The 57,671-nt window shown below is 54.7% G+C and carries 51 protein-coding genes and 1 pseudogene (1 of these 52 cut by a window edge); 19 read left to right on the forward strand and 33 right to left on the reverse strand.

Features of this window, described 5'->3' with window-relative positions; genetic code table 11:
• Window positions 1–160: 160 nt before the first annotated feature.
• Window positions 161–1,669, forward strand: a complete 1,509-nt coding sequence (locus tag GBC03_02770; GenBank protein QFS69209.1) for a glycerol-3-phosphate dehydrogenase — start codon at window positions 161–163, stop codon at window positions 1,667–1,669.
• Window positions 1,670–1,716: 47 nt separating this feature from the next.
• On the opposite strand, the gene GBC03_02775 is transcribed toward GBC03_02770, so the two are convergent.
• The gene (locus tag GBC03_02775) at window positions 1,717–2,826 is read right to left on the reverse strand and encodes an iron-containing alcohol dehydrogenase (GenBank protein QFS69210.1); all 1,110 of its coding nucleotides are present in this window, start codon (window positions 2,824–2,826) and stop codon (window positions 1,717–1,719) included.
• Between the two features lie 336 nt (window positions 2,827–3,162).
• On the opposite strand from GBC03_02775, the gene GBC03_02780 reads away from it, so the two are divergent.
• Genes GBC03_02780 through GBC03_02790 form a run of 3 tightly spaced genes read left to right on the forward strand, consistent with a single transcriptional unit; the run spans window position 3,163 to window position 7,165 of the window.
• Window positions 3,163–4,494: an MFS transporter gene (locus tag GBC03_02780; protein QFS69211.1), complete on the forward strand. Its 1,332-nt coding sequence runs from the start codon at window positions 3,163–3,165 to the stop codon at window positions 4,492–4,494.
• Window positions 4,491–6,206, forward strand: coding sequence for a dihydroxy-acid dehydratase (locus tag GBC03_02785; protein ID QFS69212.1), 1,716 nt, complete (start codon window positions 4,491–4,493; stop codon window positions 6,204–6,206). The genes GBC03_02780 and GBC03_02785 overlap by 4 nt, the downstream gene beginning before the upstream one ends.
• Window positions 6,207–6,259: 53 nt before the next feature.
• Window positions 6,260–7,165 carry a dihydrodipicolinate synthase family protein gene (locus GBC03_02790; GenBank protein ID QFS73894.1) on the forward strand — a complete coding sequence of 302 codons (906 nt, stop codon included), beginning with the start codon at window positions 6,260–6,262 and terminating at the stop codon, window positions 7,163–7,165.
• Between the two features lie 54 nt (window positions 7,166–7,219).
• On the opposite strand, the gene GBC03_02795 is transcribed toward GBC03_02790, so the two are convergent.
• The 7 genes from GBC03_02795 to asd all read right to left on the reverse strand — a co-directional run bounded on the left by GBC03_02795 (window position 7,220) and on the right by asd (window position 18,853).
• Complete coding sequence (locus tag GBC03_02795) at window positions 7,220–7,975, reverse strand: helix-turn-helix domain-containing protein (protein ID QFS69213.1); 756 nt, start codon at window positions 7,973–7,975, stop codon at window positions 7,220–7,222.
• Between the two features lie 129 nt (window positions 7,976–8,104).
• Complete coding sequence (locus GBC03_02800; protein ID QFS69214.1) at window positions 8,105–10,552, reverse strand: glycogen phosphorylase; 2,448 nt, start codon at window positions 10,550–10,552, stop codon at window positions 8,105–8,107.
• A gap of 19 nt (window positions 10,553–10,571) precedes the next feature.
• Complete coding sequence (gene glgA / locus GBC03_02805; protein ID QFS69215.1) at window positions 10,572–12,005, reverse strand: glycogen synthase GlgA; 1,434 nt, start codon at window positions 12,003–12,005, stop codon at window positions 10,572–10,574.
• Between the two features lie 2 nt (window positions 12,006–12,007).
• Window positions 12,008–13,300: a glucose-1-phosphate adenylyltransferase gene (glgC, locus tag GBC03_02810; GenBank protein QFS69216.1), complete on the reverse strand. Its 1,293-nt coding sequence runs from the start codon at window positions 13,298–13,300 to the stop codon at window positions 12,008–12,010.
• A gap of 17 nt (window positions 13,301–13,317) precedes the next feature.
• On the reverse strand, window positions 13,318–15,291 hold the full coding sequence (glgX, locus tag GBC03_02815; protein QFS69217.1) for a glycogen debranching protein GlgX: 1,974 nt from the start codon (window positions 15,289–15,291) through the stop codon (window positions 13,318–13,320).
• Window positions 15,288–17,474, reverse strand: coding sequence for a 1,4-alpha-glucan branching enzyme (gene glgB, locus GBC03_02820; GenBank protein QFS69218.1), 2,187 nt, complete (start codon window positions 17,472–17,474; stop codon window positions 15,288–15,290). Before glgB ends, glgX begins: the two co-directional genes overlap by 4 nt.
• 272 nt (window positions 17,475–17,746) lie before the next feature.
• Window positions 17,747–18,853, reverse strand: coding sequence for an aspartate-semialdehyde dehydrogenase (gene asd, locus GBC03_02825; protein ID QFS69219.1), 1,107 nt, complete (start codon window positions 18,851–18,853; stop codon window positions 17,747–17,749).
• A 191-nt stretch (window positions 18,854–19,044) separates the two neighbouring features.
• Between asd and yhgN the strand changes: the two genes are divergently transcribed.
• Window positions 19,045–19,638: an NAAT family transporter YhgN gene (yhgN, locus tag GBC03_02830; GenBank protein ID QFS69220.1), complete on the forward strand. Its 594-nt coding sequence runs from the start codon at window positions 19,045–19,047 to the stop codon at window positions 19,636–19,638.
• A 93-nt stretch (window positions 19,639–19,731) separates the two neighbouring features.
• On the opposite strand, the gene gntU is transcribed toward yhgN, so the two are convergent.
• From gntU to GBC03_02855, 5 genes are all read right to left on the reverse strand, one after another.
• Complete coding sequence (gntU, locus tag GBC03_02835) at window positions 19,732–21,072, reverse strand: gluconate transporter (protein QFS69221.1); 1,341 nt, start codon at window positions 21,070–21,072, stop codon at window positions 19,732–19,734.
• Between the two features lie 3 nt (window positions 21,073–21,075).
• Window positions 21,076–21,603, reverse strand: a complete 528-nt coding sequence (gene gntK, locus GBC03_02840) for a gluconokinase (GenBank protein ID QFS69222.1) — start codon at window positions 21,601–21,603, stop codon at window positions 21,076–21,078.
• Window positions 21,604–21,742: 139 nt separating this feature from the next.
• Window positions 21,743–22,738 carry a gluconate operon transcriptional repressor GntR gene (gntR, locus tag GBC03_02845; protein QFS69223.1) on the reverse strand — a complete coding sequence of 332 codons (996 nt, stop codon included), beginning with the start codon at window positions 22,736–22,738 and terminating at the stop codon, window positions 21,743–21,745.
• A 90-nt stretch (window positions 22,739–22,828) separates the two neighbouring features.
• Window positions 22,829–23,524 carry a cupin domain-containing protein gene (locus GBC03_02850; GenBank protein ID QFS69224.1) on the reverse strand — a complete coding sequence of 232 codons (696 nt, stop codon included), beginning with the start codon at window positions 23,522–23,524 and terminating at the stop codon, window positions 22,829–22,831.
• 123 nt (window positions 23,525–23,647) lie between these two features.
• A complete protein-coding gene (locus GBC03_02855) occupies window positions 23,648–24,685 on the reverse strand; it encodes an oxidoreductase (protein QFS69225.1) in 1,038 nt (345 codons plus the stop codon).
• Between the two features lie 460 nt (window positions 24,686–25,145).
• Between GBC03_02855 and GBC03_02860 the strand changes: the two are divergent.
• Window positions 25,146–25,634, forward strand: a pseudogene (locus tag GBC03_02860) (N-acetyltransferase).
• 87 nt (window positions 25,635–25,721) lie between these two features.
• Here the strand turns inward: GBC03_02860 and GBC03_02865 are convergent.
• On the reverse strand, window positions 25,722–27,467 hold the full coding sequence (locus GBC03_02865) for a gamma-glutamyltransferase (GenBank protein QFS69226.1): 1,746 nt from the start codon (window positions 27,465–27,467) through the stop codon (window positions 25,722–25,724).
• Between the two features lie 119 nt (window positions 27,468–27,586).
• Here GBC03_02865 and GBC03_02870 point away from each other — a divergent pair, with 119 nt between their 5' ends.
• The gene (locus tag GBC03_02870) at window positions 27,587–27,964 is read left to right on the forward strand and encodes a DUF2756 family protein (protein ID QFS73895.1); all 378 of its coding nucleotides are present in this window, start codon (window positions 27,587–27,589) and stop codon (window positions 27,962–27,964) included.
• Here GBC03_02870 and ugpQ read toward each other — a convergent pair.
• From ugpQ to livk, 10 genes are all read right to left on the reverse strand, one after another.
• Window positions 27,948–28,694, reverse strand: a complete 747-nt coding sequence (gene ugpQ / locus GBC03_02875) for a glycerophosphodiester phosphodiesterase (GenBank protein ID QFS69227.1) — start codon at window positions 28,692–28,694, stop codon at window positions 27,948–27,950. The two genes, GBC03_02870 and ugpQ, sit on opposite strands and share 17 nt — an antisense overlap.
• On the reverse strand, window positions 28,691–29,761 hold the full coding sequence (gene ugpC / locus GBC03_02880; protein QFS69228.1) for a sn-glycerol-3-phosphate ABC transporter ATP-binding protein UgpC: 1,071 nt from the start codon (window positions 29,759–29,761) through the stop codon (window positions 28,691–28,693). Before ugpC ends, ugpQ begins: the two co-directional genes overlap by 4 nt.
• A gap of 9 nt (window positions 29,762–29,770) precedes the next feature.
• Window positions 29,771–30,616 (reverse strand): sn-glycerol-3-phosphate ABC transporter permease UgpE, encoded by an 846-nt coding sequence (gene ugpE, locus GBC03_02885; protein ID QFS69229.1) that lies wholly within the window; start codon window positions 30,614–30,616, stop codon window positions 29,771–29,773.
• Window positions 30,613–31,500, reverse strand: coding sequence for a sn-glycerol-3-phosphate ABC transporter permease UgpA (gene ugpA / locus GBC03_02890; GenBank protein ID QFS69230.1), 888 nt, complete (start codon window positions 31,498–31,500; stop codon window positions 30,613–30,615). Before ugpA ends, ugpE begins: the two co-directional genes overlap by 4 nt.
• 104 nt (window positions 31,501–31,604) lie before the next feature.
• Window positions 31,605–32,921, reverse strand: coding sequence for a sn-glycerol-3-phosphate ABC transporter substrate-binding protein UgpB (gene ugpB / locus GBC03_02895; GenBank protein ID QFS69231.1), 1,317 nt, complete (start codon window positions 32,919–32,921; stop codon window positions 31,605–31,607).
• Between the two features lie 302 nt (window positions 32,922–33,223).
• Window positions 33,224–33,937, reverse strand: coding sequence for a high-affinity branched-chain amino acid ABC transporter ATP-binding protein LivF (livF, locus tag GBC03_02900; protein QFS69232.1), 714 nt, complete (start codon window positions 33,935–33,937; stop codon window positions 33,224–33,226).
• A 1-nt stretch (window position 33,938) separates the two neighbouring features.
• Window positions 33,939–34,706 (reverse strand): high-affinity branched-chain amino acid ABC transporter ATP-binding protein LivG, encoded by a 768-nt coding sequence (livG, locus tag GBC03_02905; protein QFS69233.1) that lies wholly within the window; start codon window positions 34,704–34,706, stop codon window positions 33,939–33,941.
• On the reverse strand, window positions 34,703–35,980 hold the full coding sequence (livM, locus tag GBC03_02910) for a high-affinity branched-chain amino acid ABC transporter permease LivM (GenBank protein QFS69234.1): 1,278 nt from the start codon (window positions 35,978–35,980) through the stop codon (window positions 34,703–34,705). The genes livG and livM overlap by 4 nt, the downstream gene beginning before the upstream one ends.
• On the reverse strand, window positions 35,977–36,903 hold the full coding sequence (gene livH, locus GBC03_02915) for a high-affinity branched-chain amino acid ABC transporter permease LivH (protein ID QFS69235.1): 927 nt from the start codon (window positions 36,901–36,903) through the stop codon (window positions 35,977–35,979). The genes livM and livH overlap by 4 nt, the downstream gene beginning before the upstream one ends.
• A 170-nt stretch (window positions 36,904–37,073) precedes the next feature.
• On the reverse strand, window positions 37,074–38,183 hold the full coding sequence (gene livk / locus GBC03_02920; protein QFS69236.1) for a high-affinity branched-chain amino acid ABC transporter substrate-binding protein LivK: 1,110 nt from the start codon (window positions 38,181–38,183) through the stop codon (window positions 37,074–37,076).
• 420 nt (window positions 38,184–38,603) lie between these two features.
• Between livk and panM the strand changes: the two genes are divergently transcribed.
• Window positions 38,604–38,987 carry an aspartate 1-decarboxylase autocleavage activator PanM gene (gene panM / locus GBC03_02925; GenBank protein ID QFS73896.1) on the forward strand — a complete coding sequence of 128 codons (384 nt, stop codon included), beginning with the start codon at window positions 38,604–38,606 and terminating at the stop codon, window positions 38,985–38,987.
• Between the two features lie 98 nt (window positions 38,988–39,085).
• On the opposite strand, the gene GBC03_02930 is transcribed toward panM, so the two are convergent.
• The 6 genes from GBC03_02930 to ftsY form a co-directional block, all read right to left on the reverse strand.
• A complete protein-coding gene (locus GBC03_02930; GenBank protein ID QFS69237.1) occupies window positions 39,086–40,186 on the reverse strand; it encodes a high-affinity branched-chain amino acid ABC transporter substrate-binding protein in 1,101 nt (366 codons plus the stop codon).
• A 208-nt stretch (window positions 40,187–40,394) separates the two neighbouring features.
• The gene (locus GBC03_02935) at window positions 40,395–41,660 is read right to left on the reverse strand and encodes a 4-aminobutyrate--2-oxoglutarate transaminase (GenBank protein QFS69238.1); all 1,266 of its coding nucleotides are present in this window, start codon (window positions 41,658–41,660) and stop codon (window positions 40,395–40,397) included.
• A 130-nt stretch (window positions 41,661–41,790) separates the two neighbouring features.
• On the reverse strand, window positions 41,791–42,645 hold the full coding sequence (gene rpoH / locus GBC03_02940; protein QFS69239.1) for an RNA polymerase sigma factor RpoH: 855 nt from the start codon (window positions 42,643–42,645) through the stop codon (window positions 41,791–41,793).
• A 250-nt stretch (window positions 42,646–42,895) separates the two neighbouring features.
• Window positions 42,896–43,954 carry a cell division protein FtsX gene (gene ftsX / locus GBC03_02945; protein QFS69240.1) on the reverse strand — a complete coding sequence of 353 codons (1,059 nt, stop codon included), beginning with the start codon at window positions 43,952–43,954 and terminating at the stop codon, window positions 42,896–42,898.
• On the reverse strand, window positions 43,947–44,615 hold the full coding sequence (gene ftsE, locus GBC03_02950) for a cell division ATP-binding protein FtsE (protein QFS69241.1): 669 nt from the start codon (window positions 44,613–44,615) through the stop codon (window positions 43,947–43,949). The genes ftsX and ftsE overlap by 8 nt, the downstream gene beginning before the upstream one ends.
• Before the next feature lie 2 nt (window positions 44,616–44,617).
• The gene (gene ftsY / locus GBC03_02955) at window positions 44,618–46,099 is read right to left on the reverse strand and encodes a signal recognition particle-docking protein FtsY (GenBank protein QFS69242.1); all 1,482 of its coding nucleotides are present in this window, start codon (window positions 46,097–46,099) and stop codon (window positions 44,618–44,620) included.
• Window positions 46,100–46,349: 250 nt separating this feature from the next.
• Between ftsY and rsmD the strand changes: the two genes are divergently transcribed.
• Together rsmD and GBC03_02965 are read left to right on the forward strand one after the other, a co-directional pair.
• Complete coding sequence (gene rsmD / locus GBC03_02960; GenBank protein ID QFS69243.1) at window positions 46,350–46,946, forward strand: 16S rRNA (guanine(966)-N(2))-methyltransferase; 597 nt, start codon at window positions 46,350–46,352, stop codon at window positions 46,944–46,946.
• Window positions 46,936–47,205 (forward strand): DUF1145 family protein, encoded by a 270-nt coding sequence (locus tag GBC03_02965; protein ID QFS69244.1) that lies wholly within the window; start codon window positions 46,936–46,938, stop codon window positions 47,203–47,205. The genes rsmD and GBC03_02965 overlap by 11 nt, the downstream gene beginning before the upstream one ends.
• Before the next feature lie 2 nt (window positions 47,206–47,207).
• Here the strand turns inward: GBC03_02965 and GBC03_02970 are convergent, their stop codons facing one another.
• Complete coding sequence (locus GBC03_02970; protein QFS69245.1) at window positions 47,208–47,567, reverse strand: DUF2500 family protein; 360 nt, start codon at window positions 47,565–47,567, stop codon at window positions 47,208–47,210.
• Between the two features lie 141 nt (window positions 47,568–47,708).
• Here GBC03_02970 and GBC03_02975 point away from each other — a divergent pair, with 141 nt between their 5' ends.
• Both GBC03_02975 and zntA read left to right on the forward strand, forming a co-directional pair.
• The gene (locus GBC03_02975) at window positions 47,709–48,335 is read left to right on the forward strand and encodes a lysoplasmalogenase (protein QFS69246.1); all 627 of its coding nucleotides are present in this window, start codon (window positions 47,709–47,711) and stop codon (window positions 48,333–48,335) included.
• Between the two features lie 76 nt (window positions 48,336–48,411).
• The gene (zntA, locus tag GBC03_02980) at window positions 48,412–50,610 is read left to right on the forward strand and encodes a Zn(II)/Cd(II)/Pb(II) translocating P-type ATPase ZntA (GenBank protein ID QFS69247.1); all 2,199 of its coding nucleotides are present in this window, start codon (window positions 48,412–48,414) and stop codon (window positions 50,608–50,610) included.
• 103 nt (window positions 50,611–50,713) lie between these two features.
• Here zntA and tusA read toward each other — a convergent pair whose 3' ends face one another.
• Entirely contained in the window at window positions 50,714–50,959 is a 246-nt protein-coding gene (gene tusA / locus GBC03_02985; protein QFS73897.1) for a sulfurtransferase TusA, read from the reverse strand.
• A gap of 305 nt (window positions 50,960–51,264) precedes the next feature.
• Between tusA and GBC03_02990 the strand changes: the two genes are divergently transcribed.
• The gene (locus tag GBC03_02990; protein QFS69248.1) at window positions 51,265–51,930 is read left to right on the forward strand and encodes a 7-cyano-7-deazaguanine/7-aminomethyl-7-deazaguanine transporter; all 666 of its coding nucleotides are present in this window, start codon (window positions 51,265–51,267) and stop codon (window positions 51,928–51,930) included.
• A 77-nt stretch (window positions 51,931–52,007) separates the two neighbouring features.
• The gene (locus GBC03_02995; protein ID QFS69249.1) at window positions 52,008–52,565 is read left to right on the forward strand and encodes a DUF1795 domain-containing protein; all 558 of its coding nucleotides are present in this window, start codon (window positions 52,008–52,010) and stop codon (window positions 52,563–52,565) included.
• Window positions 52,566–52,568: 3 nt separating this feature from the next.
• On the opposite strand, the gene GBC03_03000 is transcribed toward GBC03_02995, so the two are convergent.
• On the reverse strand, window positions 52,569–53,819 hold the full coding sequence (locus GBC03_03000; protein ID QFS73898.1) for an MFS transporter: 1,251 nt from the start codon (window positions 53,817–53,819) through the stop codon (window positions 52,569–52,571).
• 98 nt (window positions 53,820–53,917) lie between these two features.
• Between GBC03_03000 and GBC03_03005 the strand changes: the two genes are divergently transcribed.
• From GBC03_03005 to GBC03_03025, 5 genes are all read left to right on the forward strand, one after another.
• Window positions 53,918–54,967, forward strand: coding sequence for an AI-2E family transporter (locus GBC03_03005; GenBank protein QFS69250.1), 1,050 nt, complete (start codon window positions 53,918–53,920; stop codon window positions 54,965–54,967).
• A 387-nt stretch (window positions 54,968–55,354) separates the two neighbouring features.
• Complete coding sequence (locus GBC03_03010; protein QFS73899.1) at window positions 55,355–55,732, forward strand: hypothetical protein; 378 nt, start codon at window positions 55,355–55,357, stop codon at window positions 55,730–55,732.
• 68 nt (window positions 55,733–55,800) lie between these two features.
• The gene (locus tag GBC03_03015) at window positions 55,801–56,862 is read left to right on the forward strand and encodes a methyltransferase domain-containing protein (protein ID QFS69251.1); all 1,062 of its coding nucleotides are present in this window, start codon (window positions 55,801–55,803) and stop codon (window positions 56,860–56,862) included.
• Between the two features lie 54 nt (window positions 56,863–56,916).
• A complete protein-coding gene (locus tag GBC03_03020; GenBank protein ID QFS69252.1) occupies window positions 56,917–57,639 on the forward strand; it encodes a beta-ketoacyl synthase in 723 nt (240 codons plus the stop codon).
• A protein-coding gene (locus tag GBC03_03025; GenBank protein ID QFS69253.1) for a 1-acyl-sn-glycerol-3-phosphate acyltransferase crosses the window boundary here: on the forward strand, window positions 57,636–57,671 show its 5' end (the start). The gene runs 780 nt beyond the window's last position; 36 of the gene's 816 nt are visible here — the first part of the coding sequence; the start codon lies at window positions 57,636–57,638; the stop codon falls past the right edge of the window. Before GBC03_03020 ends, GBC03_03025 begins: the two co-directional genes overlap by 4 nt.

Raw genomic sequence — 57,671 nt, forward strand, 5'->3', positions numbered from 1 at the left:
GCATGTTGCCCCCTAGTTTACGTCCCCACGGGAGTGAAACGCCATAATGTTATATGTATCACTGTAAATTGTTTATTCGATGTTACCAATGGCGCGTTTCTTTGCTATTATGCTCGATAACGAACATTTATGAGCTATAACGAAAGTGCACGAGGGCAGCATGGAAACCAAAGATCTGATTGTGATAGGGGGAGGCATCAACGGTGCCGGTATCGCGGCAGATGCCGCTGGACGCGGTTTATCCGTGCTGATGCTGGAAGCGCAGGATCTTGCGTGCGCAACCTCCTCTGCCAGTTCTAAACTCATCCACGGTGGCCTGCGCTACCTGGAACACTACGAATTTCGGCTGGTGAGCGAAGCGCTGGCTGAGCGCGAAGTGCTGCTGAAAATGGCACCGCACATCGCCTTCCCGATGCGCTTTCGTCTGCCGCATCGTCCGCACCTGCGTCCGGCATGGATGATTCGCATTGGTCTGTTTATGTACGATCATCTGGGCAAACGCACCAGTTTGCCGGGTTCTTCCGGTTTGCGTTTTGGCGCAGAGTCCGTACTGAAACCCGAGATCGTGCGCGGTTTCGAATATTCTGACTGCTGGGTAGACGATGCGCGTCTGGTACTGGCCAATGCTCAGATGGTGGTGCGTAAAGGTGGGGAAGTGTTAACCCGCACTCGGGCAACCTCTGCACGTCGCGAAAACGGTCTGTGGGTAGTCGAAGCCGAAGATATCGATACCGGTAAGAAATTCACCTGGCAGGCACGGGGACTGGTCAATGCCACCGGTCCGTGGGTGAAAGAATTTTTCGACGAAGGCATGCATCTGCCTTCACCGTACGGTATTCGCCTGATCAAAGGCAGCCACATTGTGGTGCCGCGCGTCCACACCCAGAAACAGGCTTATATCCTGCAAAACGAAGATAAGCGCATTGTGTTTGTCATTCCGTGGATGGATGAATTCTCGATCATCGGCACCACCGACGTCGAGTACAAAGGCGACCCGAAAGCGGTGAAAATTGACGAAAGTGAAATCAATTACCTGCTCAAAGTGTACAACGCGCACTTTAAGAAACCGCTCGGTCGCGACGATATCGTCTGGACCTATTCCGGCGTGCGTCCGCTGTGCGACGACGAGTCGGATTCGCCGCAGGCCATCACCCGTGACTACACGCTGGATATTCATGATGAAAACGGCAAAGCGCCGCTGCTTTCCGTCTTCGGCGGTAAGCTGACCACCTACCGTAAGCTCGCCGAGCACGCGATGGAGAAACTGTCGTCGTACTATCAGGGCATTGGCCCGGCATGGACCAAAGACTGCGTGCTGCCAGGCGGTGAAATCGGTGGCGATCGCGAAGACTACGCGGCAAAACTGCGCCGTCGCTATCCGTTCCTGACGGAATCACTGGCGCGCCACTACTCGCGTACCTACGGCAGCAACACGGAGTGGATCCTCGGTGAAGCGACAACGGTCGCAGACCTGGGCGAAGACTTCGGTCATGAATTCTACGAAGCAGAACTGAAATATCTGGTGGACCACGAATGGGTTCGCCGCGCGGATGATGCGCTGTGGCGCCGTACGAAAGAAGGCATGTGGCTCAACGCCGAACAGCAGTCCCGCATGACCCAGTGGCTGGCGGAGTACGTCGAGAAACATCAGCTTTCACTGGCGTCTTAAATGACATTACGCCCGATAGACACGCGCTACCGGGCGTTTTATTACTTTCAGAGTGACTTCATTTTCCGCTTCCGCGCTTGTCCAAGCGCATCTGCCGTTCGTAATGCAGCAAGTACCGCTTCAGGCGTAATTTCGCAGGGTTCATTATGCATCGTTTCTCCCACCTGACAGGCTGCCTGTGCCACTGCCAGTAGCTCTTTATCGTTGACGTCAGCCAGACCAATATCTGCCAGCGTTATCGGTAGCCCCACGTCCTCACAGAACTGATAGACCTCTTCGACAAGTTCAGGAGCCCTGTCGGTTAACACCAGCATTGCCAGCGTACCAAAGGCCACTTTTTCACCGTGCCAGTACTGATGTGTTGCGGGAAGTACGGTTAAACCATTATGAATAGCATGCGCTGCCGCCAGTCCTCCACTTTCAAAACCGAGCCCGGATAACAGCGTATTGGCTTCAATCACATGTTCCAGCGCTGGCGTAACCTGGTGCTGCTCACAGGCCAGCTTTGCCGAACGACCATAGCGCATCAGCGTGTTGTAACAGAAGCGGGCCAGCTCAAAAGCCGTCATGGGGCCTGGACGGGTTGTCATATTCCCGGCCCCTTTTATCCGACAATCCTCGGCTTCAAACCAGGTCGCCAACGCATCCCCCATTCCGGAGATTAAGAAACGCACCGGCGCGGCGGCGATAATGGCGCTGTCCACCAACACCAACGTGGGATTACGGGGGATCATCAGATAGCGTTTGAATTGACCTTCCTGTGTATAGATGACGACTAATGAGCTGCAGGGGGCATCCGTTGAGGCAAGCGTGGGAACGACGGCAATAGGAAGACGCAAACTTGCCCCTGTCGCTTTGGCGGTGTCTAATGTTTTACCCCCGCCCATACCCACAATAACATCTGCCCCGACTTGCTGCGCACGCGCAGAAATTCTGGCGATCTCTTCATCGCTGCATTCGCTATTGAAAACCTCAATTTCAAAATCAACCACGCCGTGAAGTGCCGACGCGAGCGTATCCTGATATCTCTCGTAAACCACAGGGTCTTGTAAAATAAGCGCTTTATGCCCTAAAGAGGCAAGCTCCTGAGGCAGATGCGTTGTCAATGCGCCCTTTCCCTGAACATAGCGAGACGGAAATATTGCCGTTGTGACCATTCAAATTCTCCTTACCATTAAAGTTCAATATACGGAACGTTGATTCTTTATATGGAATTTATTGCAAGTTCTCTGGCGCACACAACCTACAAATCAGTAGAAAGCTTCATCCTGTGAAGAGTGACACAGTTTTGATGCTTCCCCGGAAAACTGGCCTGTTTTTAGCAAGGGAACGCGTTTCTGCGGTTTTTGCAACAGGATATGAAGCAAATCACAAAACATAACCTTGCTGACAATATGGAATTGACGCTCAAAATTTATCCCTCATAGTATTTGTATACAGAACAATAGTTCTATATACAGAACAAATTACCTCTACTATTAAGGGATGCGCTAATGAGCATTGAACTCGATAAACCGACTACGCGAGGACGCTGGCTACACATCATTCCAGCCACCATCCTCGTTTATATCGTGGCTTACATGGACAGGACGAACATCGCGATTGGGATTGCGGGGGGAATGGAAGAAGACCTGGGAATGACCGCTTCGTTTGCCGGTCTGGTCGCTGGCATTTTCTTTATTGGTTATATCTTTTTGCAAATCCCCGGCGGTCAAATCGCGGAACGATTAAGCGCCAAGAAATTGATCGCCTGGACTATCGTCGCATGGGGCGGCTTCGCGCTGCTGACCGGCTTCGTCCAGACCCCTACCCAGTTGCTGATTATCCGCTTTATCCTTGGCGTCGCTGAGGGTGCGGTCTATCCCGCTATCCTGGCGTTGATTGGTCACTGGTTCCCCAATGAAGAGCGCGCAAGGGCGATTGCCTATTTCCAGATGAACCTTGCCGTGGCGTCGATCATCACCGGACCGCTTTCTGGTTGGCTTATCGAAACCTATGGCTGGCGAGAAATGTTCGTCATCGAGGGGTTACTCTCACTCGGTCTGCTGTTCGTCTGGCTGCCGTTGGTCTCTGACCATCCTCATCAGGCCAAATGGCTGGATCCTAAAGAGCGCGCCTGGATCGAACAGAAATTGCAGGCCGATCGCGCGCTGACGATCGGGGGCGAGGCAAGCAGTATCCGCAATGTCCTGAGCAGCATTAACTTATGGAAGCTGATCGGCATCTATTTCTTCGTGCAGGTTGGTTTCTACGGCTTCGCCCTCTGGATGCCAAACCTGATTAAACACCTGACCGGCAGCGGAATGACTATCGTCGGCTTACTGACTGCGGCACCGTACATTTTGTGCATCGTCGGCCAGTACTACATTGCCAAATGGTGTGACAAAACCATGAATCGCCGCCTCTACACGGCAATCCCATTGCTGGGCTTTGCCGCCTGCCTCGCGCTCTCCCTGCTATTGAAAGATAACGTCTGGCTGGCGTACGGCATGATGGTCATCTGCGGCTTCTTCCTGCAGGCCTATGCGGGACCGTTCTGGACATTGCCGCCATTACTCTTCGCCCCCAACGTGCTGGGCGGCGTACGCGGCACCATCAACGCATTAGGCAACATCGGCGGCTTTATTGGCCCTTATCTGGTGGGCTTGTTAACCGTCACGTTCTCCCAAACGGCGGGGATGACGGTGCTGGTAGCCGCACTCCTCATCGCTGTCGCGCTGCTGTTCAGCCTACCGTCGGTTACCGCCCGTCCAGCAGGCAGTAGCAGTCCTCATCATGCATCGGCGCCTGAGACGTCGCTCAAACAAGAAGGAATCGCCAAATGAGTCAGAAATGCCAACACGCCCGTGACCTGTGGTCACAACTGGACGCCCTGCGTCTGGGGATGAATTACACCAAAGAAGATGTCAATAAACTGCAGGTTCTGGTGGATGACTGCTATGGCGAAAGTCATCCCGGTAGCTTTCATCTAAATCATCTGGGCGATGAAGCCGTTTTAGGCATTCACGAAAGCGGCGGTCGTGCCGTTCGTCATCACGTGACCGATATTTGTGATGGCTGGGGCCAGGGCCATGATGGGATGAACTATATTTTAGCCTCCCGCGAGGCTATCGCGAACATGGTCGAAATTCATGCCTCCGTCGTGCCTTACGATGCCGGTATCCTGATTTCTAGCTGTGATAAATCGATCCCGGCGCATTTGATCGCCGCGGCGCGCCTGAATCTACCGATGCTGCATATTCCCGGCGGCTCAATGCGTCCGGCGCCGAATATGAGTACGTCCGATCTCGGTGGTATTACCGCCAAACTCAAGAAAGGCGAGATAGGCATTCAGCAGGTAGAGGCCATGCAGCAGTGCGGTTGCCCAACGGCAGGCGCCTGCCAGTTTATGGGCACCGCCAGCACGATGCAGTGCATGTCTGAAGCGCTGGGCCTTGCCTTACCGGGAAGCGCGTTACTGCCCTCCACGCTGGCGGAAATTCGTCGCATCGCACGGAGCGCCGGTCATCAGGCGTTATACCTGGCAGAGAAAAATATCACGACGCATAAGATTCTCACCCCTGCCGCCTTTGAAAACGCCATTAAGGTCCATGCCGCCATCGGCGGGAGTACCAACGCCATGATCCATCTCCCGGCAATCGCCCATGAACTGGGTTGGGAGCTGAAACCTGAACTGTTTGACCAGATAAACAATGAGATCCCTTACCTCACCAATATTCAACCCAGCGGCCAGTACGTCACAGAAATGATGTGGTTCGCGGGCGGCGTGCCGATGGTGCAATGGTATCTACGCGACTATCTGGATCTGGATGTCCTGACGGTGACAGGCCGGACGCTGGGTGAAAACCTGGAGATGCTCCATCAGTCCGGTTTCTTTACCCGCAACCACGGCTATCTGAGTAATTATCGGGTCAGCCCGGAAGAGGTGATCCGTAAACCGGAAAACGCGACCAAGAAAGGGTCGATTGCCGTGCTAAAAGGCAATATCGCGCCGGAAGGCGCGGTTATCAAATACGCCGCCTGTGCGCCAGATATGCACCACCATATCGGCCCTGCACGCGTCTTCAATTCGGAAGAGGATGCCCAGCAAGCCATTATTCATAACCACATCGAACCAGGTGATGTCATTTTTATTCGTTATGAAGGGGCTAAAGGTTCGGGAGCACCGGAAATGCTCATGACCACAGACGCGATTGTTTATGACAAACGTCTTGATGGCAAAGTCGCCCTGATTACCGATGGTCGTTTCTCCGGCGCAACCAGCGGTCCTTGCGTCGGCCATGTTTCTCCGGAAGCGGCCGATGGCGGTCCTATTGCACTTGTCGAAGACGGTGACCTCATCGAAATGGACGTCAAAGGACGCAAGCTCAACATTGTTGGCATTCACGGAGAGTACAAAACGGAAGAAGAAATTCAGCACTGTCTTGAACGCCGTCGGGAAAACTGGACGAAACCGGATTATTCAAACCGACGCGGCGTCTTTAAGCAATTTACGACCAACGCAACCTCATTAATGGCGGGAGCCTGGATTAAATAACGTCCCTGGTGGGCGGCATGATTGCCAGCCCACCTGCTTTTAAGGATAAACTCATTATGCAAACAGAAAAATTCAACGGTGTCTTTCCGCCAGTTCCCACCATTGTTAATGCGCAGGGAGAGCTAGATAAAAAAGGGATGGCAACCTTACTCGACCACCTTATTGCAAACCAGGTGAACGGCGTGTTATTGCTTGGCAGCGGCGGTGAGTTCTGCCACATGACAAAAGAGCAGCGTCTGGAAGCCGCCGAGTTTTGTGTTAAACATATCAATCATCGAATTCCCGTGCTGTTAGGGATCAGCAGTACCTGCACGCAAGACGTTATTGATTACGGTCTGCATGCCGATCGTCTGGAAGTGGATGCCGTCCTGGTCCTTAATCCTTATTATGCCAGGCTGACCGATGATTATATTTATCATCATTTCAAAACCGTTGCAGAAAGCATCAAAACGCCGGTTATTCTCTATAACTTTCCGGCGCTCACCGGCCAGGATCTCAGTATTGATTTAATTACCCGACTGGCGCATGACATTCCCAATATCATTGGCATAAAAGATACGGTGGATAACATTAGTCATATTCGCGAAATCATCAATACCGTACGACCGGTTCGCCCTGACTTTGTTATTTTCTCTGGTTACGATGAATATATGATGGACACGTTGATTATGGGGGGAAATGGCGGGATCCCGGCGACGGCTAACTTTGCTCCACAATTAACCTGCGGAATTTATCGCGCCTGGTGCGAAAAAGAGTATGAGACCCTGTTCCACCTGCAACGCAGACTCTCCGCGTTATCAACCATTTACAGTCTGGATACCCCTTTCTTCGGGATTATCAAAAAAGCCATTCAGCTCAGCGGCATTGATATCCCGGTAGAGGTCATGCCGCCGGTGCAGCCGGCAAATGAGGCCCACATCGCCAGTCTGAAAAAGGTTTTACAGCGCGCCGGATTGTAACCCTGATCAGCGGGCTTAACGCCCGCCTTTTCTTTCCCCATCCCGGCGAAAAGACTAGCGCAGCATCGACGACAGGCGACGACTGGCATCCATCATTTGTGTGGCAAGCGCTTCTCGTTTTTCATCCGGGATCTGGAACGCCACACCGGATACGCTCAATGCCGCCACTACCTTTCCTTCGGCATTAAATATGGGTACAGCGATGCAACGCACGCCCAAAGAATCTTCTTCGTTATCATAGCCCCAGCCACGCTGACGGATCCCGGCTAATTCCTGCTTCAGGATATTCACATCGGTAATCGTCGTTTCGGTATAGCGCGTCAGAACCTGATCGGGCGGCAGCAGTTCATCCAGGTCCTCCGAATTAAGCCAGGCAATCAGCACTTTCCCCAGACCGGAACTATGCAGCGAAAGGCGCTTACCTTCCCAACTGCGTATCACAATCGCCTGTGGGCTTTCGAGCTTGAGAAGATAAATGGGGGAGTCGCCCTCGAGCACGCCAAGATGACAGGTTAAGCCTGTCGCATCGCGAATTTCTTCCAGCACCGGCAACGCTATTTTTTTAATATCGTACTGTTGTGCGGCTTTATTCCCTAATTCGTAGAGACGTAACCCCAAATAGTATTTGTCTTTTTCCTGACGCAATAAGCCATGCGCAACCATGCCCGTCAGTAAAGAGGAGGTGCTACTTTTTGCGATCCCTGAATTCTGATGAATCTGCGTGAACGTTGCGCCATCACATTCCATCAGATAAGCGAAGACGCGCATAATTTTGTCGAGGGCGGGAATCGATGTTGTGATTTTTTTCATAAATTTATCAATTAATTATAATTAATTCCTCGGACACTATACACCAGCAGACGGTTATTATTCCATATCAATGCGCCATCACCGCGCACAAAAAAGGAGCCCGGGGGCTCCTTTTGTTAACGTGACAACTTACAACCGCACCGGATCAATATGCCAGATGGTGTCAGCATACTCCTTGATGGTCCTGTCAGAGGAGAAATAGCCCATGTTGGCGATATTGAGCATCGCTTTGGCGGTCCACTCTTCCGGGCGACCATACAACTCGTCCACCTTGTCCTGACAATCAACATAGCTGCGGTAGTCCGCCAGCACCTGATAGTGGTCACCAAAGTTGATCAGCGAGTCCACCAAATCACGATAGCGTCCAGGCTCTTGTGGACTGAACATGCCGCTGCCGATTTGCGTCAGCACCTGATGCAGTTCCTCATCTTTTTCGTAATACTCACGCGGCTTATAGCCCTGCCTGCGCAGTTCTTCGACCTCTTCCGCCGTGTTACCAAAGATAAAGATGTTCTCTTCGCCAACGTGTTCCAGCATCTCCACGTTCGCCCCGTCCAGCGTACCGATAGTCAATGCACCGTTCAGCGCAAACTTCATGTTGCTGGTGCCGGAGGCTTCCGTCCCCGCCAGTGAAATCTGCTCGGACAAATCCGCCGCCGGAATGATCAACTGCGCCAGGCTCACGCTGTAGTTGGGGATAAACACGATCTTCAGCTTATCGCCAATCTGCGGATCGTTATTGATGACCTTCGCAACGTCATTAATCAGGTGAATGATGTGCTTCGCCATGTAATAGGCCGATGCGGCCTTACCGGCAAAAATATTCACCCGCGGCACCCACTGCGCATCAGGATTGGCCTTAATGCGGTTGTAGCGCGTAATCACGTGCAGCACATTCATTAACTGACGCTTGTACTCATGAATGCGCTTGATCTGGACATCAAACAGCGATTTCGGATTCACCACCACGTTGAGTTGCTGCGCAATATAGTTTGCCAGCCGCTTTTTGTTTTCCAGCTTCGCCTGACGTACCGCATGATTGACCAGCGGGAAATCGCAGTGCTGTTCGAGTTCATGCAGTTGGCTCAGATCGGTACGCCATGTACGGCCAATGTTCTCGTCCAGAACCCCGGAAAGCGGCGGGTTCGCCAGCGCCAGCCAGCGGCGCGGCGTCACACCATTCGTCACGTTGCAGAAACGGGTCGGGAAGATGGTCGCAAAATCCGCGAACAGCGACTGAACCATCAGGTTAGAGTGCAATTCGGAAACACCGTTCACCTTATGACTCACCACGACCGCCAGCCACGCCATACGCACGCGACGACCGTTGGACTCGTCAATAATCGACGCCCGTCCCAGCAGACCAGTATCGTTCGGATACTGCTCCTGCAACGTTTTCAGGAAGTAGTCGTTAATTTCAAAGATGATCTGCAGGTGGCGCGGCAGTATTTTACCCAGCATATCCACCGGCCAGGTTTCCAGCGCTTCGCTCATCAGCGTGTGGTTGGTGTAGGAAAAGACCTGACAGCACACTTCAAACGCGTCGTCCCAGGTGAACTGATGCTCATCGATCAACAGTCGCATCAGTTCCGGAATTGACAGCACCGGGTGTGTATCATTCAGGTGAATGGCAATCTTATCCGCGAGGTTGTCGTAGGTTTTGTGCAGCTGATAGTGACGGCTCAGGATATCCTGTATCGTAGAGGAGACCAGGAAATACTCCTGACGCAGACGCAGTTCGCGCCCGGAGTAGGTGGAGTCATCCGGATACAGTACGCGCGACACGTTCTCAGAGTGGTTTTTATCTTCCACTGCGGCGAAGTAATCCCCCTGGTTGAATTTACCGAGGTTGATTTCGCTACTGGCCTGCGCATTCCACAGACGCAACGTGTTGGTAGCGTCGGTATCATAACCGGGGATAATCTGATCGTACGCAACCGCGAGGATCTCTTCGGTTTCAAGCCAGCGCGTTTTCTTGCCTTCCTGCTGAATACGCCCGCCAAAGCGGACTTTGTACCGCGTGTTATGGCGTTTAAATTCCCACGGGTTGCCATATTCCAGCCAGTAATCGGGAGACTCTTTCTGTCGTCCATCGACAATGTTCTGCTTGAACATCCCGTAGTCGTAGCGGATGCCGTAGCCGCGCCCCGGCAGCCCTAAGGTTGCCAGCGAATCGAGGAAACAGGCCGCCAGTCGCCCGAGGCCACCGTTACCGAGACCCGGATCGTTTTCTTCATCGATGAGCTCTTCAAGATCTAACCCCATCGCTTCCAGTGCGCCCTGGACATCGTCATAAATCCCTAAGGATAACAGCGCATTGGAAAGGGTACGCCCAATCAGGAACTCCATCGACAGGTAATAAACCTGGCGCGTTTCCTGTGACAGTTGGGCACGGTTAGAACGCAGCCAGCGCTCCACAAGACGATCGCGCACCGCAAACAGCGTCGCGTTCAGCCATTCATGTTTATTGGCAATAACCGGGTCTTTACCAATCGTGAACATCAGCTTGTAAGCAATAGAGTGCTTAAGCGCTTCTACGCTCAGAGTCGGCGATGCATAGGTAAATGGAGCATTCATAATGATGATTCCTGAATATCTATTTCAAGCGATAGTAAAGCTCGCGGTATGACTTCGCCGCGACTTGCCAGCTAAAATCCATCGCCATCGCTTGCCGTTGCACAAACCGCCAGAGCGAAGGTCGAGACCACAGCACGAATGCGCGGCGGATGGCCCGCAGCAGAGACCAGGCGTTGCTGTCCTCAAACACAAACCCGCTGGCGATGCCATCGGCAAGGTTTTCCAGCGAACTGTCGGACACCGTGTCAGCCAGTCCACCGGTGCGCCGTACCAGCGGCAGCGTGCCGTACTTCAGTCCGTAGAGTTGCGTTAAGCCGCACGGCTCAAAGCGACTCGGCACCAGAATAACGTCCGCGCCGCCCATAATGCGGTGCGAAAACGCTTCGTGATAGCCAATCTGTACGCCAACCTGACCAGGATATTCCGCGGCGGCAGCAAGGAAACCTTCCTGCAGCACCGGATCGCCCGCCCCCAGCAGCGCCAGTTGTCCGCCCTGCTCCAGAAGTCCCGGCAGCGCCTCCAACACCAGATCCAGCCCCTTCTGGCTGGTCAGGCGGCTGACGACGGCAAACAACGGAACCTTGTCATTCACCTTCAGTCCCATCGCTATCTGCAACTGGCGTTTGTTTTCCGCCTTCTCTTCCAGTGAATCACGCGTATAGCGTGACGCCAGCAAGAGATCCGTCTCCGGACTCCAGATTTTCTCGTCAACCCCGTTCAGAACGCCGGAAAGACGCCCTTCACGATGGCGCTGCTGCAGCAGTCCTTCCATACCGTAGGCAAACTGCGGCTCGGTGATCTCCCGCGCGTAGGTTGGGCTGACCGCCGTAATATGGTCGGCGTAGTACAGGCCGGCCTTCAGGAATGAAATCTGACCGTTAAACTCCAGACCATGCATGTTAAAGAACGACCATGGCAGTTGGATGTCATTCATATGCTGTGCATAAAACATGCCCTGATACGCCAGGTTGTGCACGGTAAATACCGATTTCGCCGGACGTCCACGCGCGGCCAGATACGCAGGCGCCAGGCCGGCATGCCAGTCGTGCGCGTGCACCACATCCGGGCGCCAGAATGGATCAAGCCCACAGGCCATTTCACATCCAACCCATCCCAACAGTGCAAAACGCAGCACGTTATCGGAGTAGGCAAACAGGTTCGTATCGTGATACGGACTCCCCGGACGATCGTAGAGATGCGGGGCATCAATCAGGTAAATGCCCACACCGTTGTAATGACCAAACAGCAGGCTAATCCTGCCCGCGAAGGTGTCGCGGCGACTGACCACTTGCGCATCCGTGATGCCCCGACGAATGTCGGGGAACGCGGGCAGCAGAACGCGGGCATCCACACCATCCGCGATTTGCGCTGCCGGCAACGCGCCAATCACATCTGCCAGACCCCCTGTCTTCAACAGGGGAAACATTTCCGAACATACATGTAAAACCTGCATTCTCACTCCTGTTTGACCTGCAGTTTGCGCAGCATTTCGCGCGTCACCAGCACAATGCCTTCCTCGGAACGATAGAAGCGACGGGCATCTTCTTCCGCATTTTCACCAATCACCATGCCTTCAGGGATAACGCAGGCGCGATCGATAATACAGCGACGCAGGCGACATGAGCGGCCGACCCAGACTTCAGGTAACAACACTGCCGAATCAATATTACAGAATGAATTCACCCGCACGCGCGGGAACAGAACGGACTGCACGACCACTGAACCGGAAATAATACAGCCGCCAGAAACCAGCGAGTTCAGCGTCATGCCGTGGCTGCCCGAGCGGTCCTGCACAAATTTTGCCGGCGGAAGCGATTCCATGTGGGTGCGAATCGGCCAGTTCTGATCGTACATATCCAGTTCTGGGGTCACGGATGCCAGATCGAGGTTCGCTTTCCAGTACGCTTCCAGCGTTCCGACATCACGCCAGTACGGCTCGGACTCAGGATCCGACTGGACGCAGGACAATGGGAAGGGATGTGCATAAGCCATGCCAGCTTTGGTGATGGTCGGAATGATATCTTTGCCGAAGTCATGGCTGGAGCCGTCGTCGCCGTCATCCTTTTCCAGCAACTCATAGAGGTAATCGGCATCAAAAATGTAGATCCCCATACTGGCGAGGGATTTCGTGGCATCGCCTGGCATTGCGGGTGGGTTGGCCGGTTTCTCCACGAATTCAATGATCTTCTCGTTTTCATCGACCGCCATTACGCCGAACGCGCTGGCCTCTTCGATCGGCACCGGCATACAGGCCACGGTGCAGCGCGCGCCTTTCTCTACGTGGTCGATCAGCATGCGCGAATAGTCTTGCTTATAGATATGGTCACCCGCCAGGATCACCACATATTCCGCCTTATAACGACGGATGATATCGAGGTTTTGCGTCACCGCATCTGCCGTGCCGCGATACCAGTTTTCGCCCTGCATTCTCTGCTGGGCAGGCAGCAAATCGACGAATTCATTCATCTCCTCGCTGAAGAACGACCAACCACGCTGAATATGCTGTACCAGAGTATGAGACTGATATTGCGTGATGACGCCAATACGGCGGATCCCGGAGTTAATACAGTTGGATAACGCAAAATCGATAATACGAAACTTACCACCAAAGTGAACGGCCGGTTTTGCGCGCTTGTTGGTTAAATCTTTCAGACGGGTGCCACGTCCTCCAGCCAGAATCAGGGCAACAGATTTCAACGGCAACTGGCGCGCCAACATTAAACGGTCATTCTTCTCTAAACTCACCATGACTAACTCCTTTTTGATCATCTCTGGAACACACACAGTCCGTGCGCAGGTCCCGGCCAGACAGCCGTAATTACCGGATTATCCACTCCGGCAAAGGGGGGAACAGCACGCCATTCCCCTTCAGGTAAAACAATTTCAGCGGTATCAAGCGCGGCATTGATAGCAATAAGAAAACGGTCCGACAGCAGGATTTGCATCTGCATTGGCCCGTGTTGCCACTCATCCGCACTCAATGGTTGTGCGTGGCGGTTAAGCCAGCGCACGTTGCCATCTCCCTCTTCCCACCAATGGTCTCCCACCAGCGCCGGGATTTGCTGGCGCAGTTTTATCAATGCAGCGGTAAAATCGATTAATCCCCCGCTCGCCTGTGACCAGTCCAGCCAGGTCAACGCATTGTCCTGACAGTAGGCGTTGTTGTTGCCATGCTGACTGTGTCCATGTTCATCACCGGCCAGCAACATTGGCGTTCCCTGAGAAAGTAAAAGCGTCGTCAGCAACGCATGAATGCTGTCGCGTCGACGTTCGACGACCTCCAGAGTGCCGCCTAATCCTTCTTTACCATGATTATTGCTATGGTTATTGTCGGTTCCGTCCCGATTTTCCTCTCCGTTTGCCTCATTGTGTTTCTGATTGAAGCAAACGCAGTCTCTGAGCGTAAAACCGTCATGCGCGGTGACCAGATTGACGGAAGCAGAAGGTTTGCGCCCATCCCGCTTAAACACGTCGCTGGAGGCCGCAAAGCGCCCGGCAAACTCACCAAGCGACAGATTGCGCTGTAGCCAGAAACGGCGTGACGCATCGCGAAAATGATCGTTCCACTCAGCGAACGGCGCGGGGAAATTCCCCACCTGATACCCGCCAGCCCCGATATCCCACGGTTCAGCGATAAGCTTAACGGCGGACAGTACCGGGCACTGTTTGATGGCGGTAAACAACGGCGCATCCTGGCGAAACGCCGGCGTGCGCCCCATCACCGATGCCAGGTCAAATCGAAAACCATCAACGTGGCAGGTTTCGACCCAGTAACGCAGGCATTCAAGGGCATACTCCACCACGCCAGGATGGCTGAGATTGAGCGTGTTACCGCAACCGGTCCAGTTGTGGTAATCGCCATCCTCTCTGATCCAATAATAGCTACGGTTGTCGATTCCGCGCAGGGAGATGAGCGGTCCGTCCAGATCCAGCTCAGCACTGTGATTGAGCACAATGTCGAGGATGACCTCAATACCCGCGTTGTGCAGCGCCTTAACGGCATCGCGGAATTCGTCCAGCGCCGTCTCTGGCGAGCAGGCATAGCTCGGATGCAGCGCAAACAGCGCGACGGGGTTGTAGCCCCAGTAGTTCGACAGCCCCAACCGTTGTAAACGCGGTTCACTGGCGAAATGCGCCACGGGCAGCAGTTCCAGCGCGGTAATACCCAAATGCTTCAGGTAGTTGGTCATCACCGGATGACCGAGCGCTTTATACGTACCGCGAATCTCCGGCGGGATCTGCGGATGCAGACAGGTTAATCCTTTGACGTGCGCTTCATAGACCACGGTGTTGCCCCACGGCGTGCGCGGTGGGGCATCGTCTTCCCAGTCATAGCGATCGGCTGTCACCACGCACTTCGGCGCAATGGTGGCGTTATCGCGATGATCCGGCTGGTCATAACCCGCATGCATCAGCGGGTCATCTTTCAGGTCGCCCTCTACGCGACGCGCGCAGGGATCAATCAGCAGCTTCGCCGGATTAAACCAGTGCCCCTGCGCGGGCTGCCACGGGCCATGCACGCGGTAGCCATAGCGCAGACCGGGACGGGCGTCGGCCAGATAACCGTGCCAAACATCCCCGGTGCGCGCTGGCAGGTCGTAGCGCTGCTCATTGCCTGACGCGTCAAACACACACAGCTCAACGCGCTCAGCATGCACGGAAAAGAGCGTGAAATTCACGCCGTGTCCGTCATACGTTGCGCCATGCGGTGTGGCGTTGCCGGCAACCAGTTGCGTCATTCCGCCTCCCGCACCAGCCAGATTGTCGACAGCGGCGGCAAGGTCAGACTCAGCGATTGCGGGCGTCCGTGGCTGGAAATCTCATCGGTATGTACCGCTCCGCCGTTCCCGGCATTGCTGCCGTGATAGTGCATTGAATCGGTATTGAGAATTTCGCGCCATTTACCCGGCTGATTGACGCCAAAGCGGTAACCGTGACGCGGCACCGGCGTGAAGTTACTGACGACGATAATTTCATTCCCGACCTTGTCGCGGCGGACAAACGCCAGTACCGAACGTTCGTTATCATCCACCACCAGCCATTCAAAGCCGTAGGAATCAAAGTCGAGTTCATGCAACGCTTTGTGGTAACGGTAGGTCTGGTTGAGGTCGCGTACCAGCCGCTGTACACCGTGGTGCCAGTTGTCGCCGCCCTCAAGCAGGTGCCAGTCGAGGCTGGCATCATGGTTCCACTCGCGTCCCTGAGCAAATTCGTTGCCCATAAACAGCAGTTTCTTGCCCGGGAAGGCCCACATCCAACCGTAATAGGCGCGCAGGTTGGCAAATTTTTGCCACGCGTCGCCCGGCATACGGTCAAGGATCGATTTCTTACCGTGTACCACTTCATCATGCGACAACGGCAGAACAAAGTTTTCGGTGTAGTTGTAGAGCATGCCGAAAGTCAGCTTATCCTGATGATACTGACGATGAATCGGATCCAGCTTCATGTAATCGAGGGTGTCGTGCATCCAGCCGAGGTTCCACTTGTACCAGAAGCCCAGGCCGCCCATATCCTGAGGACGAGAGACGCCGGCGAAATCCGTCGACTCTTCCGCCATGCTCACCGCTCCCGGCACCTGCTCACCGAGAATGCGGTTGGTGTTGCGCAGAAATTCAATCGCTTCCAGGTTTTCGCGGCCGCCAAATTCGTTGGGGATCCACTCGCCCTCTTTGCGACTGTAATCGCGATAGATCATCGACGCCACGGCATCCACGCGCAGGGCGTCAATACCAAAGCGTTCAATCCAGTACAGGGCGTTACCCACCAGATAGTTACTGACCTCACGACGACCATAGTTGTAGATAAGCGTATTCCAGTCCTGGTGATACCCTTCGCGCGGGTCGCTATGTTCGTACAGTTTGGTGCCATCAAATTCGGCCAGCGCAAAATCATCTGACGGGAAGTGGCCCGGCACCCAGTCCAGGATCACGTTCAGACCCGCCTGATGCGCGGCGTTCACGAAATAACGGAAATCATCGCGCGTGCCGAAACGACGCGTTGGCGCATAAAGACCGGTAGGCTGGTAGCCCCAACTGCCGTCAAACGGATGCTCGTTCACCGGCATCAGTTCGATATGGGTGAACCCCATCCATTTCACATACGGGATGAGCTGATCGGCGAGTTCGCGGTAGCTCAGCCAGAAATTATTGTCGGTATGTCGACGCCACGAGCCCAGATGCACTTCATAGATGGAGATTGGCGCGTCGAACTGGTTGGCTTTTTTGCGCGCCTCGGTTTGTTCCACTTTTTCGGGCAGACCGCAAATGAGCGAGGCCGTTTCCGGACGCATCTGCGCTTCAAAGGCGTAAGGGTCGGCCTTAACCCGCAGGTTGCCGTTGGCGTCAATCATCTCATATTTGTAGAGCTGACCATGCTGCGCGCCGGGGATGAACAGTTCCCAGATGCCACTTTCTTTGCGCAGACGCATCGGATGACGGCGACCATCCCAGAAGTTAAATTGCCCAACCACGGAAACGCGACGCGCGTTCGGCGCCCAGACGGAGAAACGGGTGCCCGTGACGCCATCCATCGTGTCCGCGTGCGCCCCCAGGGTTTCATACGGACGCAAATGGGTGCCTTCAGACAGCAGCCAGGCATCCATATCCTGAATCAGGGGGCCAAAACGGTAGGGATCATCAATCAGATTTTGCTGGCCATGCCAGACAACAGCGAGTTGGTAGCGAAAAGGATTTTTACGGCGAGGTAATACACCGCTGAAAAAACCGCGTGTGTCGAGGCAGTCCAGTTTGCCGACTTTGCGTCCGGTTTTAGGTTCAATCACCCACACTTCAGTGGCGTCAGGTAAAAGTGCGCGGACTTCAAGTCCGGCAGAGGTCTGGTGCATACCGAGTACGGAAAAAGGATCCGCAAAATGGCCTGCAATTAGCGCATTAATCACGTCTCTATCGATTCGATCGGACATGGTTTTCATCCTGTTTTTGGTGTCACTCCTCCAACTGATTTTCGACATCAGCCAGTGACACTTTTTTTTTGACCTGAACGGCGCAGCACAATTGTGCATCCTCTCTGCCCCGTCCTACCTTCAGGTAAAGCCCTGATACTGCGATCAGGACACCCTTAAAGAATAGCCAACACTTTAATTAACTCCTGCATAAAGATAATACATCTGCGTTTACTCCTTTTTTACGCATAAAAAGGGGTGACTCAGCACCCCTTGAATATAAACAAACGCGGTTACGCCAGATGCCGTAACATGCGGCGCAACGGCTCTGCTGCCCCCCATAGCAGTTGGTCGCCTACCGTAAAGGCTGACAGGAACTCCGGTCCCATATTCAGCTTACGCAGACGGCCAACCGGCGTGGTCAACGTACCGGTAACGGCCGCTGGGGTTAACTCACGCATAGTGATATCCCGATCGTTTGGCACCACTTTCGCCCACGGATTGTGAGCCGACAGCAGTTCTTCCACGGTCGGAATGGAAACATCTTTTTTCAGCTTAATGGTGAACGCCTGACTGTGGCAGCGCAGCGCGCCGACGCGCACGCACAGACCATCTACCGGGATGACTGACGCGGTGTCGAGGATCTTGTTGGTTTCCGCCTGGCCTTTCCACTCTTCGCGGCTCTGGCCGTTATCAAGCTGTTTGTCGATCCACGGAATCAGACTGCCCGCCAGCGGGACACCAAAGTTATCCACCGGCAATTCGCCGCTACGGGTCAGTTGGGTGACTTTGCGTTCGATATCGAGGATGGCGGAAGAAGGGGTTGCCAGTTCATCAGCCACATAGCTATGCAGCTGGCCCATCTGGTTGAGCAGTTCGCGCATATGACGCGCGCCGCCGCCGGAGGCCGCCTGGTAGGTCGCAACCGACACCCAGTCCACCAGGTCGTGAGCAAACAGGCCACCCAGCGACATCAGCATCAGGCTGACGGTACAGTTACCGCCAACAAAGGTTTTAATCCCTTTGTTCAGGCCGTTGGTAATGACATCCTGGTTTACCGGGTCGAGAATGATGATCGCGTCATCTTTCATGCGCAATGAAGAGGCGGCGTCAATCCAGTAACCCTGCCATCCGCTTTCACGAAGCTTTGGATAGATTTCGTTGGTATAATCGCCGCCCTGACAGGTCACGATGATATCGAGCGCTTTCAGCGCGTCCAGATCGAAAGCGTCCTGAAGTGTGCCGGTCGAGGTGCCGCCGAACGTCGGCGCTGCCTGCCCAAGCTGGGAAGTTGAAAAGAAAACAGGGCGAATGGCGTCGAAGTCGCGCTCTTCAACCATGCGTTGCATGAGAACAGAGCCGACCATACCGCGCCAGCCGATAAAACCAACATTTTTCATAGCGTTTTTTTCCTGCAAAGATGTGTGCTGTGTATGCTGACCAGTGTCCTACTGGCTCATCCTTCACCATACAAAAAGCAGCCAAAGTCGCAAGTGAATTTAATCAATGATAGCGATGCCATCAGTAATGCGACTTATCCCGCTGCTTAAGCGAGCAGAAAGTCCAGGGCAATTATCAGGGAATTTGAGTTATGAATGAAATCATTTCTGCAGCCGTTTTATTGATCCTGATTATGGATCCGCTCGGTAACTTGCCCATTTTCATGTCCGTACTGAAACATACCGAGCCGAAACGGCGTCGGGCGATAATGGTGCGCGAGCTTTTCATTGCGCTGTTGCTGATGCTGATCTTCCTCTTTGCGGGCGAGAAAATTCTCGCATTTCTTAATTTGCGAGCCGAAACGGTTTCAATATCCGGGGGCATTATCCTGTTTCTGATCGCCATCAAGATGATTTTCCCCAGCGCCACCGGAAACAGTGCCGGACTTCCGGCAGGTGAAGAGCCCTTTATTGTCCCGCTGGCGATCCCGTTAGTGGCCGGTCCAACCATTTTGGCCACGCTGATGCTGTTATCACATCAGTATCCGAATCAGATGGGACATCTGGTGATTGCCCTGCTGTTGGCCTGGGGCGGGACCTTTGCGATCCTGCTGCAGTCGTCGCTGTTTCTGCGTCTGCTGGGTGAGAAAGGGGTGAACGCGCTGGAGCGCCTGATGGGATTGATTCTGGTGATGATGGCGACCCAGATGTTCCTGGACGGTATTCGGATGTGGATGAAGGGATAAAAGCGTAAAAAAGCCCGGTCGCTTTTATGCTTACCGGGCCTGGTATTTGCGGTTTTTGTAGGTCGGGTAAGCGCAAGCGCCACCCGACAAACATCAGCTCAATAGTTGAAACGCAATCATCCCAATAACGGCGCCCACGGTGCCGAGGATGGTTTCCATCATCGTCCAGGTCTTCAGGGTTTGTGCTTCTGTCGCACCGGTGAATTTCCCGAACAACCAGAAACCGGCGTCGTTCACGTGGCTGACCACGATAGAACCGCCTGCGATGCAGATAGACAGCGCCGCCATCTGCGCACCGGAGAAGTTCAGTTGTTCAATCACCGGCATCACCAGACCCACCGCCGTTAAGCAGGCCACGGTCGCGGAGCCCTGAATGATACGCACCGCCGCCGCCAGCACGAAGCAGGTAATGGCAATCGGTAAGCCCATCCCGGTCAGCGCTTCACCCAATGCCGGGCCCACGCCGGAATCCACCAGTACCTGCTTGAAGACGCCGCCTGCACCAATCACCAGCAGGATGATCCCCGCCGGTTGCAGCGCGTGACCGCAGATCTCCATCACCTTATCTTTCGGCATCCCCTGACGCATCGCCAGGCCGTAAATCGCCACCAGACAAGCCACCAGAATTGCGGTGAACGGGTGACCGACAAATTCAAACCACTGATAAGCCGTAGAACCGACTGGCACAAAGCGTGCGGCGATGGTTTTCAGCCCCACCAGCACCAGCGGCAGCAGGATCAGCGACAGGCTAAAGCCGAAGGACGGCATTTTGCCCTCGCCCAGGTGCGGTTCGGTAATATCGTCAGGAATATTCAGCTCAACGTAGCGGCTGATAAAGTTGCCCCACAGCGGCCCGGCGATGATCATCCCAGGAATCGCGGCGCACAGACCAATCAGAATCATCCAACCGAAGTCGGCGTGCATCTGAGAGGCGAGCAGCATCGGTGCCGGCCCTGGCAGCAGAAATGCTGCGGCAGCCGCCACGCCCGCAAACAGCGGAATCACCAGCTTCACCAGGTTCGTACCGGTGTGACGCGCCATCGAGAACGCGACGCTAATCAACAGTACAATCGCCACTTCAAAGAACAGCGGCAGCGCGCAAATCAGCCCCGCCAGCCCAATCGCATAGTGCGCGCGACTGTGGCCGAAGGATTTCAACATCTTGACCGCAATCTGATCGACCGCGCCCGTTTCATGCAAAATCTTGCCGAACATTGCCCCCAGAGCGACCACAATCGCCAGGAAACCCAGCGTACCTCCCATCCCTTTTTCCATTGTCGCCGCGATTTTATCGAGCGGCATACCGGAAAAGAGACCTGCACCAATAGACACCACCATCAAAGCAACGAAGGCGTGCATACGCGCCTTCATCACTAAAAACAACAGCAGCAGAACAGAGCCTACTGCCGTTAAAACAAGCGTTAATGTACTCAAAACTTACTGCCTTTTATTAATGACCTCAATGGTGCTGGCAACAACACCTTCCAGTGGCTGATCGATATCCACCACCAGTACATCGTTTTCGTCAGCACCCGGCTCTTGCAGCGTTTCAAACTGCGTCACCAGCATCTGGGTTTTGAAGAAATGGCCTTTACGCGCCTTCAGACGGCTTTCGATCACGTCGAAATCGCCTTTCAGGTAGATGAAAGAGAGGTTCGGGTTACCGTCACGCAGCAGGTCACGGTAGTGTTTTTTCAGCGCGGAACAGACGATCAGCGAAACCTTGTTGGTACGCTGCATCGCAAACGCCGCATCATTCAGCGCCTGCAGCCACGGCTTACGGTCGTCATCATTGAGTGGTTCACCAGACGCCATTTTCTCAATGTTGCGACGCGGATGGAGAAAATCGCCATCAAGAAACGCGGCATGCAGTTGATGCGCTACTTCGCTGGCGACAGCGGATTTGCCACTGCCCGATACGCCCATCAGAACGTAAATGTGGTGATCATGGTTAGTCGTGCTCAAAGTGGTGCCCCCACAGTACAAGAATCAGGAATTGTTACGGGTAACTGTTATCGGTAACATTGTCCAGCCTGACTAAAACAGAAGCAATATCCAAACGTGCGAGAAGTGAATAAGTGTGAGCTACTTCAAACTTGTTGGCTTAAATAGATCCACCCGGTGACAAGGTGAAACCTAAATCTAACATTTTTGGCGTGACGCTCTCCCCACGAATGCGCGCCAGCAGACGTTCTGCGCCAATGCTGCCCATACGCTCGCGCGGCGTCAGCACGCTGGCCAGACGCGGCTCCATCACCTGGCCGATATCATGGCCGTGGAAACCCGCAATTGCCATGTCGTCCGGGATCTTCAGCCCTAAACGCTGACATTCAAAAGCTGCGCCCACCGCCAGGTCATCGTTGGTACAGAAGATACCGTCCAGTTGTGGATACTCACGACGCGCCTGACGGATAAGCTCAATACCCGAGGAGTAAGAAGAAGACTGCTCCACCATCACACTGTAGGGTACCAGACCCGCATCCAGCATCGCCTGCTCATAACCCTTCTGTTTGATGATAGTACGTTCGTCGAGACGTGCTCCCAGATAAGCGATGTGGCGATGCCCGCGTGTAATAATCGCGGCGGTCATCTGACGCGCGGCTTCAAAGTTGTCAAAACCGACAGCGATATCGAGGCAAGGCGACTGACTGTCCATCAGTTCAACCACCGGAATTCCTGCCACTTCGATCATTTTCAACGTGCGCGGCGTATGGGTACGTTCAGTCAGGATCAGACCATCGATGTTCCACGAGAGCATCGATTCCAGACGCTCCTGTTCCATCTCCGGCTTATAACCGTAGTGCGCCAGCATGGTTTGATAGCCATGCGCGTCCGTCACGGCCTCAATGCCGCGTAAAACTTCGGCAAAAACCTGGTTGGTTAACGAGGGCAGTAAAACGCCAATGGCCCGGCTGGTGGCGTTGGAGAGGATATCAGGTGCGCGATTGGGAATATAACCCAGTTCATCAAGTGCAGCAGCGATCTTGCCCCGCAGGGCGACGGAAACTTGCTCCGGATTACGCAAAAAGCGGCTGACCGTCATTTTGGTCACGCCAACGCGGTCGGCTACATCCTGAAGTACGGGTCTTTTCTTCTTCATCGTCCTGAGAAATCATAAGTGAGAGATTTGCTCAGTTTATCACGGACAAAGCACAACCTTCCCCGTTTAAAGGGAAGGTTGCGTAATTATTTATACAGGAGGCAGATCAAACAGCAGGATTTCGCTATCGCTGTCAGCATGAATTGACAGAGCCTGCTCATCCCAAATCGCCAGACCGTCGCTGGTAGTGGCTTTAGTGCCGTTAATGCTCACCTCACCTTTTACCACCTGGATCCAGACGCGACGTTCAGCGGCAATCTGATGTACTGACTGCTCGCCTTTCACCAGCGCCCAGCGGTACAGCTCCATATCCTGGTACACTTTCAACGAGCCGTCGCGAGCGTCCGGCGACAGCACCAGCTGTTTGCCCTGCGCGGCGTCGAAGCGGCGCTGCTCATAACGCGGCGTGATGCCGGTTTTTTCCGGAATGATCCAGATCTGATACAGACGCAGACGATCCGTTTTGCTCGGGTTGTACTCAGAGTGACGGATCCCGGTCCCCGCGCTCATAATCTGGAATTCACCCGCCGGAACCTGCTCTTTATTGCCCATGCTGTCCTGGTGTTCTACTGCGCCTTCCAGCACGTAGGTCAGGATTTCCATGTCTTTATGTGGGTGAGTACCGAACCCCTGACCAGCGTCGATCACGTCGTCGTTAATCACGCGCAATGCCGAGAAGCCCATAAAGTTTGGATCGTAGTAATCCGCAAAAGAGAAGGTATGCCAGGAATCCAGCCAGCCATGATTCGCGTGGCCACGGTCGTTTGCTTTGCGTAAGTAGATCATTGTGTTCACCCCCAGATGTTTTCGATGGAGTAAGTGTGGACCGAATCCACCATCAATCATAGAGGGTGAAAATTGACTCCTCTGTTCAAAAATTATGAACAACTCAGGAGGAGCCAATCCGGCTTATCGGGCAAGGCTGATGGTGGCAGGAGAGGCCTGTTCAAATGCCCGTTCGAGAATTTCAAGATTGGTAAGAACTTCAGATTCCTTGACGTAATTTGGCACGCCGGTGGTGAGAGTGGCATACAGCGCGTCGTAGACACGACCATAGTCGCCCGTTTCCGGTTTGATCTCTTCTTTCACCGTCACGCCTTCATCGTTGACGTACTCCAGCACGCCAACGGAATCATCTGCCGCAAAGCCCGGTTCACCCGGCATGATGTTGGCCTTCAGGCTGGTTTCCTGCTGATCAATACCGTATTTGATAAACGAACCTTTGGTGCCGTGAACGATAAACTTCGGATAGTCGATTTTCACCAGATGGCTGGTTTTGACAATCGCCTTTACATCGCCGTAAAACAGCTGCGCTTCAAAGGTGTCATCCGGATTGGCCTTATTGCGCAGGCTGCGGATGTCGTAGGCCACATGGTCCGGGCGACCAAACAACGAGATTATCTGATCCAGGGTGTGTACGCCCAGGCCATAGAACGCGCCATCCTGCGGCAAACCGGGGTGGGTTTCCACAACCGGACGGTAGTAATCGAAGTGGCTTTCCACTTCCACAATCTCACCAAGCTTACCGCTTTCAATCGCTTTTTTGGCGGTCAGGAAACAGGAATCAAAGCGACGGTTCTGATACGGCGTCACCGTCAGCCCTTTGTTTTGCGCCAGTTCAAACAGCACCTTCGCTTCAACCATCGTCGGGGTGAATGGCTTCTCAACCAGTACGTTCTTTCCGGCTTCCAGCGCCCGTTTCGCGTAGTCAAAATGGCTGTCCGCGTGGGTACAGATGACGACCAGTTTCACCTCAGGGTCGTTGAACACTTCATCAAGATCGCTGGTGAAATGGATGTGTGAGTAGATGGGCGCCTGCTCTTCCGGCTTCGCGTGACGGCGAAAAATATGGGCCACATGCCAGGTGTCTTTACGGTTGAGAACGTACGGAAGATGGTAGCGAGTCGCGCTCTTGCCGAACCCAATAAATGCGCAATGTAAGGTCATGATGCTGTCCTTTCAGAAGGTGATGACCTACACCATAGCGCAAAGCGGAGGGAGACTAAATGCGGGAAGTCCTTGAGGGCGCGCTGGCGCACCTGGAAACGGATTGCTCGCGCCTCGGGCGTGAGTGGCGCAGGCAGATTATTCACGGCCTGCGCACAGCAACCGGAGCGTACTTAATGTACGTGAGGAGCTCGAGCACTTCCCGGGGACAAAATGACAAGTAAGCCAGGCTGAAAAAAAACCAAAAAAAAAGCCAGCACCCGGCTGGCTAAAATAATACTGGAAGCAATGTGAGCAATGTCGTGCTTTCAGGTTTCTCCGCAAGGGTCTTCCTGAACGCAGAGCAATAATAATCATTCTCATTCGCAGTTGTCCAGTGATTTTTACAAAAAAATGCGGTTGACGACATTTTTAATCTCAGCGACTGTAAAGGCACAATTAACGATGAAGGAGAGCGGGAATGAGTGAGATCGTGATACGCCACGCTGAGACCAAAGATTACGACGCGATTCGTCAGATCCATGCCCAGCCGGAGGTGTATTACAACACGCTACAGGTTCCTCATCCTTCCAGCGAGATGTGGCAGACACGACTCGCCGAACAGCCCGGCATCAAACAACTTGTCGCCTGTATTGATGACCGCGTCGTCGGACACCTGTGCATTGCCGTCGCTTAGCGTCCGCGCCGGAGTCATGTCGCCGATTTTGGTATTTGTGTCGATACACAATGGCAAAACCACGGGGTCGCCAGCGCATTAATGCGTACCATGATCGATATGTGCGACAACTGGCTGCGCGTCGAACGCATTGAATTAACGGTGTTTGTCGATAATGCGCCCGCCGTGGCGGTGTATAAAAAATACGGTTTCGAAATTGAAGGCACCGGCAAAAAGTACGGCCTGCGTAACGGCGAGTATGTCGATGCATATTTTATGGCGCGGATGAAGTGACAAATTGCCCGGTGGCGCTACGCTTACCGGGCCTACAGCTGCACAAACGTAGGCTGGGTAAGGCGAAGCCGCCACCCGGCAACAAAATCAATACCCTGCGGCTAAATCGTCCACGGTGCGTGGGTCAGATGCACCGTACAACGTGCCGTCCGGCCCAACCATGATGCTTTGCGTGCTGCCCATCGCCTCTTTCAGCGCGACCTTCTGCCCTTTTTGCTCAAGCAGTTTAAGGGTATCCGGGCTGAAGCCTTTCTCCACACGCAACTCATCCGGCAACCATTGATGATGGAAACGCGGCGCATTGGTGGCTTGCGCCACGTTCATCCCGAAATCGATGCTATTGACCACCATTTGCAGCACGGTCGTGATAATACGACTCCCGCCAGGGCTGCCGGTGACCAGCCAGGTTTTACCGTCTTTCACCACGATGGTGGGCGACATCGACGACAGCGGACGTTTCTTCGGTCCAACGGCATTGGCATCGCCCCCCACCAGACCATAGACGTTAGGTACGCCCGGTTTGGCCGAAAAGTCATCCATCTCGTTATTCATCAGAATGCCGGTGTTACCCGCCACAATGCCGGTCCCGAAGGTGGTGTTGAGGGTATACGTCACCGCCACGGCGTTACCGTCTTTATCCACCACCGAGAAGTGAGTCGTCTGGTTACTCTCATAAGGCGCAAGCTTACCAGGGCGAATTTCACTGGAAGGTTTCGCCTTGTTGATATCAATCCGTTCGGCAATCGATTTGGCGTAATCTTTGTTGGTCAGCGCTTGCCACGGCACGTTCACAAAATCCGGGTCGCCCAGGTATTCCGAACGATCGGCGTAGGCCTGTTTCTCCGCTTCCGCCATCACCTGCATGGCGTCCGCACTGCCAAAGCCGTATTTCTTCATGTCGAAATTTTCAAGGATATTCAGGATCTGCACGATGTGGATCCCGCCAGAGGACGGGGGCGGCATTGAGAAGACCTGATACCCGCGATAGTCGCCGCCGATCGGCGTGCGCTCTACCGCCTGGTAGCCCGCCAAATCTTCTTTAGTCATCAACCCGCCGTTTTTCTGCATCTCCTGCGCAATCTGGTCGGCAATCGCCCCTTTATAGAAAGCCTCCGGCCCCTTTTCCGCAATCAGCTCCAGACTTTTTGCCAGGTTTTTCTGCACCAGCTTGTCGCCCTTTTTCAGCGGTTCGCCATCCTTCCAGAAGATAGCTTTGCTGTTCTCGTGATTCGGCAACACTTCACTGCCGTAGGTTTTCAGATCGTCCGCCAGCGCATCGTTAACCACAAAGCCCTCTTCAGCCAGCTTGATCGCCGGACGCACCACTTTGTTGAGCGGCAGGGTGCCATATTTTTCCAGCGCCAGTGAGAACCCAGCCACTGTGCCCGGCGTGCCGGAAGCCAGATGGGAGGTCAGCGATTTTTTACTGTCCGGATTGCCCTGATCGTCAAGGAACATGTCGCGTGTAGCGTTAGCCGGTGCCATTTCGCGAAAATCGATCGCCGTGGTCTTACCGTCTTTGGTCCGCAGCAGCATAAAACCACCGCCACCCAGATTCCCGGCCTGCGGATGCGTCACCGCCAGCGCATATCCCACGGCAACCGCGGCATCCACAGCGTTACCGCCCTGTTTGAGAATATCCACCCCCACCTTTGTTGCCATCGCATCCACCGAGGCCACCATCCCCTGTTTCGCGCGAACGGGATGGAACACATCCTCTTCCACGCCATACGACACCGGAGGCGGAGGAGGGGGAGCAGCGAGCACGCTGAAACAGCTTCCTGAGAGCAGAGCAGCAAGGGCTACCCGGCGTAAAAACGTCGGTTTCGTCATCGTTATTCTCCAAAGATGCGGGGTCAGCCCCCCACTAAGCCTGGTGCATAACTCTGAAATGATCATCGTTTCGCCAGGAAAGGGGTAAACTTAAGAGAGACCTCAGAGGAGGAAAGATGATGAAACGATGCTTAATTTTGGCAGCGCTACTGCCATTTGCCTGTCTCGCACAGCCGATTAACACCCTGAACAATCCGAACCAGCCGGGTTATCAGATCCCCAGCCAGCAGCGGATGCAAACGCAGATGCAAACACAGCAGATTCAACAGAAAGGGATGTTAAATCAGCAGTTAAAATCGCAGACGCAACTCCAGCAGCAAAACCTGCAAACGCAAATGAACAACAATCAGCAGCGGATCCAGCAGGGTCAGGTACGCGAACAGCCGTTACCGAATACCAACGGCGGAATGTTGAGTGGCAGTACGCGACAGGGGAGCGGCCAGCAACACATGCTACCGCCGCGTCAGAATGGCGATATGCTTAACCCGCAGCAGTAAAGTCCGGGCCAATCACGTCAATCGCATCGGTACAGATGCAGTCCACGCCCCAGCGCAGCAGTTCCGCCGCGCGCTGGGGTTTGTTGACGGTATACACCAGAATATGTAACCCCGCCGTTTTAAGCTGCTTAACCCGCGTTTCATCCAGCAGGGTGTGATTCAGGTGAATCGACACGCAGGCCAGGCGAGCGGTCAGTTCGCGCCAGTCATCACGCCACTCGTCAAGCAACAAACCTCGAGGTAACTCCACCGCGGCGGCCTGCGCCGCTTCCAGCGCATCGATGTCAAATGACGACAGCAGCGGTGCGGTCATCCCCTGCCATAGCGTACGCGCGGCGAGGGCTATCACTTTCCCCGTCTGTGGCCCGGTTCCGGTGGTCGGTTTAATTTCGATATTGGCCATCAGGCCATGCAGGCGACAGCGTTCTGCCACCTGCGAGAGTAGTGGGAGCGGTTCGCCTTTAAATTCGCCGCTGTACCAGCCGCCGGCATCCACCCGCAGCAAATCCTGCCAGCTGAGCTCCCCCGCCACGCCCCAGCCGTTGCTGGTGCGTTCAAGGTTGTCATCGTGCAGCAGGAAAATTTCCCCATCCTTCGACAGCTTCGCGTCGAACTCGATCATGGTATGTCCGTAGCGCGTGCCAACGTCGATCGCCGCCAGCGTGTTTTCCGGTGCCAGTTTACCGCCGCCGCGATGGGCGACGATGCGGGGATACGGCCAGTTACTCATACACGTTGTCCTGTTTCACCGTCAAAAAGGTGCAAATGATTTTCCGGCAGATGCAGCCACAGCGTGCTGCCTGCCTTTGGGCGCTCCTGATGGGCCAGACGCACCACCAGCTTTTGATCGCCCCAGCGACCGTGCGCCAGGTTGTCCGCGCCCAGCATCTCCAGCGTGTCCACCACCAGCGGCACGCCGCCTTCCGCCTGGGAGCTTAGCGCAATATGTTCCGGGCGGATACCCAGCGTCATTTTACGCCCGGCATAGCCGCGATAAAACCAGTTCACCGGTAGCGCCATGCCGCTCTCCAGTTCGAAGTGCGTACCCGCATGGCTGATGCGCCCTTCCAGCAGGTTCATCGCCGGACTGCCAATAAAGCTCGCGACAAAGCGGCTGGCCGGTTTTTCATAAACCTCCACCGGCGTGCCAATCTGCTCGGCAATGCCTTTGTTCATCACCATCACGCGCTGGGCGAGCGTCATCGCTTCGACCTGATCGTGGGTCACGTACAGCGAGGTGGTTTTCAGGCGACGGTGCAGATGCTGGAGTTCCAGACGCATCTGCACGCGCAGTTTGGCATCCAGGTTCGACAGCGGCTCATCAAACAGGAACACGGCGGGATCGCGCACAATGGCGCGCCCCATCGCCACACGCTGACGCTGGCCACCGGAGAGTTCGCGCGGACGACGTTTGAGCAGGCCGTCCAGTTCGAGAATACGCGCCGCCTCTTTCACTCGCTGCTCAATATGCCCCTTGCCCATCCCCCGGATTTTCAGCCCCCACGCCATGTTCTCTTCCACGCTCATGTGCGGGTAGAGCGCATAGTTCTGGAAAACCATCGCGATCCCGCGATCTTTTGGCTCCATTTCGGTCACGCGCTGACGGTCGATCCAGATATCACCGCTGGTGACACGCTCCAGTCCGGCCACCATCCGCAGAAGCGTTGATTTCCCGCAGCCGGATGGGCCGACCATCACAATAAATTCACCGTCCGCCACGTCCAGCGTCAGCGGTTGAATCACCTGGGTTTTACCATCCCAGCTTTTGGTTACTGCCTGTAATTTTAAACCTGCCATCGCGGTATCCTACTTCTCACTGTCCACTAAACCACGCACAAACGCCCGCTGCATGGCTAAAACGATAATGACCGGCGGGATGAGGGTCAGCAACATTGCCGCCATCACCTGATTCCACATGGTGGTGCCTTCGCCGGTGGCAATCATGCCTTTGATCCCCGCCACGGCAGTCCCCAGATTGACGTCAGTAATAATCAGCAACGGCCACAGATACTGGTTCCAGCCGTAGATAAAGGTGATGACGAACAACGCCGCCAGATTGGTTTTCGACAGCGGCAGCACGATGTCGCGGAAAAAACGCATCGGCGAGGCACCGTCAATACGCGCCGCTTCAATCAGTTCATCCGGCAGGGTCATAAAGAACTGGCGGAACAAAAAGGTGGCGGTTGCCGAGGCCATCAGCGGCAGCGTCAGCCCGGCGTAACTGTCGAGCATTTTCAGGTTGGCGATCACTTCCACCGTCGGGAAGATGCGCACTTCAACCGGCAGCATCAGGGTGATAAAAATCATCCAGAAGAACAGGTTACGCAGCGGAAAACGAAACCAGACGATGGCAAAGGCGGAAAGCATTGAGACCGCGATTTTCCCCACCGTAATGCCAAACGCCATGATGAAGCTGTTGAGCATCATCAGCCAGAACGGCGCGCTGTTCGCACCGACGCCGTTGACCCAGATGTTTTTCATGTTTTCCAGCAGATGCGTACCGGGGATAAGCGTCATCGGCGTTTCAAACACCGCGTTGTTGTCCAGCGTCGCCGCGACAAACGCGACGTACAGCGGGAACAAAATCACCGTAATCCCCAGTATCAGCATGGTGTGGCTGAATATCGTCAGCCCGCGACGGTTTTCAATCATTGGTAACGCACCTTACTTTCTACGTAGCGGAACTGCACCACCGTCAGAATGATGACGAGGAACATCAGCACCACCGACTGCGCGGCGGACGCAGAGAGATCCAGCCCGGCAAACCCTTCGCGGTAGATCTTATAAATCAGCGTCGTGGTAGCCTGCACCGGACCGCCTGCGGTCGCGGCATCAATAACCGGGAACGTATCGAAGAAGGCGTAGACCAGATTGACCACCAACAGGAAGAAACTCACCGGCGCGATCAGCGGTAGCGCCAGTTTGAAAAAGCGACGGATCGGCCCGGCGCCATCGATCGCGGCGGCTTCAACCAGCGAGCGCGGGATCGATTGCAGCGCGGCGAAGAAGAAAAGGAAGTTGTAACTAATCTGCTTCCAGACAGACGCAAAAACCACCAGGAACATCGCCTGTCCGCTGTTCTGCGCGTGGTTCCAGTCATAGCCAAACTGCTCAAGGAAATGGGTAATAAGCCCGCGGCCAGGATTAAACAGGAAGATCCACAATACGGCGGCCACCGCAGGCGCCACGGCATAGGGCAGCAGCATCAGCGTCTGATACAGACGACTGCCGCGCACCACGTAATCCACCAGCGCGGCGAAAAATAACGATACCAGCAGGCCGCTGAAGGTCACCAGCGCGCTGAATTTGATCGTCGTCCAGAAGGAGTCGAGGTAGTAGCTGTCATGAAACAGCGTGACGAAATTATCCAGCCCGACAAACTGGCTGGAAAGCCCAAACGGATCGACGCTTTGTAGTGAGTACCACAGCGCTTCACCCGCAGGCCAGATAAAGAAAATGACGGTGATCGCCAGTTGTGGCGCGACCAGCAAATAGGGCAGCCAACGCGAGCGGAACACCGGACGGGATGAGGACATAAGGGGTTGATTCCTGAACAATGCCGGGTGGCGCTTCGCTTACCCGGCCTACATGTGGCGCGTTGTAGGCCCGGTAAGCGAAGCGCCACCGGGCAAGTCACAGATTACGATTTGGTCGATTGCTCAAAGCGGCGCAGCAGTTGATTACCACGCTCGACGGCGGCATCCAGCGCCTGCTGCGGAGTTTTCTTGCCGGTCCACACGCCTTCCAGCTCTTCATCAACGATGGTGCGGATCTGCGGCATGTTACCCAGACGCAGCCCTTTGGTGAACGGTAATGGCGGCTTGTTCAACATCTGACGCGTCGCAATATCCGCACCGGGGTTCTTGTCATAGAAGCCCTGCTCGCGGGTCAGATCGTAAGCGGCTTTGGTGATCGGCAGATAGCCGGTCTTCTGATGCCATTCGGCCGCATTTTCCGGTTTTGCCAGGAAGTCGAGGAACTCGGCAACGCCTTTGTAGGTATCGTTGTCTTTGCCCTGCATCACCCACAGGCTCGCGCCGCCGATGATGGCGTTCTGCGGCGCGCCTTTGGCGTCCGCATCGTAAGGCATCATGCCTACGCCATAGTTGAATTTGGCGTAATGGCGGATATCAGCAAGCGATCCGGAAGAGGCAGTTGTGATAGCGCAATCGCCGTTATAGAACTTCTCGGTGGACTCGTCTTTACGTCCGAAGTAGCTGAAATCGCCCTTCTTGTTCAGTGCTTCCAGCAGCGCGATGTGTTTCACCTGCTCCGGTTTATTGAACTCCAGCACCGCATCAGTGCCGTCGAAACCGTTATTTTTAGTCGCCACCGGCAGACCGTGCCAGGCGCTGAAGTTTTCGATCTGGATCCAGCCCTGCCAGCCGCTGGCGTAGCCACACTTCATCCCTGCGGCTTTCAGCTTCGCGGTGTAGTCAGCCAGATCCTGCCAGGTTTTCGGCGGTTGCTCCGGATCTAAACCGGCTTTCTTGAAAGCGTCTTTGTTGTAGTACAGCACTGGGGTGGAACTGTTAAACGGCTGAGACAACAGATGCCCGGTTTTCGAATCGGTGTAGTAGCCAGAAACGGTCGGTACAAACTGCGATTCGTCGAAGTTAATCCCTGCGTCCTTGAACACTTCATAGACCGGCTTGATGGCTTTCGAGGCCATCATTGTCGCGGTGCCGACTTCATAAACCTGTAGCAGCGCTGGCGCATTTCCGGTACGGAACGCGGCGATGCCGGCGCTCAGGCTCTGTTCGTAGTTACCTTTGTACACCGGCACAATCTTGTAATCCGGGTGGGTGTCGTTGAAACGTTGCGCCAGGGAGTCAACTTCTTTACCCAACTCCCCTTCCATGGAATGCCAGAATGGAATGGTGGTAACGGCCATTGCGTTCGTCGCAAAAGCCAGACCAACCGCCAGACCCAAAGCTGTGTGTCGTAACGATGTCATTGTCATCATCTCTCTTATTGTGCCGGATGCGCGAAATCACGCGTTTTATGCTCGCGAGGTAACATGACATGCGCGAATGACAGAAAGATAACCGTTAGATGACGAAGCGGTGACAGTCAGGCTTCAGGTGAATGACGTTTCAGTGGCAAGAAAACAGAAAAAAGCCGGGTGGCGGCTTCGCCTTACCCGGCCTGGTCGATCCTGTGGGTCCGGTAAGCGTATGCGCCACCGGGCAATACAAACGGCTTGGTCTTGTAGGCCTGATAAGACGCAATGCGTCGTCATCAGGCATCACAGACCGTTTAACCGCCTAAATAGGCGCTGCGAACCGCTTCGTTGGCCAGAAGCGCGTCGCCGGTATCCTCGAGAACGACATGACCGTTCTCCAGCACGTAGCCGCGATCGGCCAGCTTCAGCGCCTGGTTAGCGTTCTGCTCAACGAGGAAGATGGTCATTCCCTGCTCGCGCAGTTGTTCGATGGTGTCGAAGATCTGCTGGATGATAATCGGCGCCAGTCCCAGAGAAGGCTCGTCAAGCAGCAGCAGACGCGGCTCGCTCATCAGTGCACGACCAATCGCCAGCATCTGCTGTTCACCGCCGGACATCGTACCCGCACGCTGAATACGACGTTCATGCAAACGCGGGAACAGTTCGTATACCCACTTGATGCGCTCCTGGAACTGGTCGCGCTCGGCAAAGAAGCCGCCCATCGCCAGATTCTCTTCCACCGTCATGCGGGAAAACACGCGACGCCCTTCCGGAACAATCGCTACCGCTTCACGCATGATTTTTGCCGTTTGCCAGTCGGTGATGTCTTTATCATCAAACACAATCCGACCGCTGGTCGCACGCGGATCGCCGCACAGCGTACCAAGCAACGTCGTTTTCCCGGCGCCGTTGGCACCAATCAGGGTCACAATCTCCCCCTGATTGATGTGCAGGCTCACCTCATGCAGCGCCTGAATTTTGCCGTAGTGGGCACTGACTTTGTCAAAGGACAACATGACTTTTTCCATCTTACGCCTCACCAAGGTATGCACGGATCACGTCCGGGTTATTACGAATCTGTTCCGGCGTCCCGTTCGCCAGCGGCGTGCCCTGGTTCACCACGTAAATACGGTCGGAAATCCCCATCACCAGCTTCATATCGTGCTCAATGAGCAGGATGGTGGTGTTGTGATGGTTGCGCAGCTCGGCAATCAGCTCGTCCAGCTCTTTGGTCTCTTTCGGATTAAGACCCGCAGCCGGTTCATCCAGCATCAGAATCTCTGGCTGTGTCACCATACAGCGGGCGATCTCCAGACGACGCTGGTCGCCATAGGCCAGGTTGCTGGCCTGACGGTTCGCGTGTTCCAGCAGACCGATACGCTCAAGCCAGGTGGCCGCACGATCCAGCGCTTCGCTCTGCGCCCGACGAAACGCCGGGGTTTTCAGCAGGCCGGAAAACACGCCGCTTTTCAGTTGCTGATGCTGTGCCACCAGCAGGTTTTCAATCACCGTCATTTCACGAAACAGACGTACGTGCTGGAAGGTTCGCACTACGCCCATACGGGCAATTTGTTGACCCGGCAGCCCTTCAAGGTGCTGATCGCGAAGCTTAATGGTGCCGCCCGTCGGCTTATAAAAACCGGTCAGGCAGTTAAACACCGTGGTCTTACCGGCGCCGTTCGGCCCGATCAGCGACACAATTTCCTGTGGATGCAGTTCCAGTTCAACGTTGTTGACCGCCAGCAGACCGCCGAAGCGCATCATCAGGCCGTTAACCGATAATAATGGCTGACTCATGCCTGCTCTCCTTTCGCTTCCCCGTTTTTCAGTTTCAACTGTGGACGGGTCATCGGCAGCAAGCCCTGCGGACGCCAGATCATCATCAGTACCATCAAACCACCCAGCATCAACATGCTGTATTCATTGAAGTCACGCATCAGCTCGCGGGAAACCACCAGCAGGATAGCCGCAAGGATCACCGCAAACTGTGAACCCATTCCGCCGAGTACCACGATCGCCAGCACAAACGCCGACTCGGCAAAGGTGAACGACTCGGGGCTGACAAAACCCTGACGCGCTGCGAACAGCGTGCCAGCGAAACCGGCAAACGCGGCGCTGATGGTAAAAGCGGTCAGTTTGATGCGCGTTGGGCTTAAGCCTAACGAGCGGCAGGCGATCTCATCTTCACGCAGCGCTTCCCACGCCCGTCCCAGCGGCATGCGCAGCAGACGGTTAATCACAAACAGGCTCAGCACCACCAGCAACAGTGCGACCAGATAGAGGAAAATCACGCGATCGGACGGATCGTATTTCACGTTAAAGAAGTTGCTGAAGGTATCCCAGCCGCCTTCACGCGCGCTCCGGCTGAACTCGAGGCCGAACAGCGTCGGTTTCGGGATCTGGCTGATGCCGTTCGGACCACCGGTGATCTCAGTATTGTTGAGCAGCAGGATACGGACTATCTCACCGAAGCCCAGGGTCACAATGGCCAGATAATCGCCGCGCAGGCGCAGCACCGGGAAGCCCAGCAGAAAACCCGCCGCCGCCGAAACCAGCCCTGCCAAAGGCAGGCAGGTCCAGAAGCCGAGACCGTAATAGTGGTTCAACAGCGCGAAGGTGTACGCGCCAATCGCGTAGAAGCCGCCGTAGCCCAGTACCAGCAGGCCGGAGAGCCCCACAACGACGTTCAGCCCCAGACCGAGGATGATGTAAATCATGGTCAGCGTGGCGATATCCACCGTGCCGCGTGAAACCATAAACGGCCACGCCACGGCAATCACCAGCAGCGCAATCAGGAACAACTTCTGCTTTACGGTTGAGCCATCAATGGCTGGCAGAATAAACTTCGGCCCGGAGACGCTCTTCAGGCTCTTCTGGAAGATCGGACGCAGCATCTGGAAGAAAAAGACCACGGCAGTACCGATAAACACCCACTGCCAGCGGATGTCGGTAGCGGTATCCACCACCAGTTTGGTGCCATCCAGTTGCAACTGAACGCCCATAAAGACGCCCGCCAGAACGAAGAACATCGCGGCAGAGAGCAGCGCCATCGCAAAATGCATCGGTTTCATACTTTCTCTACCTCCGGACGACCCAGAATCCCGGTCGGCATCACCAGCAGTACCAGAATCAACAGAGCGAACGACACCACGTCTTTGTATTCCGTACTCAGATAAGCAGAAGAAAGTGCTTCCGCGACGCCCAGAATCAGGCCGCCGATCATCGCGCCAGGGATGCTGCCGATCCCGCCGAGAACCGCAGCGGTGAAGGCTTTCATCCCGGCCATAAAGCCAATATAAGGGTTGATCACCCCGTAGAATTGTCCGAGTAGCACGCCAGCCACCGCCGCCATCGCCGCGCCAATCACAAAGGTCAGCGCAATCACGCGGTCAGTGTTAATCCCGAGCAGGCTGGCCATTTTCAGGTCTTCTGCGCAGGCGCGACAGGCGCGTCCCATGCGGGAGTAGCGGATAAAGATAGTCAGCGCCAGCATCGCCAGGAAGGTCACAATCCAGATAACCAGCTGCATGGTCGTGATCGAAGCAGAGAAGTTTTCGCTGGCACCCACCACCCATTGCCCGTTGAACAGGCTGGGTAGCGCCACGTCTCGCGAACCTTCCGTCAGGCTGACGTAGTTTTGCAGGAAGATGGACATCCCAATGGCGGAGATAAGCGCAATCAGACGCTTGGAACTGCGGACGGGCCGATAAGCCACCCGCTCGATGCTCCAGCCGTAGGCGCTGGCAATGATAATCGCCCCAATGAATCCGGCTGCCACCAGTAACCAACTGGTATCAATCCCCATCATCATCAGTGCCGCGATAATCATAAAAGAGACATAGCTACTGATCATGTACACCTCGCCATGGGCGAAGTTGATCATGCCGATAATGCCGTACACCATGGTGTAACCGATAGCGATCAGCGCGTAGGTGCTTCCCAGCGTGACGCCGTTAAACATCTGCTGCAAGAAATAAAGGAACTGCTCGGACATAAAATAACCTTTTCAACCCGACAAACCGGGATACTGAACCCACTCTAAATAATTCGAGTTGCAGGAAGGCGGCAAGTTTGCCCATCCCCGGGATGCGTACACAAGTACGTGACCGGGGTGGGTGAACGAAGCCAACGCATCTGCGGCTCGAAGTATGACGAGTGGTTGCCTTATTTGGCGGCGGTGGACGAGCCGTCCGCATGCCACTGGAAGACACCAAATTCAAATCCCTTCAGATCGCCTTTTTCATCCCATTTCAGCGGCCCAATCACGGTATCAGCACCGTTTGCTTTCAAATCTTTCACCAGATCCAGCGGCGCTTTGCTGCCGGAACGATCCAATGCCGTTGCCAGTGACTGCACGGCGGCGTAGGTGATCCATACATACGGACCGGTAGGATCTTTTTTATCGGCTTTCAGCGCATCAACAATCGCTTTGTTGGCCGGATCCTGATCATAGCGTTTTGGCATGGTAACCAGCATGCCCTCAGCCGCTTCACCGGCGATGTTCGACAGCGACGCATTGCCCACGCCTTCCGGCCCCATGAACGTGGTTTTCAGCCCGACGGATCGCGCCTGGCGCAGCATTTGCCCCATTTCCGGGTAGTAGCCGCCGTAATACACAAAGTCGATGTTCTCTTTTTTCAGGCGCGCGAGCAGCGCGGAGAAATCTTTCTCGCCTGCGGTAATACCATCAAAGAAGACGATATTGGCGTTTGCCGCTTTCAGCGAGTCCTGAACGGAACGCGCCAGCCCTTCACCGTACTGCTGTTTGTCGTGCAGGATGGCGATACGCTGCGGTTTTACCTGCTCAAGAATATACTTTGCCGCGGTCGGTCCCTGAGAGGAGTCCAGCCCGGCGGTACGCATGATGTGCGCGTAGCCACGCTGCGTCAGTTCCGGGTTAGTCGCACCAGGCGAGATCATCAGAATGCCTTCGTCTTCGTAGATATCCGACGCCGGCTGAGTGGAAGATGAGCAGAGGTGACCAATCACATACTGAATGCCGTCATTGACGATTTTGTTCGCCACTGCCACGGCCTGTTTAGGATCGCAGGCATCGTCATATTCCACGCCCACCAGTTTGTCGCCTTTGATGCCGCCTTTCGCATTGATGTCTTTAATGGCCTGACGTGCGCCGTTAAATTCCATGTCGCCCCACTGGGCTACCGGACCTGACATCGCGCCCACAACGGCAACTTTAATCTCCTCTGCCATCGCCGCCTGCGACATCGCCAGTGCGATCACCCCTGCGACGATCGTTTTCGCATTCCGTTTCATTTACTGAATCCCCATTCGTGATGTACTTATTTTGTATTTATATGGTTAAAAAGCAGACTGTGCTTTATTTGTACTACACTATTTTTACTAGTCTGATTAATGGTTTAGCGCAGTATTTTCCGCAAATACAGATTAAAATCTCTATTTTTCAGTCTATTAAGAACAGATAATATTCTGCTTTTCACCATAGATAAACAAAAAAAAGCACGCTTGTCAGCATAAAATAACGGGACAATGAGCCGAATAAAACACTGCCTTCCAGGGTATTATTCTGCCTGTTTTTCATTCTCTGATGTTTCGAACTGAGGTTCTGACCGTCACAAAATTAATCCCCTGCCAAATGATTTAAAAAAGAGAAAGCGTCCTGATGAATTATTTCGGTACACTGGCATTATCTTTTGTGATTTGGACATGCTGTCGATGAAGCTGACCATCATTCGTTTAGAACACTTTAGCGATCAGGACCTGATCGACCTGGGCAAAATCTGGCCGGAGTATTCCGCCGCCTCTTTAAGCGTAGATGAAACACACCGGATCTACGCAGCGCGATTTAATGAGCGATTGTTAGGTGCCGTAAGGGTCACCCTGAGCGGCACTCAGGGCGCGCTGGATTCGCTGCGCATCCGTGACGTCACGCGGCGTCGGGGAGTGGGGAGATATCTGGTGGAAGAGGTGATCCAGGATAATCCGGACGTCTCATCCTGGTGGATGGCGGATGTCGGCGTGGAAGACCGGGGGATCATGGCAGCGTTTATGCAGGTACTGGGCTTTACCGCGCAGCAGAACGGCTGGGAAAAGCGTTAAAAAAGTCGGGTGGCGCTAATGCTTACCCGGCCTACATTCGCTAGCGTATTTTCCCAGAACGGTAGGCCGGATAAGCGCCAGCGCCATCCGGCATTCAATTACTTCGCGTCGGTCGCCGTGCCGTTGGCATGCCAGTCGAAGACGCCGAATTCAAAGCCTTTCAGATCGCCCTTCTCATCCCACGACAGCGGTCCCATCACGGTTTCCACTGAGTTCGCTTTCAGCCAGGTGGCGATTTCAGCCGGATCGGCTGACTGGTTCAGGCCCGCCTGCAAAGATTGCAGCGCAGCGTAGGTGGTCCACACGAACGCACCGCTCGGATCCTGTTTCTTCGCCTTGATCGCATCAACGATAGGTTTGTTCGCGGGAACCTGATCGTAGTTCTTCGGTTTGGTCACCAGCAGACCTTCAGCCGATTCACCGGCGATATTAGACAGGGAAACGTTAGCAACCCCTTCCGGCCCCATGAACTGCGTTTTCAGGCCAGCAGCACGAGCCTGACGCAGGATCTGGCCCATTTCCGGGTGATAACCGCCGTAGTAGACAAAGTCGATATTCTCTTTCTTCAGACGCGCCACCAGCGTAGAAAAGTCTTTCTCACCGGCAGTGATACCGTCAAAGAACACCACGTTGGCATTACCCTTCTTCAGGTTCTCCTGCACGGCACGCGCCAGACCTTCACCGTACTGTTGTTTGTCGTGAACGATCGCGATGCGCTGCGGCTTCACTTTCTCCAGAATGTATTTCGCGGCGGTCGGGCCCTGGTCTGAGTCCAGGCCCGTGGTGCGCAGTACCAGTTTATAGCCACGCGCGGTCAGTTCCGGTGCCGTTGCCGCCGGGGTGATCATCAGAATACCTTCGTCTTCATAGATATCAGACGCAGGCTGAGTGGAAGAGGAGCACAGGTGGCCGATAACGTATTTGATGCCGTCATTGATCACTTTGTTTGCTACTGCGACCGCTTGTTTCGGGTCACAGGCATCATCATATTTTACGATCTGCAGTTTTTCGCCTTTGATACCACCTTTGGCATTAATGTCTGCAACCGCTTGTTCCGCACCAGTAAACTCCTGATCGCCGTACTGGGCTACCGGACCGGACATCGCACCCACAACAGCGACTTTAATATCGGCCTGAGCCATTGTGCTGAATGCCAACGCGATACATCCTGCCAGTAACGCTTTACCCTTCATATTCATCCTGACCTTCCCCATTCTTATGGTTATTACGACTATTGTGATGTTGTTGTGTAGCGCTTTATTTCATTTATAGATGTGCCGTTCGCGCATTTTCAGCACACTCTGCTAAAACATACCCCATTTTTATAATTTTGGAATAGCTAATTTCATATTCAAATAATAAGTGAACGACATAACGTCGTGCCGCCCGGTGAGGGACGGCACAGGTTTATCGTGTCAGCGAGTGGGTGATAATGCCGAGCGCCTGACGAAATTGCGCCTCAGGGATGGTAAGCGGATAGAGAAAACGAATAACGTTGCCATACACGCCGCAACTCAGCAACAGAAGTCCTTCCTGCAAGGCGCGGTCCTGCACCTGGCGGGTGAATTCCGGGGAGGGCTTCCCGGTGTGCGGGTCGTTAAATTCCACCGCCACCATCGACCCCTGAGCACGAATGTCGGCAATAAACGGACAGTCCGCTTTCGCCTGATTCAACGCGTCGACCAGCGTCGCGCCCAATGTGGCAGCGCGGGCGCAGAGCTGTTCTTCATCAATCACATCCAGTACCGCGTGTGCTGCCGCAACGGCCAGTGGATTCCCGGCATACGTCCCTCCCAGACCGCCAGGCGCAGGCGCATCCATCACCCCGGCACGGCCAGCCACCGCAGAGAGCGGCATCCCGCCCGCCAGGCTTTTCGCCATTGTCATCAGATCGGGCTGTACGCCATGATGCTCCATCGCAAACAGCTTGCCGGTACGAGCAAAGCCGGTCTGCACCTCATCGGCGATCAACAAGATACCGTGGGTATCACACAACGCCCGCAGCGCCTGCATGAAATCCGTTGGCGCAACATTAAAGCCCCCTTCGCCCTGAACCGGTTCAAGGATGATGGCGGCGACCTGATCCGGCGCGATATCCGCTTTGAAAATGCGCTCCAGACTTTGCAGCGCATCGGCAGTACTCACGCCGTGCAACGCATTAGGGTACTGGGCGTGATAAACCGAACCAGGAAACGGCCCAAAACCGATTTTGTAGGGCGCAACCTTACCGGTCAGCGCCATCGTCATGAAGGTCCGCCCATGAAATGCGCCGCTGAAGGTAATTAGCCCTGGGCGTTTGGTATACGCGCGGGCAATCTTCACCGCGTTTTCCACCGCCTCTGCACCGGTAGAGAAGAACGCCGTTTTCACCGGCCCCTGAATGGGAACGCGTGTGTTGATACGTTCAGCAAGCCGGACATAGCTTTCGTAAGGAACAATCTGGTAAGCGGTATGAGTAAAGGACTGGAGCTGTTTTTCAATCGCGGCGATGACTTTGGGGTGCCGGTGCCCGGTATTCAGCACCGCAATGCCGGCGGCAAAGTCGATCACCTCACGACCTTCCACATCCCACAACGTTGCGTTTTCCGCTCTCTCGGCGTAAAAGCCGCACATCACGCCGATCCCGCGCGGCGTCGCCTGCAAACGCCGTTCATTCAGTTCGTTATTTTTCATTTTCATCCCCTAAGATGCGCACAACCCATCGGTAAGTGTTTGCCAGGGGGGAGAAATTCGCCAGAGCAGGCGCTAAAAAAACAAAAACCCCGGACAGTTATCCAGGGTTTTAGCGGGGACTTCGCGGGCGTTACGCTTCGATAGCGGCGCGAAGTTTTTTCATGGCGTTCTTTTCAAGCTGACGCACACGTTCTGCGGAAACGCCGTAGCGATCGGCCAGTTCCTGCAGCGTGGACTTGTTATCTTCGTCCAGCCAGCGGGCGCGGATAATATCCTGGCTACGCTCGTCGAGACCTTCCATCGCGTGGGTCAATTTGTTGGCGGCCTGATCTTCCCAGTTATCCTCTTCAATACCATCGGCAAAGTTAGAGGTTTTATCCTGCAGATACAGCACCGGCGCCATCGGCTGGCTGTCGGATTCGTCGTCCGTGGACATATCAAAAGTCATGTCCTGTGCCGCCATACGAGATTCCATCTCGCGAACGTCTTTGCTGGAAACCCCCAGCTCACGCGCGACCATTTCCACTTCATCCTGATTAAACCAGCCCAGACGCTGCTTGGTTTTACGCAGGTTAAAGAACAGCTTACGCTGTGCTTTGGTGGTCGCCACTTTCACGATACGCCAGTTACGCAGGACGTATTCGTGGATCTCAGCTTTGATCCAGTGCACGGCGAAGGAAACCAGGCGCACACCCACTTCCGGGTTGAAACGGCGCACGGCTTTCATCAGGCCGATATTACCTTCCTGAATCAGATCCGCCTGCGGCAGGCCATAGCCCGCATAGTTACGAGCAACATGAACAACAAAGCGCAGGTGAGACAGGATCAGCGTCTTAGCTGCTTCCAGATCGCCCTGGTAATGCAGCTTTTCAGCCAGTGCCCGTTCCTCGTCAGCCGACAACATCGGCCACGCGTTCGCAGCCCGGATGTAAGACTCCAGGTTACCAACAGGGGCTAAAGCTAAATTTTGCATTTCTTTGGTCATTCAAATCCTCTCAAGTTTTATCGTCTGACACCACAGCGATAGACAGCAACAACCGTGCCAGCGTTAATGAGCAACGAGATTAGCATTCACTCTTTTATCAGACCGTGATTTTATCCACAAGTTCAATGCAACGTTGTGTATAAATTACGCACAAATTGTGACATGAAGATGAAAAGCGGGGAAGAGGCGACAGCAACTCTTTCCCTGCGAACGGAAACCCATTGCAGGGAAAGATTATACCACGCTTTTATTAATCGGGAGTAAAGTGACGTAAATGTTGAACCGTCGCAAGCCACGCCGCCACCCAGCCAATCATCGAGCAAACCAGCAGCAGTAACAGGCACTCATCGAACGATAAGCCATTGAGATCAAACTTCGTTCCGAAAACCTGTGCCACTTCCGTAACCGCCGACGACAGTCGCAACACCAAAATTTCTGACAAAATCAGTGAAAGAAATGCGCCGGAAAAACCGAGCAACGCACCGCCGTAGAGGAACGGACGCAGGATAAATCCATCCGTTGCGCCAATCAGTTTTTGCACGTTAATGGTATCGCGGCGGGCAAAAATGCTCAGTCGCACGCTGTTACCAATGACGAGGAAGACAGCGGCAACCATGAGTACGCCAATCATCGCCGACACGCGCCCGACCAGTCCGGTCAGCGCCGCCAGACGGGCAAACCAGCTGTCGTCCATCCGCACTTCATCAATCCCGTTGATGCGGGAGACCCGGTCACGCAATGTGTTCAGCGAATCGGTGCTCTGGAAGTCGAGCTTCGGGATCACCACCGCCACCGCAGGTAATGGGTTCTCTTCCAGCATATCCAGCGCGCCGCCGAAACCGGACCAGTTGCGGAATTCGCCGAGGGCATCTTCACGGGAAAGATAATTCACCTTTTCCACGCCCTGCTCGGCCTGCAGTTGGGCGACAACGCCTGCCGCCGCATCATCATCCAGCGTTTTTTGCAGATAAACGGTTATCTGCGGAGACGGATAATACTGCGTCGCCGCCTGATTAACGTTTTTGTAGACCATGTAGCAGACGCTCGGCAGGGTCAGGGAGATAGCAATCACCATCACCGTCAGAAACGTCGCCAGCGGTTTGCTTTTCAGATCCTGTAACGCGCCCTGGAACGCATAGCGCACCTGCTCGTTAAAGACGTTGGTTTTACGCGAGTTCGGCTTTGGCGACGGTTTCGCCCGCTTCGGCGCGTTACGCCCACCGTCGCCGGAAGAGCCGCCGGAACGACGGAAACGGTCCAGTCGTCCACCGAACTGTTTGATTTGGTTGATAGCGTCGCGCTTATTCACGAGCTTCGCCTCCATGCAAGTGACCATCGCTCAGGGTGAGCATGCGGTACGAACGACGGGAAATGAGCCCAATGTCGTGCGTTGCCATCAGTACCGTCACCCCAACGCGGTTAAACTCTTCGAACAGACGCAGGATCCCTTCCGACAGCGCGTCGTCCAGGTTACCCGTCGGTTCATCCGCCAGCAGTACTGCTGGCTTGTTCACCACCGCACGGGCGATACCGACACGCTGCTGTTCACCGCCGGAGAGTTGAATCGGGAAGTTCTTCGCTTTGTCCAGCAGTCCGACCTTGTCCAGCGCCGCCGACACGCGACGACGAATATCATCCCCGCTTGCTCCGGCGATAATCAGCGGTATCGCCACGTTGTCGAATACCGTTCTGTCCATCAACAGGTGGTGATCCTGGAAAATCATGCCGATCTGACGACGCAAAAACGGCACTTCACGGTTTTTCAGTCGCGTGATGTCATGCCCACTGAAGAGAATTTTCCCGGCGCTCGGCCGCTCAATCCCACAGATAAGCTTCAGTAGGGTACTTTTCCCCGCGCCGGAATGGCCGGTCAGAAACGCCATCTCGCCTGGCTGCATATGGAATGTCACTCCCTGCAGCGCTTGTCTCCCACCGAGATAGGCCTTGCTGACATGTTCAAAGCGAATCATTGTTAATCCTCTCGGGCAAAAAGTGCCTCTATAAAATCGTCCGCCTTAAACGGACGTAAATCCTCGATACGTTCGCCCACACCAATATAGCGGATAGGGATGCCAAACTGATCGGCCACCGAGAAGATAACCCCACCTTTCGCCGTACCGTCCAGTTTGGTCAGGGTAATACCGGTCAGGCCCACCGCTTCATGAAACAGTTTGGCCTGGCTTATCGCATTCTGCCCGGTGCTGGCGTCAAGCGTCAGCATAACTTCATGCGGTGCGTCTTCGTCCAGTTTCTTCATCACGCGAACGATTTTTTTCAGTTCTTCCATCAGATGCGATTTGTTTTGCAGGCGACCTGCGGTATCGGCAATCAGCACATCAATGTGGCGCGCCTTCGCTGCCTGAATAGCATCGAAGATAACGGAGGCGGAGTCCGCGCCAGTGTGCTGGGCGATCACCGGAATATTGTTACGCTGGCCCCAGACCTGCAATTGCTCAACCGCCGCCGCGCGGAACGTATCGCCCGCTGCCAGCATCACCGATTTACCCTGTTGCTCAAACTGACGCGCCAGCTTACCAATCGTGGTGGTTTTCCCCACGCCGTTCACGCCGACCATCAGAATAACAAACGGCGTTTTGCCCTCAACGTTCAGCGGCTCATCGACTTTCGCCAGAATGTCGCCCATCTCGTCTTTCAGCAGACCGTACAGCGCCTCGGCATCTTTAAGCTGTTTGCGGCTGGCGCCTTCTGTCAGATTGGTGATGATTTTACGCGTGGTTTCCACGCCCACATCGGCAATCAGCAGTTGTTCTTCCAGTTCTTCAAACAGATCATCGTCGATTTTTTTACCACGGAACAGGCTGATAAATCCGGAACCGAGATTTTCTTTGGTTTTCAGTAAGCTGCGTTTCAGGCGCGCGAAAAAGCCTTCTTTGGTCGGTTTTTCCTGCTCCTGAGCGATCTCATCGACCGGCGCGTCGTCTTCCGCCACCGGCACGACCATCAACGCGTCTTCCGCGGCTTGCGCCGCCAGCGCCTGTGCTTCCAGCTCTTCGTCGGTCAGTTCCGGCTCGTTTTGCGCCTCTTCTTCCACCGCGTCAACAATCTCAACGGTTTCCGCTTCCGCCTGCCACTCTTGCGCTGAGGTTTCCTTTTCGGCGTTCACCTCTTCCGGCAGCGGCAGCTCTTCGTGTTCGACGGCAATCTGCGGCTCAACGCGCGCTTCAGCGACGGCGGGCGCGGGTTCAGCAGACTGGAACGTTTCGATTTCCTGAACTTGTTCAGTCACCTCAACCACTTCTTCAGCAAAGGCTTCTGTTTCTTCTTTGCTGTGAACCGGCGCTTGCGCTTCTACATCAACCGCCGTTTCAACGGGTGCGTCGGGCGGTAATTGCGCGTCAACACCCTGCTGCTCTTCGGTTTTTTGTTCTTGTTCCTGCTCTTTTTCACCAAAGCCCAGCCAGGAAAAGAAGCCACGTTTTTTCTGTTTTGCCATTTGCGATTACACCCCTCGCGGCCCTATGCATTTCATCTTTCAGGCTGCCTCTTTGTTGGCTGCGCTCAAAAACCCCAGTCACATCGTCTTCTATGCTCCAGGGGATTTTATCGCTTGCCGCCTCGATGCATCCTGAATGATTTTATGCATATATACATGGAAGCTAAAAAAATGATGAAATAGTCTATCACTTTACTTAATCCACATCACCGCCTGGAATCATCTGCAAGCGGCGGTTTGAGCAACAGAAATGAAAAAACCGAATCACTCTGGCAGCGGCCAAATCCGCATTATTGGCGGGCAATGGCGCGGCCGCAAACTCCCGGTCCCCGACAGCCCCGGTCTACGTCCGACAACCGACCGCGTGCGTGAGACGCTGTTTAACTGGCTGGCACCGGTGATGGTAGAGGCCCATTGTCTGGACTGTTTCGCCGGAAGCGGCGCGCTGGGGCTGGAAGCGTTGTCACGCTATGCCGCCAGTGCGACGCTGCTGGAGATGGATCGCGCGGTCTCTCAGCAATTACAAAAGAACCTGGCTACGCTGAAAGCAGGGAATGCAAAAGTCGTGAATACCAATACCCTGATATTCCTGGCGCAGCCGGGCACCCCGCACAACGTGGTGTTTGTCGACCCGCCGTTTCGTAAAGGGTTACTGGAAGAGACCTTAAGCCTGCTGGAAAATCACGGCTGGCTGGCAGATGTTGCCTGGATTTACGTGGAAAGCGAAGTGGAAAACGGTCTGCCGCCCGTGCCGACGAACTGGTCGTTGTACCGGGAAAAAATCGCCGGGCAGGTAGCGTACCGTTTGTATCAACGCGAAGCACAAGGAGAAAGCGATGCTGATTAATCTTGGTCGACTACTGATGCTCGGCGTGTGGGCATTCTTATTGTTAAACCTGGTGCAACCCTTCCCGCGCCCGCTCAACATCTTCGTTAACGTCGCCCTCGTGTTCATGGTGCTGATGCACGGCATGCAACTGGCGCTGCTGAAGTCCACCCTGCCCAAAGATGGGCCACAAATGACCACCGGCGAGAAGGTGCGTATTTTCCTGTTTGGCGTGTTTGAACTGCTGGTCTGGCAGAAGAAGTTTAACGTCAAAAAGTAATGCTACGGCTGAGCGACAAAATCGACGAAGCGCGATCCCTTGTAGCTCAGCGTCCCTTTCTCCCCCACCGTCAGCGCATAGTACTGCGTCGCGTCAAGGCGGAATGTCTTTTCCAGCCCACCGTTCTGCGGCTTAAAGCTGACCTCATAGCGCATGCTGGTTCCCGCCGGCGTGACCTGCTGCTGTCGGGAACGTCGGTCGTTGATGGGCTTTTCACGCTTATTGCTGACCACCATCTGCGCCTGCCGAAGCGGTGCCGCATCGTTATCGGCTTTTTCCCGCCGCTGCTGCATAAAGCGAAATGAGGCGGCAACAATAATTAACACAATGATAATAATGAAGAAAAGTGGCGGCTTACTCATATTGATAACCCATCAGAAAATGCGGAAATAAGCATACCTTGCCCGTTATGGTGTTGTCATCAGGTGGTCGCGGCCTCTACACTGAACACCAGGGTTGTGAGCATACCGCTTACGAAAAAATAACGAATTCAAGGAACTAAGATGCTTTGGTCGTTTATCGCTGTCTGCCTTTCCGCATGGTTATTTGTGGATGCCTCCTACCGTGGACCCACCTGGCAACGCTGGGTCTTTAAACCCGTCACCTTATTACTCCTGCTGTTACTGGCCTGGCAAGCGCCGATGTTCAACGCCGTGAGCTATCTGGTACTGGCCGGTCTTTGCGCTTCACTGGTTGGCGATGCGCTGACATTATTGCCGCGTCAGCGACTGCTCTACGCGATTGGCGCGTTTTTCCTTTCGCACCTGCTGTATACCATCTATTTTGCCAGCCAGATGACGCTCTCTTTCTTCTGGCCGCTGCCGCTGGTGCTGATGGTGCTGGGCGCACTGCTGATTGCGGTGATCTGGACACGTCTTGAAGAGTTGCGCTGGCCGGTATGTACCTTTATCGCCATGACGCTGGTCATGGTCTGGCTGGCCGGCGAACTGTGGTTCTTCCGTCCCACCGCGCCTGTGCTGTCGGCGTTTTTGGGCGCGTCGCTGCTGTTTATTGGCAACATTGTCTGGCTGGGCAGTCACTACCGCTGTCGTTTCCGTGCGGACAACGCCATCGCCGCCGCCTGCTACTTTGCAGGGCACTTCCTGATCGTCCGTTCGCTTTATCTCTAATAATGCTTGACTCTGGAGTCGACTCCAGAGTGTATCCTCCGGTTAATGAGAAAATTATCATCAACCGGAGGATGCCATGTCGATACCTGCTCACGATGGCAAAAAAGCCCCACAATTTTCATCTTTCAAGCCTGCGCCAACGCCGCAGAAGACCGATGACTGCTGCTGCGAAGGCGCGTGCTCGCCCCCTGAATCGGTTGTTGAAACGGTAAAAGGCACTCGCTACAGCTGGAAAGTGTCCGGGATGGACTGCGCCGCCTGCGCCCGCAAAGTGGAAAACGCCGTGCGCCAGGTCAGCGGCGTCAACCAGGTCCAGGTGCTGTTTGCTACCGAGAAACTGGTCGTCGACAGCAACGGCGATCTCCGTCAGCAAATCGAGAACGCGGTGCAAAAAGCGGGTTACACCCTGCGCGATGAACAGGCGAAGGAAGACGTCCCCGAATCCCGCTTTAAAGAGAACCTGCCGCTGCTGACGCTTACCGTCATGATGGCGCTCAGTTGGGGACTGGAGCAGTTTAACCACCCGTTCGGTCAACTGGCGTTTATCGCCACGACGCTGGTCGGCCTGTTCCCGATTGCCCGCCAGGCGCTGCGTCTGATTAAAACCGGCAGTTGGTTTGCCATTGAAACGCTGATGAGCGTCGCGGCTATCGGGGCGCTGTTCATCGGTGCCACGGCAGAAGCGGCAATGGTATTGCTGTTGTTCCTGATTGGCGAACGACTCGAAGGCTGGGCTGCCAGTCGCGCCCGCAAAGGGGTCAGCGCGCTGATGGCGCTGAAGCCAGAAACCGCGATGCGTTTGCGCGACGGCGTGCGAGAAGAGGTGGCAATCAACACCCTGCAACCGGGCGACATCATTGAAGTCGCCGCCGGGGGACGTTTGCCTGCCGACGGTAAACTGATCTCCGGTTTTGCCAGTTTTGATGAGAGTGCGCTGACGGGCGAATCGATCCCGGTAGAACGCGCCACCGGCGAAAAAGTACCGGCAGGAGCCACCAGCGTGGACCGTCTCGTCACGCTGGAAGTCGTCTGCGAACCGGGTGCCAGCGCGATTGACCGGATCCTGAAGTTAATCGAAGAGGCCGAGGAACGCCGCGCGCCAATTGAGCGTTTTATCGACCGCTTCAGCCGGATTTATACGCCGGCGATTATGGCCATTGCCCTGCTGGTGACGCTCGTCCCGCCGCTGTTGTTCGCCGGCGCCTGGCAGGAGTGGATTTATAAAGGGTTAACGCTGCTGCTGATCGGCTGTCCGTGTGCGCTGGTGATCTCCACGCCAGCGGCTATCACTTCCGGCCTGGCGGCGGCGGCCCGTCGCGGGGCATTGATTAAAGGCGGCGCGGCGCTGGAACAATTAGGCCGTATCACGCAGGTCGCCTTTGATAAAACCGGGACGCTGACCGTGGGGAAACCGCGCGTGACGGCGATTCACCCGGCGACCGGTGTCAGCGAGTCTGAACTGCTGACGCTGGCGGCGGCCGTCGAACAGGGCGCAACGCACCCGCTGGCACAGGCCATTGTGCGCGAAGCGCAAACCACAGGGCTGACAATCCTGCCCGCCGAAGGGCAACGGGCGCTGGTAGGCTCAGGGATTGAAGCGCAGGTGAATGGCGAAAGCGTTCTGATTTGCGCCGCCGGGAAACGTCCTGCCGACGCCTTTGCCGAAGAGATTAACCAACTCGAAAGCGCCGGACAGACCGTCGTTCTGGTTCTGCGCAACGAACGTGTAATCGGGGTAATCGCCTTGCAGGATACGCTGCGCGACGATGCCCGCACCGCCATCAGCGAACTTAACGCGCTGGGCGTGAAGGGTGTGATCCTGACCGGCGATAACCCGCGCGCGGCGGCAGCCATTGCCGGCGAACTGGGTCTGGCATTTAACGCAGGATTGCTGCCGGAAGATAAAGTGAAGGCGGTCACCGCGCTGAATCAGCAGTCACCGCTGGCGATGGTGGGTGATGGCATTAACGATGCGCCGGCAATGAAGGCCGCCGCCATTGGTATCGCGATGGGTAGCGGCACCGACGTGGCGCTGGAAACAGCGGACGCCGCGCTGACGCATAACCGCCTCACGGGGCTGGTGCAGATGATCCAACTGGCGCGCGCGACCCACGCCAATATTCGTCAGAACATCACCATTGCGCTGGGGCTGAAAGGGATATTTCTCGTCACCACGCTGCTCGGGATGACCGGCCTGTGGCTGGCGGTGCTGGCGGATACCGGGGCAACGGTGCTGGTCACCGCCAACGCCCTGAGATTGTTACGTAAAGGATAACGTGTTTTTGCCGGATGGCGGCGTTGCCTTATCCGGCCTACGAGCCGTGTGCGGTGCATTATCCTTTGTAGGCCGGATAAGCGTTAGCGCCATCCGGCGTCGCTTACTGGCCTTTACGCACCAGATAGCGATACGGCAGAGAGTCGGTCTCTTTTGCCACCAGCTCGTGTTCCATAAAGGTACAAAAACCGGGAATATCACGGGTGGTCGCCGGATCGTCCGCCACAATCAGCAGCGTTTCGCCGGTCTGCATGTTGCGTACGGTTTTACGCACCATCATTACCGGCTCCGGACAGCGGAGTCCCTGGGCATCAAGGGTATGGTCGGCAGAAGAAAACAGATCGCTCATCATGGTCTCATTCACTAAAAAAACGGCTGTAGTTTACGCTCAGTTCCGAAGTAAGCCAATCAGGTTAACGATTGCGTGAAAAATAGCCATTGCATTACCGCCGCAAAGCAGTATCATGCGGCGGCTTAAAAAAACGAAGACGCGTTATTGGCGCAGCCAGTTTATTTGAAGGCCAGCGCACAGCGCCCGACGCGTACACGGAGTACGTGCGGCGCGCGAGCACTGCCCGAAAGCAAAATGGCAGTAAAATAGCGTGTAGCACGAATTGGGTTCCCTCACCCCAATAACCATCAAAAAGGTACAATATGAACGCATTTACACAATCACAGCGCATGAAAGCGTTGTTCTGGCTATCGCTATTCCATTTGCTGGTGATCACCTCCAGCAACTATCTGGTCCAGCTTCCGGTCTCCATTTTTGGTTTCCACACCACCTGGGGCGCGTTTAGCTTTCCCTTTATTTTCCTCGCAACCGACCTGACCGTGCGGATTTTTGGCGCGCCGCTGGCCCGTCGAATTATCTTTGCGGTGATGATGCCGGCGCTGCTGATCTCCTATGTGATTTCGTCGCTGTTCTATATGGGTTCATGGCAGGGATTTGGGGCGCTGATGCACTTCAATCTGTTTGTCGCCCGTATCGCGGTCGCCAGTTTTATGGCCTACGCGCTGGGACAGATTCTCGATGTACACGTCTTTAACCGCCTGCGTCAAAACCGCCGCTGGTGGCTGGCACCGACGGCCTCGACGCTGTTTGGCAACGTCAGCGACACCCTCGCCTTCTTCTTTATTGCGTTCTGGCGCAGCCCGGATGCCTTTATGGCCGAGCACTGGATGGAAATCGCCATCGTCGATTACTGTTTTAAAGTGCTGATCAGCATCCTTTTCTTCCTGCCGATGTATGGCGTATTACTGAATATGTTGCTGAAAAAACTGGCAGATAAATCTGAAATCCCGGCGATGCAGGCAAGTTGAGCTAAAGGTTCCTTTTCCGGGTTGTGATAAGATGAACGGATGAGCCGTTATGGCCGTTTATCGAAAGGAAGAAGTCAATGCGTAATCTGGTTAAATATGTCGGTATTGGCCTGCTGGTTATGGGGCTGGCGGCCTGTGATAATAGTGATACGAAAGCGCCGGCAGAGGGCACGGCGGCAGAAAGCAACGCAACCGGTCAACCGGTTTCTCTGCTGGATGGCAAACTGAGTTTCTCCCTGCCGGCGGATATGACTGACCAGAGCGGCAAGCTGGGTACGCAGGCCAATAATATGCACGTTTACTCTGACGCGACCGGCCAGAAAGCGGTCATTGTCATCGTTGGTGATAACACTAACGAAGAGCTGTCTGTGCTGGCAAAACGTCTGGAAGATCAGCAGCGCAGCCGCGACCCACAACTGCAGGTGGTGACCAACAAATCCATCGAGCTGAAAGGCCACACGCTGCAACAGTTAGACAGCATTATCTCGGCGAAAGGCCAGACCGCTTACTCATCCGTCGTACTGGGTAAAGTGGATAACCAACTGCTGACCCTGCAAATTACGCTGCCGGCTGACGACCAGCAGAAAGCGCAAACGGCTGCGGAAAACATCATCAATACGCTGGTTATTCAGTAACCGTCAGGATGATGAAACGGCCTCTGGCGATTCCTGCGGAGGCCGTTTTTTTAACCGCCAGGTTAACAGTAGCGCAATCGCCACCAGACCCGCCGCCGCCAGGTAAATCACCGGCACGCCAGCCCAGCTCATCACCAGCCCGGCCAATGGCCCCGTCACCCCCAGCGACAGATCCATAAACACCGTATAGGTTGCCAGCGCCGAGCCCTGATTCTGCTGCGGCACGGCTTTTACCGCCACCACGCCAAGCGCCGGGAAGACCAGCGAGAAACCCATTCCTGCCAGCAGCACGCCGATTTTTGCCATCCACGGCATCATCGCCACGCCCACCAACAGCAGTCCGACAATCTCAACGCCAAAGCAGATCATCGCCACGTTCAGACCGCCCAGGCGGTTGATACCGTTAGGAAACAGCAGACGCGTACCGATAAAAGCACAGCTAAACAGGGTGAGCGCAAACGCCGCGCCGTCCCAGCCTTTGGCGTCATAGAACAGGGTGATAAAGGTGGCGATCACCCCAAAACCCGCCGAGGCCAGCGCCAGCGCCATCCCGTATAGCCAGACGCGTCCGAGCACCGCACGAAAGGGAAGTGGCTTTCCTTTACTCGCTTTCACCGCCGGGCGCGGAATCGCCAACAGAACCGCCAGCAGCGCGATCCCCATGATAATCAGCGCTAATCCCTGTAGTCCGCTCCAGTTGTAAAACAGCACGCCGAGCGGTGCGCCGACCGCCATCGCCCCGTAGGTCACAATACCGTTCCAGGAGATCACCCGTCCGATATGTAGCGAACCCACCACGCCTATTCCCCACAGCGTCGAGCCGGTCCCGGCGAAGCTCTGTCCAATCCCCAGAATGACGCGACCCAGACACAGCAGCAGCAAACTGGCGACCGGCCAACTGCTGACGCTTCCCGCCAGAAAATAGCCCGCGCCGCTGAGAAAACAGCCGCACAGACCAAAAACCACAATCTTTTTCGGACCGAGTAAATCCGCGTAGCGTCCGGCATGAGGGCGACTGAGCAAGGTCGCGAAGTATTGCAGGCTGATGACCAGTCCCGCCCAGAAGGCGCTAAAGCCCATCACATCATGGACATAGCCAGGCAGCACCGCGAGCGGCAGGCCGATGGTCAGGTAGCTGGCACAGTTAAACATCACAACAGAAACAATGCGCAGATTGAGGCGCAATCCATTAAGCGCCGGTTCAGCGACGGGTTCGGGCATGGGGACCACCACGTTTTTACAACAATGTTTCATTTCTATCATGCCACGCCGGGAAAATCAGCAGCCAGATTAGGAATATCGGCAGCAGGCCAGCCGCTACACTTAATGAAAATCAATAACAGGAAGCCACCATGACAACCCCTCAGCCCGATAAAACGGGTTTACATATTCTGCTCAAACTGGCCGCGCTGGTCGTCATTCTCGCCGGGATCCACGCCGCCGCAGATATCATTGTGCAACTCTTGCTGGCACTCTTTTTTGCCATTGTCCTCAATCCGCTGGTCACCTGGTTTATTCGCCGGGGCGTGAAACGCCCGGTGGCAATTACGATTGTGGTGGTTGTGATGCTGTTTGTGCTCACCGCGCTGATTGGCGTGCTGGCCGCCTCGGTTAACGAATTTATTGCCATGCTGCCAAGGTACAACAAAGAACTGACGCGCAAGGTCTTGTATGTACAGGAGATGATTCCATTTTTAAATCTACACATGTCCCCGGAACGGATGTTACAGCGAATCGACTCCGACAAAATTGTCACCTTCACCACCACGCTGATGACCGGGCTGTCGGGCGCGATGGCCAGCATCATTTTGTTGGTAATGACCGTCGTATTTATGCTGTTTGAAGTCCGCCATGTGCCTTACAAAATGCGTTTTGCGCTGCATAACCCGCAAATCCACATTGCCGGACTGCACCGGGCGCTGAAGGGGGTTTCGCACTATCTGGCGTTAAAAACGCTGCTCAGCCTGTGGACCGGGGTCATTGTCTGGTTGGGACTGGAATTGATGCACATTCAATTTGCCCTGATGTGGGGGGTGCTGGCGTTCCTGCTGAACTATGTCCCAAACATTGGCTCGGTGATTTCCGCCGTTCCACCGATGGTTCAGGCGCTGCTTTTCAACGGCATTTATGAGTGCGTGCTGGTGGGGGCGCTGTTCCTGGTGGTCCATATGGTATTAGGCAACATGGTTGAACCACGCATGATGGGGCATCGCCTGGGCATGTCGACGCTGGTGGTGTTCCTTTCCTTACTGGTCTGGGGCTGGCTGCTCGGCCCGGTGGGAATGTTGCTCTCCGTCCCTCTGACCAGCGTGTGTAAAATCTGGATGGAAACCACGACAGGCGGCAGCAAACTGGCCATATTACTGGGCCCGGGGAGACCGAAAAATAGATTACCGGGATAAACCTGCCCTACCAACCAGGGTAGTTTCATTCACTTACAGATGAAAGTACTATAAGGCGCGCTTTTGTTATCTGAGTATTTCAATAAGCGCGCGGTTTCCTTTGCAAAATGAGATGCAAAATGAGATCCAGCTCTTCCGCAGTGCATTTAATTCAAATTAAATGATATCGACAATGGAATTTAAGTGAGAATTAACTGACTAACGCCATGATAACCCGGAAGATAAATTACCTTCTGCGTTCACTCATTAATTACAAGAATTTCACCGCCGTTCGTCAAAGTTAACATTAATAATAGTCGGTATTATTGTAACTAAAACTAAATTCAGAAATGCATTCAACGTTAATATAAATAGTGATTTTGATAGGGAGTTTTCATGAAACAATACATTAAGTGGTTTGCGGCGATTGCGGTTGTTGGTGCGCTGGCGGGTTGTGCGCGTACTGCCCCCATCGATCAGGTTCACTCTTCGGTTACCGCAGGCCACACCCAGGATCAGGTAAAAAATGCGATTCTGAAAGCCGGCATTCAGCGTAAATGGATCATGACTGAAGCGGGTCCGGGGGTGATCAAAGCGCGTCAGCAGTCTCGCGATCACGTTGCGGAAGTGCGCATTACCTACACCGCTTCCAGCTACGATATCAAGTACGACAGCAGCCTCAATCTGCAGGCTTCTGGCGGTAAAATTCATAAAAACTACAACCGCTGGGTACGTAACCTGGATAAAGACATTCAGTTGAACCTGTCTGCGGGTGCAAATCTGTAATGACGCCTGAAGTCGGGCCGCGCGCGGCCCGATAACCTTTTTCGTTTTCTTAACAGGTTGTACTCGCCATGTACGAACAGGACTCCCTCAGCGCACTGGATGCGATCACTGAAGCGCAGCGTATCGCCTTCGCCCCCATGCTGTTTCAAACCGCGCTTTGCCTGCGAAATGCAGATGTGCTGGCTTATCTTGACCGCCAGGGTAAACAGGGTGCAACGCTTGAAGAGATCGCCGAAAACAGTCACGTCAACGAATATGCGGTCAGCGTTCTGCTGGATATGGGATTAAGCGGACGCATCATCACCCATCAAGCGGGACGCTATTATCTGGCGAAAATCGGACATTTCCTTTTGCATGACACCATGACTCGCGTGAATATGGATTTCACCCACGACGTCTGTTATCAGGGATTATTCTTTTTAGAAAATGCGCTGAAAGAAGGAAAACCATCCGGGTTAAAAGTATTTGGCGACTGGCCAACCATTTACCCGGCATTGTCACAATTACCACCGTCCGCGCGTGAAAGCTGGTTCGCCTTCGATCATTACTATTCTGACGGTGCGTTTGATGCAGCATTACCGCATGTATTCGCCAGTTGTCCTGCAACCCTGTACGATGTAGGCGGAAATACGGGTAAATGGGCAATACGCTGTAGCCAGTTCGACGAAAATATCGCGGTGACGCTATTAGATTTGCCACAACAAATTGCACTTGCCCGCGAAAATATCGAAAATGCAGGATTATCTGATCGCATCGATTTTCATGCGGTGGATATGCTTGGCGATGCGCCTTTACCCACAGAGGCCGATATCTGGTGGATGAGTCAATTTCTTGACTGTTTTTCACCGGAGCAAATTGTCGCCATGCTCAGCAAGGTTGCCCGTGTGATGAAGCCCGGTGCAAGGCTGTGCATTATGGAGCTGTTCTGGGATGCGCAGCGCTTTGAAGCCGCCTCATTCAGTCTGAATGCGTCTTCGCTTTACTTTACCTGCATGGCGAACGGCAACAGCCGTTTCTACAGCGCAGAGAAATTTTATGGCTATCTGGACAAGGCAGGGTTCCAGGTGGAAGAACGCCACGATAATTTAGGCGTTGGACATACTTTACTGATATGTCAGAAGAAAAAATAACAAAGTAGCATCAGAACGCTACTGGAATCACCGGTATACCGCGGACGCGCGTTGATGAAATTCTCACTAAACATTACCGACTGGCGGGCGATGGCGCCAGGTCTGGGCGAATCAATACAGTGGTTGCAATGGTCACGGCATCCGCACGCCATCGATCCGGCGGCGGCACAGGGAAAACTGCGTGAACTGCCAATGATGACCGCCCGTCGTCTTAGCTCCGGCAGTAAACTGGCCGTCGAGTGCGGGCTGGCGATGCTGCGTCGCCACGATATCGATGCGGTGCTGTACACCAGTCGGCACGGTGAACTTGAACGTAACTACCGCATTCTGCATGCGCTGGCGACCGAACAGGCGCTCTCACCGACCGATTTCGCGTTGTCGGTACACAATTCAGCGGTGGGCAACCTGACTATCGCGGCCAAACACCCCATCGTCTCGTCATCGCTTTCCGCCGGGCGCGATACCTTCCAGCAGGGGTTATGTGAAGTCATCTGCCTGCTACAGGCGGGTTATCAGCGCGTGTTGATGGTCGACTTCGACGGTTTTCTTCCCGAGTTCTACCACCCGCGACTCCCGGAAAATATGCCAACCTGGCCGTACGCCACCGCACTGGTCTGCGAAGCAGGTAACGACTGGGTGTGTGAGAGCGAACCGGTTCTGGCTGGCGCTGAAACCGCGCTCCCGCAAAGCCTGCTATTTTTACAGCACTATTTACTGAATGCCGAGGCGTTTACCCTCCCCGGCGAGCGCGTGCAGTGGCACTGGAGTCGGACATGAAAGGGGTCATCTCCTCGTTGAACCGACTCTGG

The organism is Citrobacter telavivensis (genome assembly GCA_009363175.1).
GTDB lineage: Bacteria > Pseudomonadota > Gammaproteobacteria > Enterobacterales > Enterobacteriaceae > Citrobacter_A > Citrobacter_A telavivensis.

Excerpts from the sequence above, each read along its gene's own strand:
- livG (QFS69233.1), bottom strand. The coding sequence starts at position 34,706 with ATGAGTCAGCCATTATTATCGGTTAACGGCCTGATGATGCGCTTCGGC.
- livF (QFS69232.1), bottom strand. The coding sequence starts at position 33,937 with ATGGAAAAAGTCATGTTGTCCTTTGACAAAGTCAGTGCCCACTACGGC.
- rpoH (QFS69239.1), bottom strand. The coding sequence starts at position 42,645 with ATGACCAAAGAAATGCAAAATTTAGCTTTAGCCCCTGTTGGTAACCTG.
- GBC03_02785 (QFS69212.1), top strand. The coding sequence starts at position 4,491 with ATGAGTCAGAAATGCCAACACGCCCGTGACCTGTGGTCACAACTGGAC.
- tusA (QFS73897.1), bottom strand. The coding sequence starts at position 50,959 with ATGAGCGATCTGTTTTCTTCTGCCGACCATACCCTTGATGCCCAGGGA.
- ugpA (QFS69230.1), bottom strand. The coding sequence starts at position 31,500 with ATGTCCTCATCCCGTCCGGTGTTCCGCTCGCGTTGGCTGCCCTATTTG.
- glgA (QFS69215.1), bottom strand. The coding sequence starts at position 12,005 with ATGCAGGTTTTACATGTATGTTCGGAAATGTTTCCCCTGTTGAAGACA.
- GBC03_02770 (QFS69209.1), top strand. The coding sequence starts at position 161 with ATGGAAACCAAAGATCTGATTGTGATAGGGGGAGGCATCAACGGTGCC.
- GBC03_03015 (QFS69251.1), top strand. The coding sequence starts at position 55,801 with ATGTACGAACAGGACTCCCTCAGCGCACTGGATGCGATCACTGAAGCG.
- GBC03_03000 (QFS73898.1), bottom strand. The coding sequence starts at position 53,819 with ATGAAACATTGTTGTAAAAACGTGGTGGTCCCCATGCCCGAACCCGTC.
- ftsY (QFS69242.1), bottom strand. The coding sequence starts at position 46,099 with ATGGCAAAACAGAAAAAACGTGGCTTCTTTTCCTGGCTGGGCTTTGGT.
- GBC03_02970 (QFS69245.1), bottom strand. The coding sequence starts at position 47,567 with ATGAGTAAGCCGCCACTTTTCTTCATTATTATCATTGTGTTAATTATT.
- GBC03_02780 (QFS69211.1), top strand. The coding sequence starts at position 3,163 with ATGAGCATTGAACTCGATAAACCGACTACGCGAGGACGCTGGCTACAC.
- livk (QFS69236.1), bottom strand. The coding sequence starts at position 38,183 with ATGAAACGGAATGCGAAAACGATCGTCGCAGGGGTGATCGCACTGGCG.
- GBC03_02800 (QFS69214.1), bottom strand. The coding sequence starts at position 10,552 with ATGAATGCTCCATTTACCTATGCATCGCCGACTCTGAGCGTAGAAGCG.
- livM (QFS69234.1), bottom strand. The coding sequence starts at position 35,980 with ATGAAACCGATGCATTTTGCGATGGCGCTGCTCTCTGCCGCGATGTTC.
- ugpQ (QFS69227.1), bottom strand. The coding sequence starts at position 28,694 with ATGAGTAACTGGCCGTATCCCCGCATCGTCGCCCATCGCGGCGGCGGT.
- zntA (QFS69247.1), top strand. The coding sequence starts at position 48,412 with ATGTCGATACCTGCTCACGATGGCAAAAAAGCCCCACAATTTTCATCT.
- GBC03_02775 (QFS69210.1), bottom strand. The coding sequence starts at position 2,826 with ATGGTCACAACGGCAATATTTCCGTCTCGCTATGTTCAGGGAAAGGGC.
- asd (QFS69219.1), bottom strand. The coding sequence starts at position 18,853 with ATGAAAAATGTTGGTTTTATCGGCTGGCGCGGTATGGTCGGCTCTGTT.
- GBC03_02855 (QFS69225.1), bottom strand. The coding sequence starts at position 24,685 with ATGACCTTACATTGCGCATTTATTGGGTTCGGCAAGAGCGCGACTCGC.
- GBC03_03020 (QFS69252.1), top strand. The coding sequence starts at position 56,917 with ATGAAATTCTCACTAAACATTACCGACTGGCGGGCGATGGCGCCAGGT.
- GBC03_02990 (QFS69248.1), top strand. The coding sequence starts at position 51,265 with ATGAACGCATTTACACAATCACAGCGCATGAAAGCGTTGTTCTGGCTA.
- ftsE (QFS69241.1), bottom strand. The coding sequence starts at position 44,615 with ATGATTCGCTTTGAACATGTCAGCAAGGCCTATCTCGGTGGGAGACAA.
- GBC03_02995 (QFS69249.1), top strand. The coding sequence starts at position 52,008 with ATGCGTAATCTGGTTAAATATGTCGGTATTGGCCTGCTGGTTATGGGG.
- ugpB (QFS69231.1), bottom strand. The coding sequence starts at position 32,921 with ATGACATCGTTACGACACACAGCTTTGGGTCTGGCGGTTGGTCTGGCT.
- gntR (QFS69223.1), bottom strand. The coding sequence starts at position 22,738 with ATGAAGAAGAAAAGACCCGTACTTCAGGATGTAGCCGACCGCGTTGGC.
- glgC (QFS69216.1), bottom strand. The coding sequence starts at position 13,300 with ATGGTGAGTTTAGAGAAGAATGACCGTTTAATGTTGGCGCGCCAGTTG.
- glgX (QFS69217.1), bottom strand. The coding sequence starts at position 15,291 with ATGACGCAACTGGTTGCCGGCAACGCCACACCGCATGGCGCAACGTAT.
- GBC03_02850 (QFS69224.1), bottom strand. The coding sequence starts at position 23,524 with ATGATCTACTTACGCAAAGCAAACGACCGTGGCCACGCGAATCATGGC.
- GBC03_03005 (QFS69250.1), top strand. The coding sequence starts at position 53,918 with ATGACAACCCCTCAGCCCGATAAAACGGGTTTACATATTCTGCTCAAA.
- GBC03_02965 (QFS69244.1), top strand. The coding sequence starts at position 46,936 with ATGCTGATTAATCTTGGTCGACTACTGATGCTCGGCGTGTGGGCATTC.
- ugpE (QFS69229.1), bottom strand. The coding sequence starts at position 30,616 with ATGATTGAAAACCGTCGCGGGCTGACGATATTCAGCCACACCATGCTG.
- panM (QFS73896.1), top strand. The coding sequence starts at position 38,604 with ATGAAGCTGACCATCATTCGTTTAGAACACTTTAGCGATCAGGACCTG.
- ugpC (QFS69228.1), bottom strand. The coding sequence starts at position 29,761 with ATGGCAGGTTTAAAATTACAGGCAGTAACCAAAAGCTGGGATGGTAAA.
- GBC03_02975 (QFS69246.1), top strand. The coding sequence starts at position 47,709 with ATGCTTTGGTCGTTTATCGCTGTCTGCCTTTCCGCATGGTTATTTGTG.
- GBC03_02870 (QFS73895.1), top strand. The coding sequence starts at position 27,587 with ATGAAACGATGCTTAATTTTGGCAGCGCTACTGCCATTTGCCTGTCTC.
- GBC03_02930 (QFS69237.1), bottom strand. The coding sequence starts at position 40,186 with ATGAATATGAAGGGTAAAGCGTTACTGGCAGGATGTATCGCGTTGGCA.
- yhgN (QFS69220.1), top strand. The coding sequence starts at position 19,045 with ATGAATGAAATCATTTCTGCAGCCGTTTTATTGATCCTGATTATGGAT.
- glgB (QFS69218.1), bottom strand. The coding sequence starts at position 17,474 with ATGTCCGATCGAATCGATAGAGACGTGATTAATGCGCTAATTGCAGGC.
- GBC03_02935 (QFS69238.1), bottom strand. The coding sequence starts at position 41,660 with ATGAAAAATAACGAACTGAATGAACGGCGTTTGCAGGCGACGCCGCGC.
- livH (QFS69235.1), bottom strand. The coding sequence starts at position 36,903 with ATGTCCGAGCAGTTCCTTTATTTCTTGCAGCAGATGTTTAACGGCGTC.
- GBC03_02795 (QFS69213.1), bottom strand. The coding sequence starts at position 7,975 with ATGAAAAAAATCACAACATCGATTCCCGCCCTCGACAAAATTATGCGC.
- GBC03_02865 (QFS69226.1), bottom strand. The coding sequence starts at position 27,467 with ATGACGAAACCGACGTTTTTACGCCGGGTAGCCCTTGCTGCTCTGCTC.
- rsmD (QFS69243.1), top strand. The coding sequence starts at position 46,350 with ATGAAAAAACCGAATCACTCTGGCAGCGGCCAAATCCGCATTATTGGC.